The organism is Brevibacterium sp. CBA3109 (genome assembly GCF_040256645.1).
GTDB classification, from domain to species: Bacteria; Actinomycetota; Actinomycetes; order Actinomycetales; family Brevibacteriaceae; genus Brevibacterium; species Brevibacterium koreense.
The window spans coordinates 2,521,331-2,579,001 of record NZ_CP158281.1 but is presented as its reverse complement, the minus strand read 5'-3'; the positions used below and the strand labels follow the sequence as shown (position 1 = coordinate 2,579,001).

At 63.0% G+C, this 57,671-nt stretch carries 45 protein-coding genes and 1 tRNA gene (2 of these 46 running past the window's edge); 14 read left to right on the top strand and 32 right to left on the bottom strand.

Annotated features, from left to right (window positions below; translation table 11 throughout):
* From AAFP32_RS11775 to AAFP32_RS11755, 5 genes are all read right to left on the bottom strand, one after another.
* Positions 1–1,357: the 5' portion of a prolyl oligopeptidase family serine peptidase gene (locus AAFP32_RS11775; protein ID WP_350269282.1), read on the bottom strand. It extends 500 nt beyond the left edge of the window; 1,357 of the gene's 1,857 nt are visible here — the first part of the coding sequence; it begins with the start codon at positions 1,355–1,357; the stop codon falls past the left edge of the window.
* 9 nt (positions 1,358–1,366) lie between these two features.
* Positions 1,367–2,752 (bottom strand): FtsX-like permease family protein, encoded by a 1,386-nt coding sequence (locus AAFP32_RS11770; RefSeq protein WP_009885247.1) that lies wholly within the window; start codon positions 2,750–2,752, stop codon positions 1,367–1,369.
* A gap of 1 nt (position 2,753) precedes the next feature.
* On the bottom strand, positions 2,754–3,488 hold the full coding sequence (locus tag AAFP32_RS11765) for an ABC transporter ATP-binding protein (protein WP_009885246.1): 735 nt from the start codon (positions 3,486–3,488) through the stop codon (positions 2,754–2,756).
* 259 nt (positions 3,489–3,747) lie between these two features.
* Entirely contained in the window at positions 3,748–6,279 is a 2,532-nt protein-coding gene (gene lanKC, locus AAFP32_RS11760) for a class III lanthionine synthetase LanKC (RefSeq protein ID WP_025388061.1), read from the bottom strand.
* Between the two features lie 97 nt (positions 6,280–6,376).
* Positions 6,377–8,164 (bottom strand): ABC transporter ATP-binding protein, encoded by a 1,788-nt coding sequence (locus AAFP32_RS11755; RefSeq protein ID WP_025388060.1) that lies wholly within the window; start codon positions 8,162–8,164, stop codon positions 6,377–6,379.
* A gap of 1,175 nt (positions 8,165–9,339) precedes the next feature.
* Here AAFP32_RS11755 and AAFP32_RS11750 point away from each other — a divergent pair.
* The 3 genes from AAFP32_RS11750 to AAFP32_RS11740 all read left to right on the top strand — a co-directional run bounded on the left by AAFP32_RS11750 (position 9,340) and on the right by AAFP32_RS11740 (position 15,499).
* Positions 9,340–9,969, top strand: a complete 630-nt coding sequence (locus AAFP32_RS11750; protein WP_009885244.1) for a hypothetical protein — start codon at positions 9,340–9,342, stop codon at positions 9,967–9,969.
* A 1,025-nt stretch (positions 9,970–10,994) separates the two neighbouring features.
* Positions 10,995–12,935: an AAA family ATPase gene (locus tag AAFP32_RS11745; RefSeq protein ID WP_350269281.1), complete on the top strand. Its 1,941-nt coding sequence runs from the start codon at positions 10,995–10,997 to the stop codon at positions 12,933–12,935.
* Entirely contained in the window at positions 12,932–15,499 is a 2,568-nt protein-coding gene (locus AAFP32_RS11740; protein ID WP_350269280.1) for an AAA family ATPase, read from the top strand. The genes AAFP32_RS11745 and AAFP32_RS11740 overlap by 4 nt, the downstream gene beginning before the upstream one ends.
* 289 nt (positions 15,500–15,788) lie before the next feature.
* Here the strand turns inward: AAFP32_RS11740 and AAFP32_RS11735 are convergent, their stop codons facing one another.
* The 9 genes from AAFP32_RS11735 to sdhC all read right to left on the bottom strand — a co-directional run bounded on the left by AAFP32_RS11735 (position 15,789) and on the right by sdhC (position 27,722).
* Positions 15,789–19,289: a DEAD/DEAH box helicase gene (locus AAFP32_RS11735; protein ID WP_350269279.1), complete on the bottom strand. Its 3,501-nt coding sequence runs from the start codon at positions 19,287–19,289 to the stop codon at positions 15,789–15,791.
* Positions 19,282–20,043, bottom strand: a complete 762-nt coding sequence (locus tag AAFP32_RS11730) for a Hachiman antiphage defense system protein HamA (protein ID WP_025388055.1) — start codon at positions 20,041–20,043, stop codon at positions 19,282–19,284. The genes AAFP32_RS11735 and AAFP32_RS11730 overlap by 8 nt, the downstream gene beginning before the upstream one ends.
* A 597-nt stretch (positions 20,044–20,640) precedes the next feature.
* A complete protein-coding gene (locus AAFP32_RS11725) occupies positions 20,641–21,702 on the bottom strand; it encodes an FUSC family protein (protein WP_350269278.1) in 1,062 nt (353 codons plus the stop codon).
* 583 nt (positions 21,703–22,285) lie between these two features.
* Positions 22,286–22,453, bottom strand: a complete 168-nt coding sequence (locus AAFP32_RS11720; RefSeq protein ID WP_167389410.1) for a hypothetical protein — start codon at positions 22,451–22,453, stop codon at positions 22,286–22,288.
* A gap of 471 nt (positions 22,454–22,924) precedes the next feature.
* A complete protein-coding gene (locus AAFP32_RS11715; protein WP_350269277.1) occupies positions 22,925–24,187 on the bottom strand; it encodes a D-alanyl-D-alanine carboxypeptidase family protein in 1,263 nt (420 codons plus the stop codon).
* Between the two features lie 135 nt (positions 24,188–24,322).
* Complete coding sequence (locus tag AAFP32_RS11710; RefSeq protein WP_101619570.1) at positions 24,323–25,120, bottom strand: succinate dehydrogenase iron-sulfur subunit; 798 nt, start codon at positions 25,118–25,120, stop codon at positions 24,323–24,325.
* On the bottom strand, positions 25,120–26,880 hold the full coding sequence (gene sdhA / locus AAFP32_RS11705) for a succinate dehydrogenase flavoprotein subunit (protein WP_101619571.1): 1,761 nt from the start codon (positions 26,878–26,880) through the stop codon (positions 25,120–25,122). The genes AAFP32_RS11710 and sdhA overlap by 1 nt, the downstream gene beginning before the upstream one ends.
* A gap of 10 nt (positions 26,881–26,890) precedes the next feature.
* Positions 26,891–27,343 (bottom strand): succinate dehydrogenase hydrophobic membrane anchor subunit, encoded by a 453-nt coding sequence (locus AAFP32_RS11700; protein ID WP_101619572.1) that lies wholly within the window; start codon positions 27,341–27,343, stop codon positions 26,891–26,893.
* 1 nt (position 27,344) lies between these two features.
* Positions 27,345–27,722 carry a succinate dehydrogenase, cytochrome b556 subunit gene (gene sdhC, locus AAFP32_RS11695; RefSeq protein ID WP_035279682.1) on the bottom strand — a complete coding sequence of 126 codons (378 nt, stop codon included), beginning with the start codon at positions 27,720–27,722 and terminating at the stop codon, positions 27,345–27,347.
* A gap of 315 nt (positions 27,723–28,037) precedes the next feature.
* Between sdhC and AAFP32_RS11690 the strand changes: the two genes are divergently transcribed.
* From AAFP32_RS11690 to AAFP32_RS11670, 5 genes are all read left to right on the top strand, one after another.
* Complete coding sequence (locus AAFP32_RS11690; protein WP_350269276.1) at positions 28,038–29,153, top strand: mannose-1-phosphate guanylyltransferase; 1,116 nt, start codon at positions 28,038–28,040, stop codon at positions 29,151–29,153.
* Between the two features lie 185 nt (positions 29,154–29,338).
* Positions 29,339–30,508: an amidohydrolase gene (locus AAFP32_RS11685; protein WP_101641766.1), complete on the top strand. Its 1,170-nt coding sequence runs from the start codon at positions 29,339–29,341 to the stop codon at positions 30,506–30,508.
* Between the two features lie 76 nt (positions 30,509–30,584).
* Positions 30,585–31,730 (top strand): BMP family lipoprotein, encoded by a 1,146-nt coding sequence (locus tag AAFP32_RS11680; RefSeq protein WP_233430389.1) that lies wholly within the window; start codon positions 30,585–30,587, stop codon positions 31,728–31,730.
* A gap of 76 nt (positions 31,731–31,806) precedes the next feature.
* Positions 31,807–32,913 carry an adenosine deaminase gene (locus AAFP32_RS11675; protein WP_101619783.1) on the top strand — a complete coding sequence of 369 codons (1,107 nt, stop codon included), beginning with the start codon at positions 31,807–31,809 and terminating at the stop codon, positions 32,911–32,913.
* Positions 32,910–33,404: a hypothetical protein gene (locus AAFP32_RS11670; RefSeq protein ID WP_350269275.1), complete on the top strand. Its 495-nt coding sequence runs from the start codon at positions 32,910–32,912 to the stop codon at positions 33,402–33,404. Before AAFP32_RS11675 ends, AAFP32_RS11670 begins: the two co-directional genes overlap by 4 nt.
* Here the strand turns inward: AAFP32_RS11670 and AAFP32_RS11665 are convergent.
* The 4 genes from AAFP32_RS11665 to AAFP32_RS11650 all read right to left on the bottom strand — a co-directional run bounded on the left by AAFP32_RS11665 (position 33,328) and on the right by AAFP32_RS11650 (position 36,710).
* Positions 33,328–34,602, bottom strand: coding sequence for an FAD-dependent monooxygenase (locus tag AAFP32_RS11665; protein WP_350269274.1), 1,275 nt, complete (start codon positions 34,600–34,602; stop codon positions 33,328–33,330). The genes AAFP32_RS11670 and AAFP32_RS11665 overlap by 77 nt on opposite strands.
* A gap of 39 nt (positions 34,603–34,641) precedes the next feature.
* Positions 34,642–35,355 carry a hypothetical protein gene (locus tag AAFP32_RS11660; RefSeq protein ID WP_350269273.1) on the bottom strand — a complete coding sequence of 238 codons (714 nt, stop codon included), beginning with the start codon at positions 35,353–35,355 and terminating at the stop codon, positions 34,642–34,644.
* A 160-nt stretch (positions 35,356–35,515) separates the two neighbouring features.
* Positions 35,516–36,202 carry a GNAT family N-acetyltransferase gene (locus AAFP32_RS11655; protein WP_101641773.1) on the bottom strand — a complete coding sequence of 229 codons (687 nt, stop codon included), beginning with the start codon at positions 36,200–36,202 and terminating at the stop codon, positions 35,516–35,518.
* Between the two features lie 13 nt (positions 36,203–36,215).
* The gene (locus AAFP32_RS11650) at positions 36,216–36,710 is read right to left on the bottom strand and encodes a MarR family transcriptional regulator (protein ID WP_350269272.1); all 495 of its coding nucleotides are present in this window, start codon (positions 36,708–36,710) and stop codon (positions 36,216–36,218) included.
* Between the two features lie 195 nt (positions 36,711–36,905).
* Between AAFP32_RS11650 and sucC the strand changes: the two genes are divergently transcribed.
* From sucC to AAFP32_RS11635, 3 genes are all read left to right on the top strand, one after another.
* Positions 36,906–38,075 (top strand): ADP-forming succinate--CoA ligase subunit beta, encoded by a 1,170-nt coding sequence (gene sucC / locus AAFP32_RS11645; protein WP_101619581.1) that lies wholly within the window; start codon positions 36,906–36,908, stop codon positions 38,073–38,075.
* An 18-nt stretch (positions 38,076–38,093) separates the two neighbouring features.
* The gene (gene sucD / locus AAFP32_RS11640; RefSeq protein WP_350269271.1) at positions 38,094–38,990 is read left to right on the top strand and encodes a succinate--CoA ligase subunit alpha; all 897 of its coding nucleotides are present in this window, start codon (positions 38,094–38,096) and stop codon (positions 38,988–38,990) included.
* A gap of 298 nt (positions 38,991–39,288) precedes the next feature.
* Positions 39,289–40,416, top strand: a complete 1,128-nt coding sequence (locus AAFP32_RS11635; protein WP_350269270.1) for a threonine aldolase family protein — start codon at positions 39,289–39,291, stop codon at positions 40,414–40,416.
* 106 nt (positions 40,417–40,522) lie between these two features.
* On the opposite strand, the gene AAFP32_RS11630 is transcribed toward AAFP32_RS11635, so the two are convergent.
* The gene (locus tag AAFP32_RS11630; RefSeq protein ID WP_101619584.1) at positions 40,523–40,927 is read right to left on the bottom strand and encodes a universal stress protein; all 405 of its coding nucleotides are present in this window, start codon (positions 40,925–40,927) and stop codon (positions 40,523–40,525) included.
* Between the two features lie 219 nt (positions 40,928–41,146).
* Here AAFP32_RS11630 and AAFP32_RS11625 point away from each other — a divergent pair, with 219 nt between their 5' ends.
* Entirely contained in the window at positions 41,147–42,391 is a 1,245-nt protein-coding gene (locus AAFP32_RS11625) for a class I SAM-dependent methyltransferase (protein ID WP_350269269.1), read from the top strand.
* A gap of 49 nt (positions 42,392–42,440) precedes the next feature.
* Here AAFP32_RS11625 and AAFP32_RS11620 read toward each other — a convergent pair whose 3' ends face one another.
* The 3 genes from AAFP32_RS11620 to AAFP32_RS11610 all read right to left on the bottom strand — a co-directional run bounded on the left by AAFP32_RS11620 (position 42,441) and on the right by AAFP32_RS11610 (position 46,313).
* The gene (locus AAFP32_RS11620) at positions 42,441–44,939 is read right to left on the bottom strand and encodes an ABC transporter (RefSeq protein ID WP_350269268.1); all 2,499 of its coding nucleotides are present in this window, start codon (positions 44,937–44,939) and stop codon (positions 42,441–42,443) included.
* Positions 44,940–45,003: 64 nt separating this feature from the next.
* Positions 45,004–45,969: a hypothetical protein gene (locus AAFP32_RS11615; protein WP_350269267.1), complete on the bottom strand. Its 966-nt coding sequence runs from the start codon at positions 45,967–45,969 to the stop codon at positions 45,004–45,006.
* Positions 45,966–46,313, bottom strand: coding sequence for a PadR family transcriptional regulator (locus AAFP32_RS11610; protein WP_350269266.1), 348 nt, complete (start codon positions 46,311–46,313; stop codon positions 45,966–45,968). The genes AAFP32_RS11615 and AAFP32_RS11610 overlap by 4 nt, the downstream gene beginning before the upstream one ends.
* 93 nt (positions 46,314–46,406) lie before the next feature.
* Here AAFP32_RS11610 and AAFP32_RS11605 point away from each other — a divergent pair, with 93 nt between their 5' ends.
* On the top strand, positions 46,407–46,865 hold the full coding sequence (locus AAFP32_RS11605) for an ASCH domain-containing protein (protein ID WP_233429233.1): 459 nt from the start codon (positions 46,407–46,409) through the stop codon (positions 46,863–46,865).
* A 431-nt stretch (positions 46,866–47,296) separates the two neighbouring features.
* On the opposite strand, the gene AAFP32_RS11600 is transcribed toward AAFP32_RS11605, so the two are convergent.
* Together AAFP32_RS11600 and AAFP32_RS11595 are read right to left on the bottom strand one after the other, a co-directional pair.
* The gene (locus AAFP32_RS11600; RefSeq protein ID WP_101619590.1) at positions 47,297–47,761 is read right to left on the bottom strand and encodes a GNAT family N-acetyltransferase; all 465 of its coding nucleotides are present in this window, start codon (positions 47,759–47,761) and stop codon (positions 47,297–47,299) included.
* A 360-nt stretch (positions 47,762–48,121) separates the two neighbouring features.
* Complete coding sequence (locus AAFP32_RS11595; RefSeq protein ID WP_324761559.1) at positions 48,122–48,262, bottom strand: hypothetical protein; 141 nt, start codon at positions 48,260–48,262, stop codon at positions 48,122–48,124.
* Positions 48,263–48,295: 33 nt separating this feature from the next.
* On the opposite strand from AAFP32_RS11595, the gene AAFP32_RS11590 reads away from it, so the two are divergent.
* Positions 48,296–48,472, top strand: coding sequence for a hypothetical protein (locus AAFP32_RS11590; protein ID WP_350269265.1), 177 nt, complete (start codon positions 48,296–48,298; stop codon positions 48,470–48,472).
* Between the two features lie 139 nt (positions 48,473–48,611).
* On the opposite strand, the gene AAFP32_RS11585 is transcribed toward AAFP32_RS11590, so the two are convergent.
* The 8 genes from AAFP32_RS11585 to AAFP32_RS11550 all read right to left on the bottom strand — a co-directional run.
* Entirely contained in the window at positions 48,612–50,555 is a 1,944-nt protein-coding gene (locus AAFP32_RS11585; protein ID WP_101619591.1) for a heavy metal translocating P-type ATPase, read from the bottom strand.
* 516 nt (positions 50,556–51,071) lie between these two features.
* Positions 51,072–51,153, bottom strand: a tRNA-Leu gene (locus AAFP32_RS11580).
* Between the two features lie 98 nt (positions 51,154–51,251).
* On the bottom strand, positions 51,252–51,725 hold the full coding sequence (gene bcp, locus AAFP32_RS11575; RefSeq protein ID WP_101619593.1) for a thioredoxin-dependent thiol peroxidase: 474 nt from the start codon (positions 51,723–51,725) through the stop codon (positions 51,252–51,254).
* 120 nt (positions 51,726–51,845) lie between these two features.
* Positions 51,846–53,591 (bottom strand): acetyl/propionyl/methylcrotonyl-CoA carboxylase subunit alpha, encoded by a 1,746-nt coding sequence (locus AAFP32_RS11570; RefSeq protein ID WP_350269264.1) that lies wholly within the window; start codon positions 53,589–53,591, stop codon positions 51,846–51,848.
* A gap of 3 nt (positions 53,592–53,594) precedes the next feature.
* Complete coding sequence (locus tag AAFP32_RS11565; RefSeq protein ID WP_350269263.1) at positions 53,595–55,253, bottom strand: urea amidolyase family protein; 1,659 nt, start codon at positions 55,251–55,253, stop codon at positions 53,595–53,597.
* Positions 55,250–56,044: a putative hydro-lyase gene (locus tag AAFP32_RS11560; protein WP_350269262.1), complete on the bottom strand. Its 795-nt coding sequence runs from the start codon at positions 56,042–56,044 to the stop codon at positions 55,250–55,252. Before AAFP32_RS11560 ends, AAFP32_RS11565 begins: the two co-directional genes overlap by 4 nt.
* Positions 56,041–56,832 carry a 5-oxoprolinase subunit PxpA gene (locus AAFP32_RS11555; protein ID WP_350269261.1) on the bottom strand — a complete coding sequence of 264 codons (792 nt, stop codon included), beginning with the start codon at positions 56,830–56,832 and terminating at the stop codon, positions 56,041–56,043. Before AAFP32_RS11555 ends, AAFP32_RS11560 begins: the two co-directional genes overlap by 4 nt.
* 2 nt (positions 56,833–56,834) lie before the next feature.
* Positions 56,835–57,671 carry the 3' portion of an NRAMP family divalent metal transporter gene (locus tag AAFP32_RS11550; RefSeq protein WP_350269260.1) on the bottom strand. It continues 414 nt past the right edge of the window, so 837 of the gene's 1,251 nt are visible here — the last part of the coding sequence; its start codon lies beyond the right edge, outside the window; it ends in the stop codon at positions 56,835–56,837.

Here is a 57,671-nt window from a genome sequence, read left to right as displayed (position 1 = left end):
CCAGGGCGCCGATACGCCCCGCATCGGCCATGTCGAGTTGCGTAATCGTCGACAAGCACGCCTCGTAGTCCGTGATCGACTTCAGTTTCGTAGATCCCCGTGCTGCATCGTGCCAACGTGGTCCGAAGTCGCCCCCGCCCCTGACATGGCATATGGCGATGACGATCCCGGCTCGCATGAGATGCTCCAGATATGGATCGTGCATCGCGTCGAGGGAAAGACCGTAACATCCGTAGACCATGGTGAGAACAGGGGATGGGCCGGTCGTGTCGACCCGTCCGCAGAGGGTGATAGGAATCCGCACCCCATCTTCCGCCACGGCCCACTCGGTCCAGCTGATCAGCCCAGGAAGGGCGGCGGCGTTCGTCGAGGGGACTGTCTTGCGCTCGACCGACACTGTTTGCGGGGAGTGGATCATGGAAGCGACCGCGAGGTCGATCGTCCGATCGGAGATCTGAGAAATCTCAATTACCCCTGCCTCGGGTGCGCTCCAGACGGCATCGGGCCCGTCAGCCGGGAGCCAGACTGCTGCTGTGTGGTTGCGCCGCCCGCGCACGTAGAGCTCGCCGTGTTGCTCGCCCAGATCAGTCGCTACAAAGTCGGGCGGGAGCTTGATCCCATGCGCCGATTCAGCCAGGTGCATCGTTACAGTCTGCGCCCGACGGTCGAGCACGGCGAGGCCGCCGGCTACGAGAAGCGCCATGGCGTCGTCCTCTGCGGATCGAGGCACAATCTCGACCGTCTTAGTGAGTGCGTCGTCTGTCAAGAAGATCGCTGACGAACCCGATCCCCGGCTGACGATGACCGCCCGGCCTTCTCGGACTCCCGCGATGAAAACCCGACGACGCGCTTCGGGCTCGTCGAACAATGTCCTGACAGCACCAGGATTCCAGCAGACGACGCATCTCGGGCGCTGCGAGGCATCCCTGCGTACCCAGATGAAGCCCTTTCCGAACGCCCAGACACCGGAAGAGACTCGTCGTTCGGTGTGCGTCACAGACGATGCTCCGACTTTCGTCCCGGCCGTGTAAATCGATAGCGAATAGTTGTCGTCGAGAGTTCGCGAGATCAGGGCCACGGACCGGTGGTCCGCAGCAGGCGCCCACGCCGCCAGATCGGTTGCCACGACAGCTGGCAGCGGCATCTCCTGCCAGCTCCGGTCGGGCATTGGGAAGCGCGCCACCAGGCCGCCGGTATCACCAACCCGAAGGTGAGCTCTGAGGTCTTCGTCGCTGGCGCCTAGTACCTCCGCGGTCGTCGTCTCCTTGACCTCGCGTAGCTCGTCGAGCCAGGGTTGCAGCCGTCTGCGCTCGACCTCATAGGCGAGTTCAGCGATTTCCGAGCCGGATAGCGCCATGCCGGTCCCTCACGCCGACCTTAGGCCGACGGCGACGTCAGCGCGTAGCGAGGCCCGGGCGGGCCACCACTGGACGAGGAAAAGGACGAGCCAGCTGACGACGAGTCCGAGGAGAAGTGTCGTCCACGGCACCGCGACGATCGGGTAGCCGACGTAGGCGGCCGAGCTGATGGCGGTCGTCGCCACCGTGACGATAATCGGCACGGCCGCGAGCAGGATGGCGGTCAGGGAGAGGAGGAGTGCCTGCCAGGCATACCAACCAGTGATGCGCCGGCTCGGCATCCCTGCGATCCGCAGCAGGGAATGCTCTCGCTCAAGGTCGCGCGAGACCAGCGAGACGACGGCGGCGGAAGTGACGAGGAGGACGAAGGAAATCAGGGCGGCCATCACCACGGTGTCGGCGAGGTTGGTCTCCGCCGAGCTGTCGACAACCCTGACCACGGCCGCCGCAGATTCGACGGAGGTGAGGATGACGCCGACCCCGCCGATGCCCGCGGCCAGCGGGGCGACGGTGTTCGCGCTGGTGCCTGCCCTCTCGACGGCAGCCCGAGCCGCGAGTCGGCCGGTGACGTTGCCAAACGTGCCCGCAAGGTGGCCGAGCCCTGCGAGGAGCCCAGGGACGCAGAGTGGGCCGACGATGTAGGCGAAGAACACGGCCGAAATTCCGGCGTTTAGGGCGAGATTGAACATCACCGCTACGCCGGCGGAATGTGCGCCGAGCGCAGCCGCTGTCACGACCATGCCGAGGGAAAACAGCAGCAGGAGCCCCGCCAGCGGGACTCGCCACCACCACCCTTTCCTGTGACGTCCGGGGATGTCGCGGAAGACCTCGATCGCCTGCGTCCGCGAGGCTCGGTGCGCCGGTCCGAACGCCCCGAGCAGGCAGGTGGCCACGCCGAGGACAAGAGAGGCCAGCCACGCGAGGATGGACGGCGGCAAGACCGGGGCGTTGAAGCCAGGGGCGGCCATCTGGTTAAAGGCGGGCACGACGACGTAGCTCAGGCCGATCCCCGCGAGGGAGCCGGGCACTGCCCCGATGAGCGAGGCGGTGGCGACGAGCGCCCAGGTGCTGCGGCGCACGTCGCCAGGACTGGCCCCGACGAGACGCCACTGGGAGAAAGTGCGCCGGGTCGACTCCACGGTCGCGGTGCCGACGACGGTGAGCGAGAACAACGCAAGGACGGCGACGAGCATGTAGATCGTCTCGGAGACGATGGTGAATTCGGTGATCGCGTGGCCCTGCGCCTGGGTGGCGGCGACGAAGCGGTCGTCATGGGTCCAGGCGAACTGCGCGGCGCATAGGCCGACGAGCGCAGTCACGGCGGCGACAGTGGCGATGGCCGGCCACCAGCTGCCGAGGTCGGCTAGGAGAATACGGCGAGCGTACCTGTACATACTACCGGCCTCCCAAGCGCGCCATGGTGTGGAGGATATCGTCGACGCCGAGCTGTCCGGTGACGTGGGCGATCGTTCCATCGCGCATGAAGACGATCCGATCGGCCAGAGCCGCGGACTCGACGTCGTGGGTGACCATGATGACGGAGCACTCCTGGGTGGCCAGTTCGCGCAAGACCCGCAGCACGACGGCGGTGTTGGCGGTGTCAAGGGCGCCGGTAGGTTCATCAGCGAAGATCACTGACGGCCGCATGAGGATCGCCCGGCACAGGGCGGCTCGCTGCTGCTCGCCCCCGGAGAGGGTGTTTACCCTCGCCGCCCTCTTCTCGAGCAGACCGAAGCGGGAGAGGATCTCCTCGACTGCGGCTACCTCGACTCGGTGTTTGGCCAGGGCGTGAGGGAGCCGGACGTTCTCCTCGACGGTGAGGTAGCCGATGAGGTTGTACTGCTGGAAGACGAAGCTCGCGGTCTGGCGCAGGAACCGGGTGCGCCTCTCGTCGCTCATCGCGTAGAGGTCGGTACCGTTGATGGAGACCTGGCCCCGATCGGGGCGATCGAGGCCGCTGAGGCAGTAGAGCAGAGACGTCTTTCCCGCGCCGGACGGGCCGACGACGGCGGTCAGGCCGCCGCCGAGGTCGACTGAGCAGTCGCGCAGGATCGGTAGCTGCTGCGCCGAGGCGTTGCCGCTGGGGAGCTTCACAATCTGCTCGGCATGGATAGTGGGTGCGGTGTTCATGTCATGTCCGTCGCTTTCGCTCTCGGGTTGCTCAATCGCCGATGCTGCGGCGACCTGTCAGGAAGCACGAAGAGGCGGCCGAAGCACACTTCGGCCGCCATCTCCGACGCGAAACTGCGTCAGCAGTTTCCGAACGTCACGGCGCTCGGCCAACCCGGGCACGGCGGAATCACGCTGACAGTGCTCACGCGCGCTCCGTCGTGGGTTTCGGTCTCACCGGCCATGCTCTGGAATGCAAGAATCTTGTCCACGATTAAAGTCACCTCCTCTCCATTCTCGATCCGTCCGTCCCAGGTAGGAACGGAACACCTGACCAGCGGCCCTGGACTGCGGACAGCCCACCGAGCACACCTGCAGAACCGGTCAGGAAATCACAGGACAACCGGAGATTCTGGTTCCCCCGGATGAGTAGGCCCTCCCCGAAGGGGACTGCGTGCAGCTGGAGCGATCGCATGTGAGATTCGAGAACCTCTCTCGCGCCAGAGTGCATCTCCGGGTAGCGGGCAAGCATTGTGATGAAGCCCGTGAGGCCGTGGGCGAAGCCGCCCTGGCCGCACTGAAAATACGTCGAGGCAAGGCGAAGCTTGTCGAGCTCCTGCGTGAATCTCGGCGACTCGCTGATGGCGTTGAGCTCTTCAATGGCCAGGGCTACGCCTGCCGAGCCAGTGCCCAGATAAGGCAGGGTGCGCCAACCCTCGTCGAGTTCAATGGTGCCGTTGAGAGTCTCGCCGCACGCACTGAGGTCGCGCTCGATCGCTCGTCTCGCAAGATCCTTGTACTCGGGTCGCTGAGCATGGCGTCGGAAAGCAGTTGTCCAGAAGAGCGCCGGGCCGCTCCAGCCGTGGAGAAGGCCTGCCACCGGGGTCTCAACGTCGGTCTCGAGCAGTCGGCTCAGTGCGTCGGACGCGGCCTCTATCTCCTTGGCATGGACACTGTCTCGGGACAGCGCGCCTAGCCCGACTCCTGCCCAGCCCGACCAATAGGTGTGGTCCGAGGGCGGCGCAAGGTCAAGCCGCTCCACCTCGGCGGCCAGAGCGTGGAAGCCGATCTGCTCGAGGCCGTACTGGATGCCTTCTCTTCCCTTGAAGCCGCTAGAGCGGATTTGAGAAAGCCGTTCACGAATCCATCCGGTGGAGCGGCGGATCAGTCGATCCTCCAGTGGTACTCCTGAGACGGTTAAGGCCGCCAGCACTCCGACGATCCCGTATGGATAGCCGATCCTGGCTTCGTCTCCTCCCTCCTCGAACACTTCAATGTCCGAGGGAACCGGGGCAAGCGGATTCTCGAGGTCGATCGTCGAGAGGATAGCCGTCGCAAACCGTCTCTGCAACTGGTCGATCTCCAGCGGCGGCATCGTCGGCCTAGCCGATTCAGAATGAGGGAGCGCCTCGACGGTGTTCCGGAGAATTCGGGCAGCGGCTGCCTCCGGAACTCCGAGCTCCTCCTGCCCGAACGCTACTAAATCTACGATCTTCTGGTGGTTCCCTTGGTCGGCGATCGTCGCCTGCGGGAGCACGAGGTCCAGCTCGACGATGCCCAGCGACCATCTATCAGCTGCAGCTCCCGTCAGGCCTTTGGATGGCTCGTATCCGGGTGCACCGTTTGTGCTCCGCCACCGCTCGTCCATCGCATGGGCGAACTCGAGGTCGATGAAGACGGGGTGCGCACCGTTTCTCATGATGATGTTCTTTGGATGGATGTCGCCGATGAGCCAGCCCTTACGATGGAAGGCACCGATGGCGGCCTCGAGGCGCCCGATCGTTCTCTCAAGCCATTTGAGGTAATCGGGCTCCTGCAGAGTCCAGGGTCGCGGTTTGAGCACCGGCGTCCGCTTCATCCACTCGCGCTTGAGGTCGAGCCCATCGACATGCTCTTGGACCAAGAACATGTGCTCCCAGTGCCGGAAGATTCCATGCACCTGCGGGACGAATCCGGTTGATGCGAGGTCCTGCAACACTCGGTTCTCGTGTGCTAGGCGGTCAACGGCGTCGAGGCCGTCGTCGTCGACGGCAGTGTGGGGTCGTGCCTCTTTGAGGACGACATCGGTCCCGGCTCCGACAAACTCGTTGGTCAGAGCCCGAGCCAGGTAGACTCCTCCTCCGTTGGAGAAATGCAGAGCCTTGACCATTTCGAACGGGAATTCAGGCCCACCCGCCTGGTCCCTCTGCTCGCTCAGGAACGTCGGGAAGTCGAGCCAGGCGGGGGGCGTGAAGGCAGGCTCCCTGGGATCCTCGACCTCTGTACCGTCGGGAGCAATGAGCGTCGTGACGAAGGTGGTCTCCGAGTTCGACTGTACGAACGCACCGTATCGATAGAAGATTGGGCCGGTTCCCCATCGTCGATCAGAGAGAATGTAGGGCCCCTCGAGGTGTCCGATGGTCGAGTCGAGGTCGCGCAGGGTCTTCTCGAACTGTTCGACGGATTCGGGATAGACGGTGACAAACTTCCCCGACGATGCCCGGTTCGCGTACTTGCTGTTCTGCGACTTGAAGTCCGCCTCGGTCGACAGGTGCTTGAAGGGAATGTCGTGGCGATAGCAATATTCAGAGGCTGCGCGGAGGACTGCTGCGCGATTACTTCTCGTCGCTGAGAGATGGATCTTCCAACCCTGGCGCGGCAATCGCCTATCGGACGGGACGTAGACGGTCCATGGCTGACTCCTGGTGACGGTCCACTCGGTGAGTTGGACGATGTCTGAGCCCAGCGCCGGGGACGAGCCCGCATTGTCAGCTGGCTGATAGAAGGGCTTCCCCGCCTGACAGTAGTGCAGGTAGCGAGTGTCGAGCGGCATCTGTCCGTCCTCCCCTCTAGGCGTAAGAGTAAGGTGACTACCCAACTTAGCAGCCGGATCGCATCTTGGCAACCCTCCCGTTCGTGGGAGCTCTGGTTCAGTCGGGATCGCTGGTGATGAACTGCGTGCGGGCGAGGCTGAGGTAGAGTTCCGACCGCCCGAGCAGCTCGCGGTGGGTTCCGGCATCCCGGATCCGACCCTCGTCGAAGAGAATGATGCGGTCCGCGTCGGCGATCGTTGACAGGCGGTGGGCGATGACGAGAACGGTCTGGTCGTCGCCAGACCGCATCACGTCTTGGATCGCCGATTCGTTCCTACCGTCCAGGTGAGAGGTGACTTCGTCAAGGAGAAGGATCTCCGCCTGGGAGAGTATGGCCCGCGCGAAGGCCAGGCGCTGGCGCTCGCCACCGCTGAGGCGCGACCCTAGCTCGCCGACGCTCCTGTCAAGCACTTCGCGTGCCTGTTCGTGCTCGGCTAGGAGGCCAACTTTCCAGAGAGCCTGCGCACAGGTCTCGTCGTCGGCCGATGGAGCGTTGAGGCGCAGGTTGTCGCGGATTGTGCCGGACAACGCTGCTGCGTCCTGGTCGACGTAGGCGACGCGCGAGCGCACCTCGTCGCGGGACATCGATCCCATGTCGCGCCCATGGATGCGAATCGTTCCCTCCGTGACGTCGTAGAATCGCTCGATGAGCGAGAAGACCGTGGTCTTCCCGGCCCCAGAAGGCCCCACGAGCGCCGTCACAGCGCCCGGAGCAGCGGCGAAACTTACGTTGTCGAGTGTCAATGCAACGGGCTGGTTCGACGCCCGCGTCAAGGAGTATGCGAACGAGACGGTGTCGAACTCTAACGCCGGCGAGTCCAGCCGAGGGCGGACGGCCGCCGCCGCTTCCTGGTCGGGACCTGGGTCTTCGATCGGCTCTCTCTGAAGCTCAAGAATTCGCGAGAGCGCCCCGAAGGCCTCACCCAGCGTGGAAACGATGGTCGCCATCATCGTGATGGGCGTGACGATCAGCATGAGATACATGATGAATGCGGCAAGATCGCCTGTTGACACGGCTCCCACGGAGACTCGGAGCGCACCGATGCCGACGACCACAACGATCAAGAGCTGAACTGCGACGCCGGTCGTGGCTTGGATGATCGCCCGCAGATTGGCGGCTTCAAGCCCGGCTCGCCGAACGGCCGCCGCCTGTTCCTGCGCTCCCAGTCCTTCTGCCTTGGTTGCTCTCGCCGCGCGGATCGTCTTGATGGAGCCGATCGCTCGAGAGAGGTGCCCGGCGAGCGTCCCGATCGAGTCCTGCATGCTCAGACCGATGGGGCGCGCCTTCTCGCCCAGTTTGTAGACGGCGATCGCCACGACGAGCACAGCGACGAGGGCGAGCGAGAGTAGGAGAGGGTCGATCGTCGCCATCATCACCACCGAGACGATAACAGTGGCGCCCCCCACCGCCAGGTCGATAATGCCGGACGTCAGAAGCATTCGCGCCGCAGTGACGTCGGAGGTGACTCTTGAGACGATGTCGGCTCTGTCGTGTTTCTCGAGTCTAGGAATTGGTAGGTTGTAGATGAGTTCGACGAGGGCTACTCGGGTGTCGTAGGCGAACCGCTCTCCGGCTCTCTCGATGAGCAGTTCCTTCATTCCTGTCAACCCCGCGCCGACAATAAGCAGGCAAACGATGAGCATGGGCAGACCGATGGTGATTCCGCCGCTGAACTCGTCGACGACCCTGGAAACGAAAATAGGTTGGATGGTGGAGATCCCCGCGGCGCATATTCCGATTAGCAGCGCCCACCATAGCACCGCCTGGTACGGTCTCATCACGCCGAATGCTTGCCGGAATCCTGCAACTCGTTTACGGTCGGCATTGGCTTTCCTCCTGCGCATATGGCTCCTTTTTCTACGAACCGGTCCTGGCAGTTTTTTGACCGCACTCCAAGCACAGGCCAAGACTCGCGTGTTGGCCCGGCATGTGAGCATCAGAAACACGGTGCCGCTGACCCCCGTGCGTTGGCAATCGATGAGCACGGGGAGTCTCGTAACGAGGGGGACCGGATCAGTCTTGCCAGACGATCATGTGGCCACGGTGGCCAAACGGCCGCGTCTAGAACCGGCACCGACACCTCTTCATTACGGCGGCACCGTGGTTGATGGCCATGGCGAGAGACGTCACCACCCAGTTGAGGTGCCTCTATATATTCGTGGGGCCCTAACGACTGGTCACTGGTCCTGGATAGTGGCAGCTTGTATCAATAGACTCGCGCGGAGGCCGTTCAAGAAGTGGGCACCTACAATGGCTAGACGAGCGAGGTAATGCCTCGTGCGGGCGTAGGCAAATAGCTGGATCGCACCTCCCATCAGGAAGTACGATCCAGCCACGCACGCGGTTTCTAGTGATAGAACTACCTGCGAACGAGGTGCCAAAGTCCATTGTCGCCCTTGATGCATTTCAGCTTGGGAAGATCTGGCCGAACTGATTCGTAAACGACCCTGACGGCGTTGCAGCTTCCCTGATCGTGAAATGTTCTAATTACCTCCCCCCAATCAATCTCAGGTTCGACCTCTGCCGGGGCGGCCACCGATGCAGGCGCAACGTGCGCTGTAACAGACTGAGCCGCGGGCTCTGATGCAAGGGCCGTCGAGCCGCCGAAGGTCACCAATCCAAGACTCGTAAAAGCTGAGATCAGGATCGTAGCGAGCCGTCTCATGTCTCCTCCTTGAGTGTGTGCTGAGTGCGATAAGTGAGGTGCCTCACTTAATCGAAGCCTACGATCGTGTAGAGTCCACGTCAAGGCCACCGTTCAGAGCAGACTTGCACGAGCCTCGCTCGCGCCAGGCGGGCGGTGGATCGTTTGGGACTGCGAGCAACAGTTCTTAATGCGACTAATTAGAATGCGTGAAGGTCTGCTCCCTGATGGACATGCAACGTCGATGTCAACCACGAAGGTCGCAAACTACCTGCGATCAAATACTCTAGGCAGAAGCTACTTTTGGCCATCCCGTACTTACGAAGACGGAGCGCCAGGCGAGGCTGGTGCGAGTGAGATGAAGGAGCGCGAAAGATGAAATCCAGCACAATGATCCTATCGGCACCAGCTACCTACGCCGACGCAAAGCTAGTTGCCGAGCAATTTCGTGAGGATGCATCGGTGTTTGCCACGGCGGTTCTAGGGCGAAACTCTGATGGGAAACTCGAGAAGGTATCTTGCACGGCGCCTCCAATCGTCGAACAGGCAATGAGGGGCGATCAAGATCCGGGCAGCATTAGCGAAATAGTCAAATCTGGTCTTGTAGGACCTTTTGTCGAACTCATGTCGGGTCCGCTAGGGCCGATATTCGGCTGGAGTGCGGCGCCCCTTATTGCGCCAGAGAAGCTCGATTCGCAGGATTTAAGGCAAGATTTTACTCAATTGGCTGGAACTATACAGCCTAATCAGGCTCTGGTTCTTGCCGAGTCGGAGGATCCCAATTTTGACATTCGTGGCTATGACTCAAGGATCAGGATTGCAAAAATTCCAAGCAATAGTGTCCTAATAGAGTTGAGCGCCATTCTGCTCCACGCAGATAAGGCAATTGCTGTAGCTCGAGAGAGCCTCAGGGAAGATAGGAGGATCCAGAGGTCGACCGAAGATCAGGGGTTTTTACCTACCTTCCGGATGCAAATTGATTCGTTGATAGAGTTGGGTTTCTAAAGCTCGTTGTGACCGGGGCTTGAGGCGGGGGCAAGCCTGCTCCAGGGTGGTGCTCGCGATGCTAGGATTGTCCGCCGCTTCGCTCTCGCTCATTAGTGACCACAGAACGTGCCGGATTGGTGAGCGTTGGCGATCGGACGTAAGCAGGTGGCTGAGGGTGGGTCGCCAGCGTCTTGAGAGCCAATTGGGTGGCTTCAACTGGAGCCTGTTTCTTGGCACAATGACCCTCGAGCGCGTCGGCCGACAGATGTTGGTCGACGTCCCTCGTTGCCGGATTCCCAGGCGCCGTCGAGTACGTCCCGTGACACGACTTGCGCAGCATTGAGACCACCACGTTGATAGACTTCCAGCGGCTTGGCTTAGCCGCGTACGTAGCGAGAGCAGCTCGGCTGATCGTCCTCCAACGTGCCTGTGTTTAATACTGAACGCGTTGAGTGTGCCGAGCGCCGGAGGTAAACTTGGGCTGTGCGACAACAGCGTTGGAGCCGGTGACCGTTAGCTTCGATCGCGAGTGGCACATAGATGGCACGAGCGGCCATTGGAGCTGGAGGAGCCGCAGGATTCTCCGCCTCTCATCAGGGAGGACGAGGACTGGGCGTTCTGAAAGATCAGAGCTTGCCCGAGGCCCGAAAAGGCTGATGGAAGGCCCGGACCTGCGGGTTTCTGCAGGTCCGGCCTCCTTTTCGTGTCTCCGTCCGAAGGACTGAGGACAGCACCGATGAACATCATTACCCGTTCGGTATGGCACGGGGTGTCACGAGCGCACCTTCCGGTCAAGCGCGGGGTCGGCCGGTCGAGAGCCTTGCCGTGCGGATGACTTGTCAGCGATGCCCATGCGGAACGACAGCACCGAGTGCGCAGAGATGCATCGCTGAGTCGGACCTAGCCGGTAGAGTTCGTCAATGAGCCACGAGGTTCCAGAGCCGACGCTCTGGGGGCACCCATCGAGGCTAGGACCAGCTGAGCGTCGACGCCGCCGATCGAGAGGATGCGACTGACCAGCGCAACGGATCGGGGGATGCTGCATGAGGCTTGTTTCTGCACGAGTGCGTGGTGCCGGCCGGCTCCTTGATACCACGATCAAGCTAGACCAGAAGCTTGTCGCAATCGTTGGGCCAAACGAGGCAGGTAAGACGACGCTCCTCAGGTCACTTGCCTATGTGGACGCCTCCGACGCTCTCGGACCCGCACAGCGGTCGCGCGCATCGACGGGCATCGCCGACTCCACCCCGGTCGTCAGCTTGCGTTACCGCGTCAGCGACGAGGACCGTAAGGAGTTGGAGGACCTTGAACTCGAGGACACTCCAATCGAATTCTTCGTTAGTCGTCGTGCCGACGGTGATGGACCCAACTTCACTGTCAAGCCCGCACCTCGCAAGTCCGAGGCGCAGCTGAAGCAACTGGCAGCCGACCTGGGTGAATCCCTGTCAGCAATCAGCGTCTTAGAACCGCTTCCCATCGAAATGGCCGAGGAAGACGAAATACCAGAGCCCCCGGATGGTTCGCCGTTGCTCGATGAACTTCGCCTGCTGCGACAAGATCTCGATACCCACCTCGCTAACCCGCTCGGGGAGCGAGAACCGATTGACGCCTTGCGCGAACGCGCTGACAAAGACGTCGAGGTATTGAGTGCATTCGCCGAAACCGACGTTCTGCAGCGACTGCTTCTCTCACTCGGAGCGTGGGTTGATCGTGAGGACCCCACGGAGAGGACCGAGAAGGCACTCTGGAATCTCACCCCCGACGTAGTCATGTTCACTGAGGCCGACCGCACGCTGGCTTCTGCCTACACCCTTGATGACGCACTGCTTGGCGACGTGCCAACAGCGCTTGCGAACCTGGCGCGATTGGCCGGACTTGACCTGAATGCTCTAACCCAGGCCGTGCAGACCGGACAGGTATCCCGACGAGACACAATCAAGAACAAGGCGAACATCACACTCGGCAACTACTTCAAGAACGCATGGCAGCAGTCCGACCTAAAGGTCGAACTCAACGTCGAGAACAAGCTTCTCCGAATTGGCATCGTCGAAGACGGTGTACACGCATCCGTGTTCGACGAACGAAGCGCTGGGTTGCGAATGTTCGTCGCTTTGAACTCTTTCCTTGCTGCGCGAAACAGTGGACGCGCGACGATCCTCCTGATCGATGAGGCGGAAACCCGCCTTCACATCGACGCGCAGGCCGATCTCGTGCAGATGTTCGCCAAACAGGACAAAGCCGACAAGATCATCTACACCACCCACTCGCCGGGCTGTCTACCCGCCGATCTTGGGGTCGGTATCCGAGCCGTCGTGCCCGACAGCGACGAGACGAGCCACGTAGAAAACAGCTTCTGGCGACAAGAGGGCGGCGGGTTCACCTCCCTGATGTTCGCGATGGGTGCCTCGGCCGCAGCATTTACACCAGCACGCTGCGCGGTCATCGCGGAAGGCGCCACCGACATGATCCTCCTCCCGACCCTAATGCGCGCCGCCATAGGACAAGACAGCCTGCCGTATCAGGTGGCACCTGGCCTCTCAGAGATGCCGAAGGACTCGTACCCGGTGCTCGACTTCCAGGCGGCTAGGGTCGCGTTCCTCGTCGACGGCGACGGCGGGGGACAAAGGCTCGCCGAGACGATCGGTCGCGCCATACCTGGTGACCGGATTGTCGCCCTCGACGTGCACGGCATTGAGAACACCCTGGACTCGGATCTCTACCTGCACACTTTTACCGCGCTGCTCCGCGACGTCAACGCCGGAGTCACCATAGGTGAACCACCAAGCCTGCCCGATGCGACGGCAGCACCGTGGTCCACGACTCTGGAAGCCTGGGCTGCCAGTCAGGGATGGCGGGCACCGACGAAGCAGGAGATCGCGAACCACCTCATTGAACTCGACGAGGTGGCCCTCAGACCGCAGGGTATCCTCGCCCTGAAACAGGCGCATGCTGCGCTACTCACCGCTTTGGGGATCACACCGTGACACTCGCGAACGATTTGGCGACCTGGGTGGCTGAACGCACCGACTGGCAGAAGGATGCCGTCGGGCGCTTTTGCCGGAACGAGAATCTGTCTGAAGACGCCGTCAACGAGATCGCCGATCACCTGATCGCAGGGACGTATCCATCCGTCGCCGCCATCACCGCTGCCGATGTCCCTGGTACCTCCGAGAGCGGAGAGTCGATACGGCTGTCAGCCGTAGCCGACGTGGAGGGCGTGAACGCGCTCATCACGGGCCAGCGGTTGACCTTCGCCAGCAAGGGCCTGACGATCATCTACGGCGACAATGCCAGCGGGAAGTCCGGCTACGCCCGTCTCATTCGGCAGGCCGTTACTGCCCGAATCAAGGGTGATCTTCTCGGTGATGTCTTCGCAAAGAGCGTGCACGATCAGAAGGCAGTCTTCGAGTACGTGGTTGGCTCTACGGCTACGACCTGGGCGCTCACACAGGGGACCAGCCGCGATCTGTCATCGGTACGGTTCTACGACGAAGAGTGCGGCGACGCCTATGTCACCACAGCCTCAGAGATCAGCTATCGCCCATCCGCGCTTACTCTGCTCGATCGGCTCTCGGCCGCGTGCGATCAGGTGCGGCAAGCTCTCTCACAGCGCCTGAGTGACAATGCGGCGCTCCGTATGGAACTTCCGCTCCTTGGGGAAGGCACGAAGGCAAAGCAGTTTCTTGATCAGCTCAGTGCTACCACCACGCGTGAGCAGATCGACGAGGCCACGACGCTGTCCCCGGATCACGACGTATCGCTCTCCGCCAAACTGCGGGAACTCACGCGCTTGCAAGCCAGCGATCTTAATGCAGAGAAGACACGCCTCGCTCAGCTCGCAGCCCATTGGGCGACAGTCAAGAGTCATAGCGATCAACTGGCTGAGGCCGTAACGAACCAGTCGTTCGACAATGTGGCCGCGCTCGCGAAAAGTGCAATCGATCTCCGAGGGGCGGCAAAGATCGCGTCAGCGAAGAACTTCGACGCCGAGCCATTGCCTGGTGTCGGGTCGGCGACGTGGCGGGCCCTCTGGGATGCGGCACGTCGGTATTCGACGACCGAGGCGTATCACGAACACGACTTCCCAGTCACTACCGATGACGCCGTGTGTGTTCTATGCCAGCAACCGCTGAGCCCGGATGGATCAAACCGATTGGGGCGATTCGATGCCTTCATAAAGGACACCACCTCGCGTGATGCCGATGCTGCCGAGCGTCGCGTCATTCAGCGTCGCGATGAGATTGCTCGTCTCCAGTCCGCGCCGGCGGCTGTGACTACCGCCTTGAGCCAGCTGCAGGCTGGTGGCGAGGATGTCACAGCAAGCCAGACATGGATGACCGAAGCGGCAACGGTCGCCACTGAGATAGTAGCGTGGGTTGACGGCACCAGAGAGGAGCGTCCGACGACCTCTGGAGTGGCTCCGGGCACAACCATCGGCGAGAGGCGACAAACGCTGATCACCGCCAGCGCGAATATTGATTCAACAAGCTTCAACGATTCTGTCCGAGCGCTGAAATCCGAGGTTGCCGATCTCCAAGCGGCAGAGCAACTTGCGAAGGCCAAAGATAATCTTGTCAAAGAAGTGGTGCGGCTCCAGGCGAGAACCAAGATTGAAGAAGCTCGCCGACTCACTGACACTACTGGGATTACCCGCAAGGCAACGGCCTTAACCACGGCTTACGTGACGAGCATCGTTCGAGACCAGTTCACTCACGAGACTGAGCAGCTTTACTTGCGCCGGGTCACACTCGCTCCCACTAAAGGTAGACGCGACGTCACGCTCCAGCATCGGCCCCGTCTACTCGGAGCCATCTTGGACGCCGATATCGACGATGTACTGAGCGAGGGTGAACAGACCGCTCTCGGGTTGGCCGGATTCCTCACCGAAGTCGAGTTTGATGAGTCGAAGTCAGCCGTTGTGCTCGACGACCCTGTGTCGTCGCTCGACGCCAGCCGCCGTTCCCGCGTGGCCCGCCGCCTCGCGGAACTGGCACGGTCGAGACAAGTCGTTGTTTTCACGCACGAGGCAACTTTCGTGAACGCCCTTAACAAGGCGGCACGGGACCTTGGGGTCGACGTCGCTGAGCGCGCAATTCTACGACAGGGCGAGCGTCCAGGGCTAACTGCTGACAAGCATCCTTGGAGCGTCAAAGACATCCCGTCGCGGATCAACCACCTGGAAGCCGAGATCGCACGACTCAAGAAGGAGCGGGGCCAGCTCGACTCCGATGAGTACACGCGGCGTGCTCAGGAGTGGGGTGGGCGGTTGTCTCAAGCATGGGAACGCGCGGTCAACCTCGATGTTGTGAACGAGCTGGTGGATCGCGGTACTAACGAGGTGCGGCCACGCATGTTCAAGATGCTCGTAGGAATCACGGAACAAGACGACAACGACTACCAATCTGGCTACGCTAAGGCATCGGAGTGGGCGCCTCGCCACGATCAGGCCCCCGAGACCAACTTCACCGCACCGGAGCCCGACGAACTCGAAGCGGAGTTGGTCCGCTTCAAAGAATGGGTCAGAAGGATTAAGGGTTATAAGAAGTGAGACTTGGAGCATCCTCGTGCGCAGGTCGACTACCTGGCTCTTCGTGATCCGCTCGTGTACTCCTACACCGTCATTCGATGCGCACCGAACGGACGGGTGAATAGACACCATGCTCACGCTGCACGCTCAGGCAGCCCCATTCCTACTCCAGAGGCACCGCCCTGCGGCCCCGGACCAGGATCCCTGTCCAGATCCGCTGGGTAGTGGTGTCAGGCAAAGCATGTGGTATCCGTTGCAATCCCATTGTCCCGTAGAAATCCGAACATGATCTGAGAATCATGCAACACAGTTACGCATGAAGGTCGGATGGGCCTCGATAGCGGAGTTCGACGCTGTTGGCGGCGTTCGTCCCGGTGACTATGAGCAACCCGCGCCTTTTCGGATTGAGTGGTTCCTCAAGCGAACCGGCTCGTCGACCGTCCGCGGCTTGGAGGATGGTCTCACCGTTCGCAAGGGACACGGCTCGATAGGGAGTCCCGCTACTCGGCTGGTGATCGGGAAGCCACGTCACCGCGGCATCCTCGACTGTGTTGATCCAGGTTCTCTCCGGTGCAGCAGCGCCACGGCTGATGAAATCGACCCAGAGATCGTGCGATGACACGGTCGGCCAGTGCGGGTCGTTCGCATGTTGCCGCACCTCCTCCGAGTTCAGCCACTGGTGAAGCTCCGACACGGTTGTGAAGGTGCCGCGTCCGGCAGCGATGGCGGCGAGGGCACCGGCTCGGGAGGAGAATCCGGCCTGCATGAGCAGCGCGGCGGATCGGTTCAGCGTCCCTGTCTCTAGCGATGCAACTGCGAGCCCGTGCTCATCGGCGAGGAACGCCCAAAGACCGTTGACAGGCTCTTCGTGGGCGGTCGCTCGGACCCGGACCGCTTCCAGCGCCCATGGAAGCCGGTAGGCCAGCGAATCCTCGATGAATTCCAGCGTGTCCGTGACCTCCTCTCCCGCAATCTGCGTGGCATCCTCGCCGCGAAGCCATGCGGCGAGGATGCCTTCCCACTGCGGAGGAAGAGTGCGGGGCGCGAAGGGGTAGATGTCGAATGCGATCCCAGCGAAGCTGGTCAGGGCGTCGATTGCGGCACCGGGGTCGCTGATTCGGATGCCCTCGTCGGCGTCGCGCAGGTGCTGCTCCAAGATGCTGGCGTGCTCATCGAGTTGGCGTCCGGTCTCGAGACCGACCCCGGCAAGGAAGTACCCTCGGCGCTGCGCCGGGGTCGACTGGCTCCAGAGGAAGCGTGCACGCGCGGTCAGGCCGGCTCGAAGCGCTGTCTGAACGGGCTCCTGCCGTCGAGCCAAGCTTCTGGTCCAAAGAGACGAGGCGAGCACGTCATCGAGAGCCCTCTCGATTCCGTCCTCCGCTATCGCGGAGTCGTTGAGCAGACTGAGGAGGGCGTTGTCGAGGCTAGCGAGCTGCGAGCGCCACGCAAATCGGGAGCGCTCGGCTTCCTCCTCGCTCTCGGCGGCGACTTCTGGGTAATCCCACGCCGCTGCGCCGGCGACGTATTCCAGCAGCGAGTCCAGGTCCCGGAGACCGTGCTTGGCCTGCATCCGGGCAAACAGGTTCGCCACCAGTTGCAGTAGGCCGCTTTCCATGTCGCGCAGAGCGGTGTCCTTGACCAACTGCCCCCAGTTCCGCCTCCCTCGGGACACGTCCTTGAAGATTGGGTGGACGACGAGGCCGACGGAGTCTACGAACGCTCTGCCGGCTCTGCCGACGATGTTGCGGAACTCAGACGCCTTGATCAGTTCTCGGTTGCGCCAGAGGCTGTGCATTACGAGCGCGCTGGCTGAGAGATTTAGTCCCTGGGCGAGGGTCGGCGAAGAGACCGTGACCTTCAGCGCCCCTCGCTGCAGCAGCCTTTCGACCTCTCGTCGGTAGGGTGCGGGCAGCGATCCGTGATGAATCGCTACGCCGAGTCTCAGACAGGCGAGGATCGGGTGATCTCGGCCGAACCATTCCTCTCCGATCGTGATGGCCGAGGCGAGGTCGCCCGGATCTCCTTCGAAGACACTTCGCAGTGCTTCCCGTGTATGAAGGTCGACGATGACTCTGGCAAATGCGTTCACCGATAATTTGAGTGGGCAAAAGATCAGGACAGTCTGCCCGTCGTCGACGAGCCGCCAGGCGGTAGCCAGCGTCAGCTCCTGCTGATTCTTGGGGAAGGGCGTCTTCCTGCGACCGATCGGTGGAACTAAGGGTTCGAGGAACCGGGGCACGAAGGGCTCCTCGTCTCCCACGATGATGCTCAGGCGGGCTCGATCGCCTTGCCAGATCACTTCGCCATAGCGAAGCTTCGTCGGCCGCCACGAGCTCGCGATGAGACCGTCGGGCTGGTCATCGGTGAGCCAGTTGACGAAGTCCTCGACTTCATCTCCGTCTGGCAGTATCGCCGAGAGGCAGATGATACGTCTGGTAGCCGCATCCCCACGGCGCAGCAGTCGTTGGATCTGAACTTCGTATCGGACCTCACGTTCATCCGCCCCGATCATGTGCCCCTCGTCGAGGACGACAAGCCCTACGCTGTCGAGGAGTGTTGGGTCGTTGCGCAGGGCGAAGTCGAGCTTCTCGGGAGTAGCGACGACGATGTCCCTCTCTCGCAGCAAATCCTCGTCGGCGCTGCTGGCCCCGATCGCGCCGTATAAGGATGAGACGGTCTTCCCCAGAGGGGTGAAAGTGCGTTGCAGGGCGGTTTCGGTCTGAGCTGACAGCGCCCGCAATGGGGTTACGAACACAACCCGCCGGCCCTCGGCTAGGCATGCGAGGATGCAAAGCTCGGCAATCCGGGTCTTGCCGGCGCTCGTCGGAAGAGACAGCACCAAGTTCTCGCTGGTATTCAGCACCCGCTCTGCTGCGGCGAGCTGCGACGGCCATAGGTCGATCTCCGAGCGTCGCCTCCGGAAGAGGGATGCGATGAACGTCGCACGCAGTTGTGCCCAGTCGCCACCACCACCGTCGGTTGGGGCGTCCGGGAGCAGGCGATGGAAACTGGCCTCCCACAGACCGCGAAGCAGGTGAATCGCAAGTCGATGGCACCACCACTGCGGAACCATGTTCAGTTCGCCGGCGGCTCCTAGACCGACCTGCAGCGTGCTGAGGGCCTCATCCAGCAGCGCTTGCTCGCCCCGTTCGAACGCAAGCAGCGCCATGCTGATCGCACCGACGAACGCGTCCGTCAGTGCGAGGTCGACGACGTCAACGACATCGGTGTCGCCGCTGTCATCAGCCTGGTCCTCATCGCTCGTCGGCTCGAGGAGCCCGCGCAACGTCTCAACCAGGTTGGCGTCTGCTGCCGCGTCCTCGTAGCGGTGGCTCAAGATGAGCGCAGCCAGGGTGTCGAGTTCTCTGCGGATGATGTGGATGAGGGATCGCTCGCCAATCGTGACTTCACCGGAATCGAGCGCTGTCTGAAGCAGCGAGTATGCACGCGCGGAGTAGCCGCCGAGGTGGTAGGCGGCTGCCGCGACGACGCGGTGGAAGCCTCGTTCGCGCGAGTTGGGTCCCCTCGCGATCACTGATTCGATGGCTGTGGCTGCGCCCTCAAAGGCGCGTTGGGCGAGGCTGCGCGATCCATTCGCCTCCACGAGGCGCAGCCCCAGGCTTAGGAGCGAGTAGCCGTAGGAGAGAAGGTCGTAGCTGAGCAGCTGGTCGAATTCGGGCGCGTCCTCTGGCAGGACACCGTCCCGCCAGATCATCGACCGGGCTTCTCCTCGCGCGAGAAGCTGTTCACGAAATCCGGGTGCAGTCGCCTGCCCGATCGCTGCCTCAATCTCATCAACTGTTTCAGGCATCAGCGATCGCCTTGGAGTACACCTTCGCGATGAACGCCTGATGCTTTGAGACCTGCAGACCGACGGCGAGACGCTTTACACGTCCCCGGTACGCTGTCGTATTTGCGCGGAGGAGGGCCCTCGGATCATTACCAGTGAAGGTAAAAAGCAGTTGGACCACCTGCCGTTGACTGATTCCAGAAATTAACTGGGCGTCGTCGATGAGCTCCGCCAACGTGTGCTCACCGAGTTCGTGGAGTCGGTCAGCGACGAAGCTGAGAGCATGAGGTGATGGTCGTCCCCGATCGCGCTTAAGTGCATCATCTGCGTCCGTGACCGTTGCAGTTCCGAGCCTTGCACGGCTCTTTGCCTCACCCTTCAATAGTTCCAGCGTTCCGTTCGTACTCGCGCGCACACCAATCAAATCATCGCCACGCATCGACATCTCGCGGTGGTCCTTCCACCGCAGCCGCTCCACCACTCGAAAGCCCAGTTCAAGCGTTGCGTACTGCGCTCCGATGATCTCTCCGAGGTCGCCCGAGCGGGTGCGCTTGCTTGTAGGAAGCTTTCCCTTCAGGTACTTGGCTGCTTTAGGTTTCCCCAGCTTGGCGAGGATCGTGGCGACGCGATCCGGATCCGTGTATTGGTTTGGGATCTGTGACGCAGCCCAGTCGACTCCCGATCCGATGGTCGCCGATGGGGCAACCATGTGCACCATCGAGTGCCGATTAAGCGGCTCGTGTGTGGAAGTCGTCCACGATGAAAGTGGTGCCATGTCATCAATGGTGCCAGAGGTCTCAGTCTCTGAACTCAATGGTTGACCTTTGGGGCGAGGGGGACGCGAGCTTGCTGCTCAGCTGGCGAAGGGGTGGCAGACGCGGCATGTGGTACTCCAAACGATGGGACGAGCAACCGACCCACCTGGGAGGGGCACTTAACTGGAGGGAGAACGTGCGACGTGCTGCCTGTGGGCCGCGCAAGTTCCCGTGCGGATGGAGCCGCCCGGCGGTAAGCTGGGCATGTGCGACGGCAGCGATCTTGTCGGCGAGAGGGGCTTCGATCGCGAGTGGCACGTAGATGGCACGAGCGGCCATTGGAGTTGGAGGATCCGCAGGATTTCCGCCTCTCATCAGGGAGGACGAGGACTGGGCATCCCGAGAGAACAAGAACTGGGACTTCTGATTTGAAGACCGCGACTTCTCTTCTGGTTCGCATCTGATCCAGACTGAGATGCGAAAGAGCGCCCCGTCTGAACTTATAGGTTCTGACGGGGCGCTCTTTCGTGCTCTGAATTCTGCGGGTGCCTCTCGCGCGCGTTCCGGCTAGGCAGGGCGGTTCAGCGACCGGCGACTGGTCAAGAGGCTCTCTGCGCTCAGCTGGACTCGCGCGCTGCGCGTGCGGAGGCGACGTCGTCGACGATTGCGGCGATATGCTGCATGCTCGCGATCAGCGAGCCGTAGAGGGCCCAGGAGCGTTCAGGGAGGCCGTCATCGTCGGCCATGTTCACCGACAGCGCTTCGAGGCGCTTGAAGATCGGCTCGACTTTCGCATCGGGGTCGGCAATCGATCGACCTGCGTCCCGGACGATGGACGTCCATTGTTCGCGAAAGCGGGTGTCCCATTCGCCGTCTTCATAAGATCCCTCGCGCAGAGTCCGAGTCAGATGGCGCAGATGGGAGATGCCTTCATCCACCCGCTGCAGGATGTTCTCGTAGCTGGCATCCTTTGGCGATATCTGAGTATCCCGAGTTTCGCCCGATGGAGTTCGCTTCCGGCGCAGACGATCACGTGGATTTGCCCGTTGGCTCTCACGGGCGAACTTGACCGACTGCCACGCCGAGTTCAACTCTTGGCTCATCGATTCGGTCTCTTGGAACCAGTCATCGGCATTGGCAGTGTCCCACTCCTCGTCCAGTTCATCTGCCATGTCGACCAACATGTCGCCCATGCGCCTGTTGATACTGTCGACGTACCGTGCTGCCTGCTGATCCCGCAGGGGTGGAATCACAAGGAGGTGGACCACGATGCCGACGGCAATGCCCAAGCAGAGTTCCAAGATGCGTTCCCCAAGCAGAGGCTGTTGACTGTCGAAGCCACTGCCGAGGACGAAGATTCCTGTAGTCGCAATCGCCACGCCTTCATCGCGTATCCAGGGCAGACGCGCAGCGGCGAGCCCGACTAGCAGCGCGAGAGCAAACGTCGGGATGCTCACTCCCAGGTAGTTGCCGATGACGAAGGACAAGGCAACACCGAGAGTTGAGGCGATCGTCGACTGCGCTCCGCGAGACAGTGAGCGGTGGACGGTGGCATGTACTGTCAGCAGCGCCGCCCACGGCGCCAGGAATGGCATCGGCGAGTTCAGGACAGTATCCGACAGCCACCAAGCGGCGGTTGCCGCGATGACGGTCTTGACGATCTGAAGCAGATCGGTCACAAAATCAGGACGCTTGGCCAACAGCGGAACCTTCTGCTGAGTATCTTCCGGCGTGGGTCCTCCCCTTCGAACCGAGTGCATGAAGCCCCAACCCTACAAGAAACGAAGAAGCAACCAACCTGTCGTTGTTCGTACGGGAAGTGTTGTTCGTACAGGAGCGGTAGACCTGAACGAGATGCGGAAACGGGAGAGGTCGACACGGGTGATCGCGGAATCTCAGCGCCCAGCAGATCGGGGACTGCGTGAGTATGACCAACTGTGGGATCTGCTCGACCGAGTGGAGGACCAGCGGCGAACCGCCGTCGACGTCGACGAGCTGACTTCGGAGGTGGAAGGGGTTCTTCGAAACACTGGAGGCCCACTACGACAAGGAGGAGGTCCCCTCTCCGGCGGGCGGCACGATTCTCGAGGACCGCCTCGGCGAGGAGATCTTCGGGAACATGAAATCGCCCGACATTCCGACAGGATGGACCTGTGAAATGTCGGGCAGGAGTCTGACCTCAGCAGTTCTCGCTCTGCTTAAAACCCAGCAGAGAAGAGAATCAGCCGAACGGTCTGAAGCGTCTCCAGACGGCTGTTGCGCTCAGGCAGCAGCCAGCGGCGTGATCTCACGCAGCGATGAACCGGTGAACAGCACGACGCGGCCGGTGATATCACTGATCGTGATCTTTCCGTTGCGGGTGCTGATCTTTGGATCGATCAGTCCTGCATGCTCAATGGCACGCTGGACCCATTGTGGGAACTGAGTCATCGTTCCCTCCCTTCTTGCTTACTTCGTCGAACGGCATGCATCAACGCACGTCATTCTCATTGTTTTCCTGGTGGCGACGGGGTAGTCGCCGAGGTGCAGGCGGCCACCCGAGAAAGTCGGATACGGACCTGCTGAGTGTCACCGTGGTGTGGGTTGATCCTTCACGGTGGGGGATCTGCGATTCGAAGTGAGACAGTGTCCGTGGCGAATCATTTGCAATGTCGAACCTGGATCTGAGCTGTCATCATGAGCGAAGTGTCATCGTGCTCAGTGGATCAGATGGTTCAATGAAGCCGGACGACTTCGAACGCAAGATATAAGCTTAACCGCATCCGGAATGAGAAGTCAAAACGGTGGTGTGGAAAGCCGAAACCGTGTGCAGCAGCACGACGCCAACCGTGTGCAGGAGCACGACGCCAGGAGAAGCCGGGCTGGGGAGCGACGCAGTCTGAGTCTGTCGGGTGAGGGCGTTCAGCGGGAGGACTTGCCCCGGCGCCACCTGATCATGATGATGAGCGCGGTGAGCAGCAGCGCTGCCGCAACCGTCAGCATGCCGGCGGGGAGCAGCTTCTCATTCGAGACGCCGAAGGTCTCTGCCGAAGCCTTGGAACCGGATGCCTCTGCACCTTCGCGCGAGTCCATATCGGTGCCGACGGAGGCAGTGTCTCCGGATGCGGCACCGCCGGCATCGCTGTTGCTTTCCGAGGCCGTCGGAGCAGGACTCGGCGTGATGGTCTGACCAATCGGGATCGTCTGGAGCGACTTGGGATCCTTCTGGGCGAAGTCCCATTCGAGCAGGTCGACCGCGGCTTGGCGGGAGTTGTTGTCGATGCCCAGCAGCGTCGAGACCACACGGTGGCCGTCGCGTTCGGCAACGGCGATATAGGCACCTTTGGCATGGCGGGTGAATCCGTTCTTCAGGCCGAGCCCACCGTTGACCTCGCCGACGATCTTGGTGTGGTTCTGAATCTCATAGCCCTTGAACTTCTTCTTAGTGACCGGGTTCTTGCCACCTGGGAATTTGAAGGTTTCGGTGTCGATGATGCCCATCAGGTAGTCGTCCTCGCACACCGCCCACGCCAGCTTCATCATGTCTGAGACCGTCATGTACTGATTCTTGTCATCGAGGCCCGAGGTGTTCGCTGCGTGAGTGTTCGTCATCCCCAACTCCGCGGCCTTCTCATTCATCAGCGCCACGGCCTTCTCCTGGCCACCGGCGGCCCGGCCGAGCGCGTTCGCGGCATCATTGGCGCTCGACATCAGCATCGCATGGAAGAGCAGATCGACGCTGTACTTGTTCTTCTGCATGAGACCGACCTTGGTGCCGTCGATCTCCATGTCCTCGAATTCTGCCTCGACCTTCTGCTTGGGATCGTCGAGCACGTCGACTAGTGCAAGAGCGGTCAGGAGCTTGATCGTCGAGGCAGGTGCATGCTTCTTATCGATCTCGTGCGCGGCTTGGATTTCGCCCGTGTCCAGGTTTCCCACCAGCCACGCTGTGCCCACTGGTGTCGGTGGCTTCGCTCCATCGCCGAGGTCGGCCGGAGTTTGGTAGACCTTCTCCTGCTTCTCATCCGGTTTGCGATCAGCATGTGAGGTTCCGGGGGAGAGGACCAGCTGAGCGCCGATGAGCAGAAGCGCGAGGCCGGCGCTGACGATGAGACGCATTCCCGTGCCGAACGAACGCGGGGCAGCTGTCGGCGGCGACGCAAAGGCAGGGCGGGTAGAACGCATGCGCACCAGTCTACGACTGCCGGGAAACCGATGTCTTCAGGATTGACCGTGCGAAGACGCACTGTCCAAACGGGAACGCGAAAGGCGGCCGTGCACGAAAGGTGCACGACCGCCTCGGCGATTCAGATGATCAGATCAGAATGCGCGCTGCAGGACTGCCTGCTTCACCTCGGCGATGGCCTTGGTGATTTCGATGCCACGAGGGCAGGCCTCGGTGCAGTTGAAGGTGGTGCGGCAACGCCACACGCCCTCCTTGTCGTTGAGGATCTCCAGGCGCATGTCTCCGCCTTCGTCACGCGAATCGAAGATGAAACGGTGCGCGTTGACGATGGCTGCTGGGCCGAAGTACTGGCCATCGGTCCAGAACACAGGGCACGACGAAGTGCACGCGGCACAGAGGATGCACTTGGTGGTGTCGTCGAAGGCCTCACGTTCCTCGGCCGACTGCAGACGCTCACGCGTCGGCTCGTGGCCGGAGGTGATGAGGAAGGGCATGACCTCACGGTAGGACTGGAAGAAGGGCTCCATGTCGACGATGAGGTCCTTCTCCAGAGGCAGACCCTTGATCGCTTCGATGGTGATCGTCTTGGACGTGTCAAGATCCTTGAGCAGAGTCTTGCAGGCCAGACGGTTGCGGCCGTTGATGCGCATGGCATCGGAGCCGCACACGCCGTGGGCACAGGAGCGGCGGAAGGACAGCGAACCGTCGGTCTCCCACTTGATCTTGTGTAAGGCGTCCAGGACACGGTCGGTGCCGTACATGGTGACCTTGTACTCCTCCCAATGCGCCTCTTCGTCCTGTTCGGGATCGAAGCGTGCGATCTGGAAGGTGCAGTCGAACGACGGGATCGAACCGCTGTCACCGGCCACGTGGTCGGGCAGGTCGATCTTCGAGGCCGGCTCCGGGGTTTCGGTTGAGGTATCGGTGCTCATCAGTACTTACGCTCCATCGGCTGGTAACGGGTGACGATGACGGGCTTCGTCTCCAGACGCATGCCCTTGATGCCGTCGGTCTCGGAATCAGGATCGAGGTACGTCATCGTGTGATGCATGAATCCTTCGTCGTCACGATCCGGGAAGTCCTCCCGGAAGTGCCCACCGCGTGATTCCTTACGGTGGATGGCGGCGACGGAGATGACCTCGGCGAGTTCGAGCAGGAAGTTCAGCTCGACAGCCTCAAGGAGGTCCAGGTTGAAGCGCTTGCCGCGGTCTTGGATGCCGACGTTGCTGTAACGTTCACGCAGTTTCGCGATCTCGTCGAGCGCTTCGCGCAGGGTCTCATCGGTGCGGAAGACCTGGACGTTGGCGTCCATGAGCTCCTGCAGATCCTTGCGAATGGCACCAATGCGTTCGGTGCCGTCCGAGGTCCGCATCTTCTCGAGCAGTGCGACGGTGTCGTTCTCGGCAGCCTCTGGCAGCTCGACGAAGTCAGCGGTCTTCGAATACTCCGCGGCGGCGATGCCGGCGCGCTTGCCGAAGACGTTGATGTCAAGCAGAGAGTTCGTGCCCAGGCGGTTCGAGCCGTGCACGGACACGCAGGCGACCTCACCGGCGGCGAAGAGGCCGGGGATGACGTTGTCGTTGTCAGCCAGCACCTCGGCGCCGATGTTGGTCGGAATGCCGCCCATGGCGTAGTGCGCGGTCGGGAAGACCGGCACGGGCTCCGTGTAGGGCTCCACACCGAGGTAGGTGCGGGCGAACTCGGTGATGTCAGGCAGCTTCGCATCGATGTGCGCGGGCTCGAGGTGAGTGAGGTCGAGCAGGACATAGTCCTTGTTCGGGCCACAGCCGCGACCTTCGCGCACCTCGTTGGCCATGGAACGAGCCACAATGTCACGAGGAGCAAGGTCCTTGATCGTCGGGGCGTAGCGCTCCATGAAGCGCTCACCCTCGGAGTTGCGCAGGATCGCACCTTCACCGCGGGCGGCCTCGGAGAGCAGGATGCCCAGACCGGCCAGACCGGTCGGGTGGAACTGGAAGAACTCCATGTCCTCGAGCGGGATGCCCCGGTTGTAGGCCACGGCCATGCCGTCACCGGTCAGGGTGTGCGCGTTCGAGGTGGTCTTGAAGACCTTGCCCACGCCGCCGGTGGCAAAGACGACCGACTTGGCCTGGAACAGGTGGATCTCGCCAGTTGCCAGTTCGTAGGCGACGACACCCGCCGGACGCCGGACCCCGTCGACCTCGGTCATGGCCAGGTCGAGGACGTAGAACTCGTTGTAGAACTCGACGCCGTGCTTGACGCAGTTCTGGTAGAGAGTCTGGAGGATCATGTGTCCGGTGCGGTCAGCCGCGTAGCAGGAGCGACGGACCGGGGACTTGCCGTGGTCACGGGTGTGACCACCGAAGCGACGCTGATCGATCTTGCCTTCGGGGGTCCTGTTGAAGGGCAGCCCCATCTTCTCAAGATCGAGGACGGCGTCGATGGCTTCCTTGGCCATCACCTCGGCGGCGTCCTGGTCAACCAGGTAGTCACCGCCCTTGACGGTGTCGAAGGTGTGCCATTCCCAGTTGTCCTCTTCCACGTTCGCCAGTGCGGCGCACATGCCGCCCTGGGCCGCACCGGTGTGCGAGCGGGTGGGGTAGAGCTTGGTCAGGACTGCGGTTCGGGCGCGCTGGCCCGATTCGATCGCTGCACGCATCCCGGCGCCACCGGCACCGACGATGATGACGTCGTATTGATGTACCTGCATGTTTCTCCTTCTATGCGGCCGAGCAGAACGACGCCAGCAATGCGGGGTCGGCTCCGGCCGGGCAGGGATCGAATGTGAAGATGACGAGCGTGCCGAGCACGATGACGATGACCGAGGCGAGGTAGAGGATCACCTGGAGAGCCATCCTGGTGCCGGGCTTCTCGGCATAGTCCATGATGATGGTGCGCAGGCCGTTGGTGCCGTGCAGCATTGCCAGCCACAGCATCAGCAGATCCCAGATCTGCCAGAACGGGCTGGCCCATTTGCCGGCCACGAACCCGAAGTCAATGGCCTGGACGCCTTCTCCGACCCACAGGTTCACGAAGAGGTGACCGAAGATGAGGATGACGAGGACGACGCCGGAGATGCGCATGAACAGCCACGCGAACATCTCGAACTTCGAACGTGTTGATTTGTGGCGCGAGTAGCCGGTGCGCGGAGCCGGGATCGATGTTGTGCTCATGTCATCCTCCGAACGTGTGCATCAGCTGGCGGGGGATGAAGGCGATCATGATGATGAGCCATACGACGATGACTCCCCAGAACAGCTTCTTCTGATTTTTCGGTCCACTCTTGGAGAAGTCGACGAGAATGACGCGAAGGCCGTTGAACGCATGGAATGCGATTGCGGCAACGAGTGCGATCTCGCCGATGGCCATGAACGGGGTCTTGTAAGTTCCGATCACGGCATTGTAGGCCTCGGGTGAGACGCGAACGAGTGCAGTATCGAGCACGTGGACCAACAGAAAGAAGAAGATTCCGACGCCTGTGACGCGATGCGCGACCCAGGACCACATTCCTTCATTTCCTCGGTACAGAGTACCCGTAGACGCTTTGGCCACGGAGCATCCTCCATCTTGGATTAATCGACTGTGTACATCAAGAAACTACGCCGAACGCCGCCTGGTTGCCAGTCGAGCCACATCTGAGCGCGGTGGATCACATTAAGTTTCTGGCAGTTCCCTCACCGCCGTCATTCTCGGATGCGGCGGAGTTCAATTACATCATAAGCGTATGTGGTAATTTTTCGCTCTGCCGGGCCGAACTGGTGAGTCGGGATCGTGGCCGAAGGTGGCCGGCTTTCCTCCGGTTCTCCTCACCCCGACACGGCGGACAGCATCGGTCAGTCAGTGCCCGAACTTTGAGACACTGATGATGTGAACACTCACTTCCACGCAATCATCCCCGCCGGCGGATCCGGGACGCGGCTCTGGCCGCTCTCCCGTAAGGCATCGCCGAAGTTCCTCCACGACGTCTTGGGCACGGGCCGGAGTCTGATCCAGTCCACCTGGGATCGGGTCGCACCGCTCGTGGGACCCGAGAGCGTGTGGGTCGTGACGGGGGAGAGCCACCGCGACCAGGTCGCCGAACAGCTTCCCGAGATGTCGGTGCACAAGATCCTTGCCGAACCGTCTCCGAAGGACTCGGCCGCCGCGATCGGTCTCGCGACAATGCTCATCGCACAGGAGGACCCGGACGCGATCGTCGGCTCGTTCTCCGCAGACCATTCGATCACCAACGTCGACGAATTCCGGCTGGTCATCGACCAGGCCTGCGCTGCCGCCGAGACCGGCGACATCGTCACAGTCGGCATCATGCCCCGCAATCCCGCCACCGCCTATGGCTACATCGAGACCGGTGAGCTGCTGGGCCTCGACGGCGCACCGACCGCGCGACGTGCCATGGCCTTTGCCGAAAAGCCGGCTGCGAGCACGGCACGTGCCTACGTCAACTCAGGTCGTTACCGCTGGAACGCCGGCATGTTCATCGCCAGGGCCTCGGCTCTCCTCGAGGTCCTCGAAACCGAGGATCCGACCTTGTATGCGGGTCTGTCGCGCATCGCCGAGGCCTGGGGGACCGATGCTCAGTCAGAGGTGCTCGCCGAGGTGTGGCCCGGCTTGGAGAAGCGCGCCATCGATTACGTCGTCGCAGAGCCCGCTGCCGCGGCCGGTCGTGTCATCGTCATCCCCGGCGACTTCGGTTGGGATGACGTCGGCGACTTCGACTCGGTGGCCCGCCTGCGCCAGCCTGTGCCCGGAGAGCCCGCTGGGGTCATCTCGATCGGTCGAAACTGCGACCTCCTCGAAATCGACGCCTCAGGGGTCGTCTTCTCCGAATCCGAGCACCCGCGCACGGTGGCGATCGTCGGTCTCGATGACCTCGTCGTCGTCGACACCGACGATGTCCTGCTCATCACCTCCCGCTCCCATGCTCAGGATGTGAAGAAGGCAGTCTCTGCTGCCGGTGAACGCGGACTCGACGACCTGCTGTAGGCAGGCGGTGAATTCGGTCTCCGCGCCGGGAGCTCATGCGATCTCCGAAACTTCAGTCCTCGGCGGAGTGTGTCGAATTTGGTCGCAGCGTGCCCACACGTGACGCTGAGTGTTTAACATTGCAGTCAATGTCTCAGATATCCGAACCGCGCCCCGACGGTGTCGCGCTCCCAAAAGGACCAGACGTGATCAGCTCGAGAATTGCAGAGATCGGTGCAGAACTCATCGATTTCCGCCGCGATATCCACGCGCACCCGGAACTGTCCTTCCAGGAGTTCGACACCACGGACAAGATCGTCCGACGCCTTGAGGCAGCCGGCCTGACACCTCGGCGTCTCGACGGCACCGGTGTTGTCTGCGAGGTCGGTGACGGTCCCATCGCGCTGGGCCTGCGTGCCGACATCGACGCTCTGCCCATCGATGACCTCATCGACGCGGACTTCGCCTCGAGCGTGCCCGGCGTGGCCCATGCCTGCGGCCACGATGTGCACCTGACCGGACTCATCGGCGCCGGCATCGCTCTGCAGAGACTCCACGAATCCACTCCCGGCGGGCTCGGAGGGCGGGTGCGACTGATCTTCCAGCCCGGCGAGGAAGTCACCCCAGGCGGGGCGCTGCGCGTCATCTCCCAGGGCGTGCTCGACGACGTGCCTGAGGTCTACGCCGTCCACTGCGACCCCAACGTCGACGTCGGGCGGATCGGATCCCGCATCGGCGCCATCACCGCGGCCGGCGACACCGTCATCATCCGTCTGTCCGGTCACGGCGGACATACCTCTCGACCCCACCTGACCGAGGACCTCGTCTACGCGCTGGGCAAACTGGCCACCGATCTGCCCTCGACGCTGGGCCGACTCATCGACCCGCGCCACGCGATCTCCCTCGTGTGGGGCGAGATCAGCGCCGGTCACGCGGCAAACGTGGTGCCCAGCGAGGGGATCCTGCGCGGAACCCTGCGCTGCCTCGACGTCGACGGTTGGAACCAGGTCGCCGAGGTGCTCCCCGCGTTGGTCGAGAGGATCGCCGGCCCGTACGGGGTCGAGGTCGACCTCGACCATCGCCGAGGTGTTCCGCCGGTGGTCAACACCGAAGACCAGGTCGCGCTCATCGAATCCGCAGTCCGTGGCGAACTCGGTGAGAACTCCGTCCAGCTGACCCCGCAGTCGATGGGCGGGGAGGACTTCGCCTGGTACCTCACACACTGTCCCGGAGCACTGGTGCGCATGGGCACCCGCACCCCCGGGGGAAAGACGTACGACATCCACCAGGGCGACCTGCTCATCGATGAAGACAGCGTCGGGATCGCTGCCCGCATCTTCACCGCAACCGCGCTGAAGGTTCTGCAGCGAAACTAGCCTCGAATCACAACCTGCAGGGCGGGAGCGCAGCCGCCGCATCGGGGACTCAGACAGAACCGATAATCTTGGAGACATGAGAGTGAAGGTCATGAGCACGGTGCTGGGCGCCGGCTTCAGCGCATTGAGCCTGGTAGCACTGAGCGCCTGCTCGGTGACGGCTCCCGAGCCCGTCGAAGACGCCACACTCGGGTGCATGATCTCGGCGCCCGCAGGATTCGACGACCACTCGGCCGGGGCGCTCACCCTGGCGGAGACGGAATTGGCGCGTTCGGCGGGACTGTTCTCCGCGACCTCGAGTCAACGAGTCTCGAACTCATCGGCCACCTCGGCGGCACTGACGAGGATGAGCGATCAGGACTGCGCACTGACCACGGTGCTCGGCCCCGGCGGGGCCGACGAACTCGCAGACCACGCCAAGAGCAATCCTGACGAGATCTACCTGGGGGTCGCAAGCGGGCACACAGACTTCCCGGACAATGTCCTCACCATCGACTTCGACCTCGTGCCTCCGGCCTTCATCGCCGGCTACATCGCAGCGACCGCGAGCGAAACCGGCGAAGTCGGGGCGCTCGTGTCGCAGGGGTTCCCGCAGGCGGAGAAGATCCTCGCCGCGTTCGACGCCGGAGTCGACCTCTACAACGACGAAGCCGACGAGGACGTCGACGAGGTGAAGTCCTTCCGCGAGTCCGCGGTCGATGGCCGAACCGTGGCAGACACCAGTGAGGACGGACAGGCATTCTTCGCATCGGCCCATGACTCCGACGTCGATGTCGTCGTGCCCTTCGGATCGGCGGCGGCGATGGGCGTGGTCACTGCCGCGACGGACGAACTGGCGTCGCTGCGCACGCACGAGTCCAAAGATGAGGGCGACGAGGAGAAGGTCCTGCCGAAGATCATCTGGTACGGAGCGTCCGGGGCATTTCGCAACACGATCATTGCCACGATCGAGCCGAACATCCGCCGAGGCCTGCGCAGCATGTTTGCCGAATGGCCGCAGAGCAAGAACCCCGATGAGGTCGCCAAGGCGTCGAAGGATGATCCCGTCGACAGGGGCGGGTTCCTCGTCACCGACCGTCACTACAAGGGCACGATCGACAACGGCGGGGTGGGAATCGCTGCCGAAGACGGGTTCCTCAGCCGCGTCTCCGATGCGGGCCGCAGCATCACCGATCTGCGTGAGCGGATCAAGAGCGGTGAGGTCGATCCGAAGAACTCCTGAATCGTCGGAATGCGACATCGCTGGTGCGAACCGATTCATTCATCGTTCTTCCACGCTGATCCGATAAGCTGTGCAGGTGTTGAATAATCCCGCCGGAGTCGCAGCAGACGACCCGATCCTGCAGTTGCCCAAAGTCTCCCTCCACGATCACCTCGACGGTGGCCTGCGCCCCGCCACGCTGATCGAACTGGCCGCCTCGATCGGCCACGAACTGCCTGCCACCGAACCGGATGCGCTGGCCCAGTGGTACCACGATTCCGCGAGCTCCGGTGATCTGGTCCGCTACCTCGAGACGTTCTCGCACACGGTTGCCGTGATGCAGAGCCGTGAGGGCCTGATGCGGGTGGCCAAGGAATGGGTCCTCGACCAGGTGGCCGACGGCGTGTTCTACGCCGAGGCCCGCTGGGCTCCGGAGCAGCACCTGGAAGGCGGACTCGAACTCGACGAGGTCGTCGAAGCCGTCCAAGAGGGACTCGAAGCCGGAGTGATCGAAGCATCCTCAGACGGCAAGTTCATCCGCGTCGGCCAGATCATCACCGCCATGCGCCAAGCAGACAACTCGCTGGCCATCGCGGAACTGGCGATCAGGCACCGCGAGAAGGGGTCCGAATCCGGAGTCGTCGGCTTCGACATTGCCGGTCCGGAGAACGGATTTCCGCCGTCTGCGCACCTCTCCGCGTTCAATGCACTCCACCAGGCCTACGTGCCCGTCACGATTCACGCTGGCGAGGCGGCCGGTAAGAACTCGATCCACGAGGCCCTCACCATCTGCCATGCCCAGCGCATCGGTCACGGTGCTCGCATCGTCGAAGACATGGACATCGTCGACGGTGAGGGCCAGCTGGGCAGTCTGGCCGCCTGGGTACTCGATCAGCAGATCCCTCTCGAACTCTGTCCCAGCTCGAATCTGCAGACCGACATCGGCGGCACCATCGCCTCCCACCCCATCACCGGGCTCAAGGACTTGGGTTTCGCCGTGACCATCAACCCGGACAATCGGCTGATGTCAGCGACCTCGGTCACGCGTGAGATGCGTCTGCTCGTCGATGAGGCCGGCTGGACTCAGACCGACCTCGAATGGGCGACCGTCAACGCCGTCACCGCAGCGTTCCTGCCCCTGGACGTGCGTGAGCGCATGCTTGATGAGATTCTCATTCCAGGGTTCACTCGGGTCGACATTTGAGTTCACGGGACAAACACTCGAGGCCACCCGGCGGCTCTGCGCCCTCGGGTGGTTCGGCGATTCCAGGTGGGTCGTCGACGTCAGGTGGGTCTGCGAAACCTGCCGGTCACAGTGTTCCCACCCCACGGGCGATGCTGCTGGTCGTCGTGGTTCTCGGGGTTCAGGTGCTGGCCCTCCTCGGGACCGCTCTGTCGTTCGTCCTCACTGCGTTCAGCGCCGGGCCTCTCGCAGGTTCCCTGCTGGGCCTGGCCGTCATGTTCCTCATCTTCGCCGCCGGCGTAGCCGCTGCTGCACGGGGATCGTGGAAGCTGCATCGCTGGGCCCGGCCCGCAGCGATCGCCTTCGAACTGCTCGTCATCGTCTTCGCCTTCAGCGTCATCGGCGGATCCCTGTGGCTCGGCCTGGCCTGCCTGGTCACGGCGATTGCTGTGCTCCTGGGATATTTCCTGCCTCCGGTCGTCGACGCGTACAACCGGGCACTCGAGGGCTGAGGCCCTTAGCACTCGAGCCGGAGGCCTGCGGGTCAGACCTCCGGTGTGGATCCCATCTCTGCACACTGGCTGCCTGCGCGGCCGTGAGCCGCGGTGGCACTGCGGCGAAGATCGCATCACGAAGTCCCGCCAGCAGTGGAGACCGCATCTGAAAGACTGCACCGAGCAGACGTGACTTCGCGGCGATCGACTGACTGCGTTTCCTCCGCAGCCGGTCGTAGCGGCGCAGCGCTGCGTCGAGAGCTGCCGCGGAGTCGGTCGAGCTCGCGATCACCGGCGCCAGCAGCGCGGTCAGAGTGGCGGCGTCCTCGAGGGCCTGGCCGCCGCCCTGGCCCAGGTTCGGGGTCATCGCATGAGCGGCATCGCCGAGGAGGACGATGCGTCCCCGATGATAGGTCGACAGGGGAGTGGCGAGGTCCGAAATCGCGGTGCGCCGGATACGCTCGGTCGGTGTCGCCGCGATGAGTTCAGCGATCGGTGCGTGCCAACCGGAGAACAGATCCCGCACGGTCGCGTACTCATCGGCAAAGCTCGCGTGCTGGGGCATGTTGGCAACCGCGAACCAGTACACGCGTTTGTCCATGAGCGGGGCGATGCCGAAGCGCAGGCCCCTGCCCACGCTCTCACCAGCGGCTGAGTGCAGGTCGACCGGTCGTTCGGTGATCCCGCGCCAACATGAATAGCCCGAATAGCGAGGTCCGATTCCCGGCTCGACGGTTTCCCTCACCTGGCTGTTGAGACCATCGGCTCCGATGACGAGATCGAAACCTTCCAGTAGGTCCGCTTCTGCCCCAGACTCGATCGTCACCGTTCCATCGATGCTCACCGAGGTGACCAAGGCGTTGGTGCGCACCGTTCCCTCATCGAGGGCATCGAGCAGAACTCGGTGAAGGTCGGCTCGGTCGACGATCCGCAGCTGCCCGACACTGTCGCTGGGAATCTGCGCGATCCAGCGTCCGTCGGGTCGTCGTTGGCCCGCGGCGAAGGACTCGATCTGCTTGTCCGTGATCACTGCGAACTGAGGACCGAGCCCCAGCGATTCGAGGGCTCTGAGCCCATTGGCGAAGACGGACAGACCCGAACCGCCGGCGCGCACCTCGGCGGACCGTTCGAACACGGTGACCCGTGCCCCGGCTCGCTGCAGGCCTGCAGCGGCTGACAGTCCGCCGATGCCGGCTCCAACGATCGCAATCCTCATCGGGTGTCGGCCTCTCGTGCGAGATTCGAGGTGCGTGGCTTACTGCTGCAGGTACTCACCGCAGGCCTCGGTGAGGAAGTCTCCAGCGACGCCACCCTCCTGGTTGAGACTGATCGCTGTCTTCTGGATGCCCCACCAGACCTGGGGAGAGGCGCCCCACTGCTGACGGAAGTCCTCACGTTTATCGGGATCATCGGCCAGGTCCTGAGCGGCCAGCGAGATCCGGTCCTGAGCGTCATCGGCCGTGCATCGAGCCTCATCATCGGGGCCCTTCGGGTTGAGCTCCGGAATCTCATCAGAGTTCTCCGTCGTCAGGGTGTACGCGGACCCGCCGATCTCCTCAACGGTGAAGGTTCCCTGGATGAGCAGGAAGGGTGACTTCTCGGTGTCGACGTTCTTCGCATCGACGGTGACGCTGACACTGTCCGGGGTGTCGGCGGTGACGGTGGCTTCGCCCGTATCGGGAACGTCGGGGTTGCCGGTGTGGACGTAGACCTTGAGGTAGGCCTCGGACTTGTTCGCGGCCGCCTCGGCGAGGCCCTGCCACAGGGGATCGGCGTCCTTCGCGCCTCCGGGGGAGGAATCGACGATGGAGACCTCCGGAGCGTCGTCAGGGGTCTCAATCGGAGTGACCTCCTCCTCGCTGACGGAGGGGCGCGGTTCGGGGCGGGTCTCCTCCGAGGTGGCAACGCAGGCTGTCATCGTGGCCAGCACTGCGGCGGTGGTCAGGAGGGCAAGAGAGCGAATTCGCATGGTTCCTCGAGATGTGGTCGTCGTGGCGGTGCCGGGCCCGGGGCCCAGTCTCGCCTTCCAGCCTAATCCGAGAGGCCGCGGTCGACCCGGTGGACGCGCTGAGCCGGGCACGATTGCCCGGTTCGCATCGGGCTCTTGTGCGCTGTCTGCTGCGACCTGGCTACTGTGCGCGGGCCGGCATGAGATCGCTCAGGCTGACCTTCTGCGCCCCGGAGCCGTCGAAGTTGTCCTCATCGAGCCACTGCACGAAGGCGGCGCGGAGGCTGGGCCATTCGGTGTCGATGATGGAAAACCAGGCGGTGTCGCGGTTGAGGCCCTTGATGACGAGGTGCTGTCGGAACAGACCTTCGAAGGTGAAGCCGAAGCGTGTCGCTGCCTGCTTCGACGGGACGTTGTCGTCATCGCACTTCCATTCGAATCGCCTGTAGCCGCTGGCAAAGGCAAGGTCGGCGAAGAGGAAGAGCGCCTCGGTGGCTCCACGAGTGCGTGACAGGGCCGGTCCCCACAGAATGTTGCCGATCTCGATGACGCCGTTGTTCGCATCGATGCGCATCAGCGCCTGTCTTCCCTCGGCCCGCCCGGTGCTGCGGTCGACCACGGCGAAGAACAGCGGGTCCGCTGTTTCAGACGCTGTGGCCATCCATTCGTCGAAGTCTGCACGCGCGGTCTGAGGTGTCTGCGGCAGGTACCGGAAACGGTCGTCAGAGCCGCTCGCTGAGGTGGCTGCGAAGAGCGAGTCCGAATGCCGCCTCGGCTCGAGGGGCTCGAGGTCGACATAGCGACCGTGGATCGTCTCCCGCCGCGGTGGTTGGACCCCGGCCCAATCGGTCAGGTTCGCATCGGTCACAGCGTCTCCTTCGTCATCCTTCGTCGGCGTCGAATCCGGTCGAGAGCTGCCGCAGCAGTGCGGCGAGTTTGCGGCGTCCAGCCGGAGTCAGGTCGCCGAGGATCTCGCGCTCCTTGACCAGCAGATCGGCCAGAGCAGAATCGACCGTGGCACGGCCGCCAGCAGTCAGACGCACGAGCACACCTCGGCGATCGCCGGGGTCGGGACGTCGTTCGACCCAGCCGGCAGTGACCAGCCGGTCGATGCGGTTGGTCATCGTGCCGCTGGTGACCAGCGTCTCCTGCAGCAGAGTCGAGGGAGAGAGCTGGTAGGGCTCACCCGAGCGGCGCAGAGCCGAGAGCACGTCGAAGGCCCAGCCTTCGATGCCGTAGTCGCTGAAGCTTGATTTCCGTGCCAAATCCAGTTGGCGGGCCAGGCGGGAGACGCGAGAGAGTATCTCCATCGGAGATACGTCGAGGTCCGGGCGCTCATGGCGCCACGCCGCGACTATCCGATCTACCTCGTCCATAATCTGATTTTACGTCCAGATCAAGATTCTTTGGGCCAAAGATACTTTTTCACGAGATATTTCTTACTCATTGGCGGATTTGGCCTGCACGTTTGGATGGACGGGGTCACTTGGGAATAAAGTGGTCATGGTTGTTGCATCCGTCAACGCACCTGCGGGGCCAAAAGACCCGGCAGTAGAAACGAAGGAATACACGTGGATCTTTTCGAGTATCAAGCACGTGACCTGTTCGAGAAGCACGGAGTGCCCGTGCTCAAGGCCCAGGTCGCGACGACACCAGAAGAAGCGAAGAAGGCAGCCGAGGAACTTGGCGGCGGAGTAGTCGTCGTCAAGTCTCAGGTCAAGATCGGCGGCCGCGGCAAGGCCGGCGGCGTCAAGGTTGCGAAGAACCCTGATGAGGCCGAGGCTCGCGCCAAGGACATCCTGGGCCTCGATATCAAGGGCCACATCACCGACAAGGTGATGATCGCCGAAGGCGCAGACATCGCTGAAGAATACTACTTCTCGGTTCTCCTCGACCGGTCCAACCGCACCTACTTGGCCATGTGCTCCAAGGAAGGCGGAGTGGAGATCGAGCAGCTCGCCGTGGAACGTCCGGAGGCGCTCGCCAAGATTCCAGTCTCTGCCATCGACGGAATCGATGCGGCCAAGGCCGAAGAGATCGCCAAGGAAGCAGGATTCGACGCGGAGACCGCTGCGAAGATCGCTCCTGTGCTGTCCTCGCTGTGGACCGTCTTCGAGAAGGAAGATGCCACCCTGGTGGAGGTCAACCCGCTGGTCAAGACCGGTGCCGGCGACATCATTGCCCTTGACGGCAAGGTGTCCCTGGATGAGAACGCTGACTTCCGTCAGCCTGACCACGAAGAACTGGTTGACGTCAGCGCGGAGAACCCCCTCGAGCTCAAGGCCAAGAAGCTGGGCCTTAACTACGTCAAGCTCGACGGCGAAGTCGGAATCATCGGAAACGGTGCCGGCTTGGTCATGTCGACCCTCGACGTCGTCGCCTACGCCGGTGAGAAGCACAGCAACGTGAAGCCTGCCAACTTCCTCGACATCGGAGGCGGCGCTTCCGCAGAGGTGATGGCCAACGGACTCGACGTCATCCTCGGCGATGACCAGGTCAAGTCCGTCTTCGTCAACGTCTTCGGCGGAATCACCGCCTGTGACGCAGTGGCCGACGGCATCGTCAAGGCTCTCGAGATCCTCGGCGATCAGGCAACCAAGCCGCTCGTCGTCCGCCTCGACGGAAACAACGTCGAAGAGGGACGTGCGATCCTCAAGGAAGCCGCGAACCCACTTGTCACTCTGACCGACACCATGGACGGTGGAGCCGACAAGGCCGCCGAACTGGCTGCTGCCAAGTAAGGAAAGGTCTTTACACACATGTCTATCTTCCTGAATTCCGATTCGAAGATCATCGTCCAGGGCATCACTGGCGGCGAAGGAACCAAGCACACTGCGCGCATGCTCGCCGCAGGATCCAACGTCGTCGGCGGTGTCAACGCCCGCAAGGCCGGAACCACTGTCAAGCACAACGGCCAGGACGGCAACGAAGTTGAGCTGCCCGTCTTCGGATCAGTCGCCGAGGCGATGGAATCCACCGGTGCCGACGTCTCCGTGGCCTTCGTGCCGCCAGCATTCTCCAAGGATGCGGCCATCGAAGCCATCGACGCCAAGATCGGCCTGCTCGTCATCATCACCGAGGGCATCCCGGTCCAGGACGCAGCCGAGGTCTGGGCCCGTGCGCAGGCTGCAGGCAATGCGACCCGCATCATCGGACCCAACTGCCCAGGCATTATCTCGCCTGAGGCATCGCTGGCAGGCATCATCCCTGCCAACATCACCAAGAAGGGCAAGCTCGGACTGGTCTCCAAGTCCGGCACGCTGACCTACCAGATGATGTACGAACTGCGTGACCTCGGCTTCTCCACCGCCATCGGAATCGGTGGTGACCCGGTCATCGGCACCACTCACATCGATGCGCTCGAAGCCTTCGAGAACGATCCCGAGACCGAAGCCATCGTCATGATCGGCGAGATCGGCGGAGACGCGGAAGAGCGTGCCGCCGCCTACATCAAGGACAACGTGACGAAGCCGGTCGTCGGCTACGTGGCAGGCTTCACCGCTCCCGAGGGCAAGACCATGGGCCATGCCGGCGCCATTGTCTCCGGCTCCTCAGGGACCGCAGCGGCGAAGAAGGAAGCCCTTGAGGCTGCGGGCGTGAAGGTTGGCAAGACCCCGACCGAAACCGCCGACCTCATGCGCGAACTCCTCGCCTGAGTCGTTCCACTCAACAACAGCGCGGTCACTGTGCGACCGCTCAGCGCACATGCTGGGCAACTGCACCTTGGCCGCGCTGTTGTGTGTCCGCAGGACGTGCGGTGGACTGAAAGGGTGTCGCGTGTAGCTGAAGCGTCATGCGTCACGCATCACGCACCGGGAGCATCGATTCACACCCGTAATCGCTAGTCCCCCAGTCCGTTCGACAAGGACTCCCGTCGGCATCAAATCACCCCGGTGCAACGGGTGGTTTTGGAACCAACTGTGCGTGATGATCGCGGGACGCTAATCTGAACATGTGAATGACCAGACACCGCTGTCCCAGAACCCACCGGCCGAACAGGCAACGACCCTCGACCTGCCGCCCGTTGACACCTCCCCGGCCGTCCATCCGCGTAACTTCGGCTCCGATAACTGGGCCGGCGCCCATGCCGAAGTCATTGCAGCCATCGCCGAGGCCAACGTCGGCCACACTCCCGGCTACGGCGGTGATCCTTGGACCGCGCGCTTCAGTGAGGTCATGAAAGGACATTTCGGTCCGAACGCTCAAGCGTTCCCTGTCTTCAACGGCACCGGGGCCAACGTCCTCGCATTGCAGTCCGCACTGCCCCGGTGGGCTGCCGTGATCACCGCAGCCTCCGCCCACATCAACTACGACGAGACCGGCGCTCCGGAGAAGGTCGGCGGACTCAAGGTCATCGGCGCCCCGACTCCGGACGGAAAACTGACCCCCGAGATCATCGAAGGCGCGGTCCTCGGCCGCGGCAATGAACACAATGCTCAGCCCCTGGCAGTGAGCATCTCGCAATCGACCGAATGGGGCACGACGTACACAGCCGAAGAGGTCCGGGCGGTCGCGGAGACCTCGCACGGGCTCGACATGATCCTCCACGTCGACGGTTCCCGATTGGGCAATGCTGCGGCCTACCTCGGTACTGACCTTCGCGCCATCACCGCTGACGTCGGCGTTGACATCATCAGCCTGGGCGGGACGAAGAACGGGCTCCTCGGCGCCGAAGCGATCGTCGTCCTCAACCCCGAGATCGGGCAGGGGATGAAGTTCCTGCGAAAGATGAACCTGCAGCTGTCATCGAAGATGCGATTCCTCTCCGCTCAGCTCAACGCCCTCTACGATGGCGAGCTGTGGCGCACCTCCGCGAATCATGCCAACACCATGGCCAAACGATTGGCAGATGGCCTCGCCGAGGCGGTCTCGACAGGCCGTGCACCCGATATCTCGATCGTGGCTGAGACCGAATCCAACGTCGTCTTCGTGCACATGCCCGATGAGGTCGCAGCACGAGCACGGCAGAAGTTCGCCTTCGCCAACTGGCCCATGGCGAAAAATGTCGTGCGCCTCATGTGCGCCTTCGACACCACCGCCGAGGACGTCGACGCCCTCATCGCAGCCATCGTCGGGGACTGACCCTCAACTTGTTCAACGGTTGGTATGTTCTTTTCGAAGAGAACATACCAACCGTTTTGTTGCGCGCCACGAGCTGCACGCTATGCGCGGCGTGGGAGTGTGGTCCCTATTTGTTCCTGTCGGCCTTGACGGAGACGACGGGGACGTCGGAATCGAGGATGATGCGCTGGGCAGTGGAGCCCATGATGAGTTTGCCGACAGGGGAGCGGCGACGCGATCCGATCACGATCAGGCGGGTGTCTTCGGTCGCCTCGGCGAGGGCGAGGAGTTCCTCAACGGGATCATTTCCGCGCAGGAACTGCAGAATCTCATGGGAGACCTCGGCTGAGCGCAGCTCCTCTTTGAGTTCCTCCATGTCCTGGTTCGTCGCCACACCGCGTTCGTCGGGAGTCTCTCCGATGCCGGCATTGAGCACGATCACGGTGTCATCGAAGGCCTTCGCCTGATCGATGCCGAACGTGACGGCAGCCTTGCCTTCGGGTGAGGGGGAATAACCGACGAGAATTGTCATGATCTCTCCTGATACGACACTGGACGAAGCACACTCAATTAGTAGCACATCTGCGTGCTGCGATGCGCCTCATTCCGCCCCAAACTGCACGGGAAATCTGTGCGAACCGGTGGTGCAGGTCTATGGCAGAGTCGGCGGGAAGCCTCGTCGAATCCTTCGGTCCCTGCCGCGTCGTCGTCGGCAGCTGAGGCCAGGGCCGAGTCCGACTAGACTGTTCGAATGCCTTCATCCCTGCTGTCTCCGGATTCTCCTGCCCGCCAACGCAGTCAGGATCTGCTGGAACAGTTTCCCGAGCTTGCTGAAGTTCCGGGATTCCCTCAGGCCAGGATCCTCACCGAGTACGTGCTGGGTCGACGCAGCGGAGAGCTCGATGTCTCCGGTCGAGCCACGGACGGAACGTTCGTTGCCGCTGAGGTGGTCGCGGGACTTCCGCACGAGATCCTCATCGTCGATGACGGCCAGGGACTGCAGTCGCGTCTGCTGAGCGAGATCGCGCCCGTGGGCACGTACAACGACCGAGTGGACGAGGCACACACCGTCGCCGAGGTAGCAGATCGGACCAGCCCCATCGACGATCTCCCTGCCTTCACTCCGGAACGGGATCAGGTCTGGGCGGTTGTCAACGCGCCGAAGGCCACCCATGCCTTGGCCGAAACCATCGCGGCAGTCCAAGCGCACGTGTCCACGGTCATCGTCATCGGCCGCAGCGACTCGATGAGCCGGGCCGTCAACAAAGAACTTGCCCGTGGCTACGCTCGAGTCGATGTTTCCCCGGGCGTCGGCAAACATCGAATGATCATCGGCAGCCGCCCACTGTCCTCACCCAGTCTGCCGAGCTTCCCCAGGCGTGGCACTATCGATCATCCGGCCACCGGTGTGCTCCAGGTCAGAGCCCATGGAGCCTGTTTCTCTGGGATCAAGAGTGATGAGGGTTCGACCGCGTTGCTCACAGCTCTGGCCGCCGCAACTCAGCCCGCCCAATCTCAGACCGTCGAGGCGGTTCCTGGTTCCCCGAAATCCGTCCTTGACCTTGGGTGTGGGAACGGATGGCTGCTCACGGCAGCGATGCGGGTGACAGCTGCGAAGAAGGGCACCGGCGTGGATGTGTCGAAGGCGGCGGTCACCTCGGCGAGGGAGACCGCGGAGGCGAACGGACTCGAGGTCGAGACCATCCTCGCCGATGCCACGGATGTGCAGGCTCTGACCGGTGGAGACTCGGCGGTGAGCGCCGGCGGATATGATCTGATCCTGCTCAACCCGCCCTTCCACCAGGGCACGACCATCGAAACCGACACTGCTGCCGGCCTCATGGCCGCGGCGGCCCAGCTGCTTGCTCCCGGTGGGCAGGTCCTCACTGTCTACAACTCACACCTGGACTACCGGGAGACCTTGGAACGCGTCATCGGAGCCAGCGAACAGGTCGCTCGCACCAGCAAGTTCACGGTCATCCGCAGCCGCCGCTGAACATCGCAGCCGGCGCTGACATGAGTAGACGGGCGCTGACAAGTCGCAGCTAACAACCAGCGGTGCCGAATCTTGCGGACAGCACTTCGGCCGTGGCACCGACGCCAGCCGCAGCCACGTCATGGGGAAGCCCCTCGGCGACGATCTGGCCACCGTCTGGACCGGGACCGGGACCCATGTCGATGAGCCAATCGGAGCCGGCGGCCAGCTCCATATTGTGATCTGCGATGAGGATCGTATCGCCTTCGTCGACGATCTGGCGGAAGAGCTGCCCCAGCACCCGAGCATCACTGGGATGCAGGCCGTTGGCCGGTTCATCGAGGATGAACAGTGAGGCCTCACGTCGTTTCCTGGCTCGCATCACGGCGGCCAGACGCAGCCGCTGTGCCTCACCGCCGGACAGGGTCGCCGAGGACTGTCCGAGGAGCAGGCCACCCAGGCCGACTCTCTGCAGGACTTCGAAATGGGCGATGAGTCCCAGGCGTTCGGCGAAGACGGTCGCGGCTGCATCGATCGACAGATTGAGCACATCCGAGATGGTCAGTTCCTCGACTGTGACTTCGAGAGTCTCCTCGGTGAACCGGCGACCTTCGCATTCGGGGCAGGTGCCGCTGGAGGCGGGCAGATGAACGAGGTCGATGGTGATGATGCCCAGGCCCTCGCAGCGTGGGCACCGTCCCCGAGCCGTGTTGAAGGAGAACTGTGAAGCGGTGAAGCCACGACTGCGGGCCAGGTCGGTCTTCGCGAAGAGGCTGCGGATCTTGTCGAAGATGCCCAGGTAGGTGCCGATGACCGATCGCGGCGACCGGCCGATGGTGGACTGATCGAAGCTGACCACCCGGTCGAAGACCTCAAGTCCGGTGGCGTGTGCCTCGGCAAGGTCGTTTCGCTCACCACTGCTGCTGCGAGGTATCGTCTGCGGCTCCTCGTCACCGTCGAACGGGGAGGCTCCAGCGCTTCTGGCCAGCGTCGCCACCGATCGCAGCACGGAGCTCTTACCGGCCCCGGAGACTCCCGTCAGGGTCGTCAGCCCTCCGATGGGAAAGGACAGAGTCAGACCGTCGAGGTTGTTCGCCGACAGTCCCGTGCATCGGGCCCAGCCCCCGAATTCCTGGGGGTCTCGCCAGGGTTCGCTGGGTGCCTCGTTGCGCAGGCGCACAGCTGTCGAGCTCTGCCCGTCCAGTGCCTCGGCGACGGGGCCGGAGAACATCAGCTGACCTCCCCGGGCACCGCCACCGGGGCCGAGTTCGACGACCCAATCGCAGCGGCGGACCAGCTCCATGTCGTGTTCGACGAGGATGACCGTGTTGCCGGCATCGCGCAGAGCCTCAATATGGGTGAAGAGGTGATCGGTGTCTTTCGGGTGCAGTCCGGTGGAGAGTTCGTCGAAGACATAGACCATGCCGTGCAGGCCGCTGTGCAGGTGGGCTGCCAAGCGCAGTCGCTGCAGCTCACCGGGGGAGAGGGTGGCCGCCGAGCGCTCGGGCGGTAGATAGCCGACGCCGAGGCGCTCGATGACTGCCGTACGTTTGTCGAGTTCGTCGAGGAGGACCTGGGCGGCGTCATCGGTGGCCCCGGAGAATCGCTTCGCCTCATTGTGGTCACGGTCGAGGTCGGCGGTGATGGCAGAGTGGATCGAGGTGGCCAGTTCCGTGAGACTGCGGGTGGCCACCTCGGCGATATTGGCGCCGCCGATCGTCACCGACAGAGCTGCCGGATTGATGCGGCTGCCGTGGCAGTCGGGGCAGAGTTCGTTGCTGAGGAACGACTCGGTGCGCTCGCGGACGGAGGCGCTGCCTGTCGTGACCATCGTGTCGAGCAGGTACCTGCGGGCACTGCGGAACTTACCCGTGTACTCGCGGGCGACATGATCGCGGATGTCGGCGGGGTTGACCGTCAGCGAGGGGGTGTCCTCCGTGGTCAGCAGCCAGGTGCGAGTGTCGGCGGGCAACTTGCTCCAGGAGATGTCGACGTCGATGTCCATGGCCTCGACGAGGTGTCTGAAGTTCCGGCCCAGCCACCCTCCCGGCCATGCGGCGATCGCCCCTTCCCGGATGGTCAGTGACTCGTCGGGGACTGCGGCGTCGAGGTCGAGATCATGGATGCTGCCCTTCGCCGCACACGTCGGGCAAGCGCCCTCGACGGTGTTCGGGGAGAATGCCGAAGCGAGCAGACGCCCCTGTCCGGTGGGGTAGTCGCCGAAGCGGGAGAACAGCACCCGCAGCAGGTCAGAAACCTGGGAGAGGGTGCCCACGCTCGAATTCTCCGGAGGTGTCGACACAAGCTGCTTGACCGCGATCGCGGCAGGAAGACCAGTGATCCGATCGACCTGGGGTGCGGAGACCGCGCCGAGGAGATGCCGGGTGAAGGGAGAGACCGATTCGAGGTAGCGGCGCTGCGCCTCTGCGTAGATGGTGTCGAAGGCCAGGGACGACTTGCCGGAGCCTGAGACACCGCAGATTCCGATGAGCTGCCGGTGCGGCAGGGAAACGGAGAATCCGGAGAGATTGTGCTCGCGGGCACCGACGACGCCGATCTGCTCGGTCATGGGCTGGCCTCTTTCTCTTGTCCGGGTGCAACTGTGAGGAAGCACCCGGATAAGAGTATCGCGGTCAGCGGCTCGTGCGATGGGTGCGCCACGTGCTGATCTGATCCCAGATCACGATGACCCAGATCGCGACCACGGTGATGGTCTGCTGGACGTCGGCGCCAGAAGCACTCGTCAGCTCCGGATGCAGGACCTGTTGGGTCAGCAGCGCGATCGTGAGGAAGACGGCCATCGCGGCGTCGATGACCGCCCCGCCGAGGAGCACAGCTGGACTTGTCGATGAGCGGACCAGCTTCACGACCTCGACGATGGCCATGAGCACCAGGAATCCCCAGTATCCGAGGAACCATCCGGATCCCAGTTCCGGGTTGATGAAGGGCTGGCCATTGTTGAGATGGCCGACGTAGAACAGAGAGGTCGGGATGAACGGGACCAGGGCCAGGAGGACGATGAAGATCAGACCCAGGATCGCCTCGGCGCGGATCTGCTTTGCCTTCACATCCGTTGCGCGCAGCTGATCGACCGACCATGACTTCCTGGTGCCGTTGACCGTCTCGCCGGCACCACCGCTGAGACCGCGGTCGCGAAGAGCGAGGATGATCGTGATTGTCGCGAAGGTGACGAGCAGTGCGGTGACAGTGTTGCCGACGAGCTGACCGATCAGTGCTCCGATCTGGACGGTGTCCTGGGTGGCGATGAAGGTGATGGCATTCGCGGTCACCGAGATCACAGCGACGAGGGGGATCACCCACCGCATAGCCCACAGGAAGAGCGGATAGGACTTCGGCCCGATGAGGTGCTGCGGTGAGTTCGTGTATTCCAGTGAGAGCTGGACCGGATCGCCGAGCTCTTCGAGTACCTCGCGCTCGGCAGCCGCGGTCTGCGCTTGCGCAGGATGATCCAGGCTGCCGAGGCGGTGCTCGACCATATCGCCGATCGTGGCCCTGATCTCTGCCGCGATGTCACCCCGGGAGTTCTCCGGCAGGCGGCCGATTACGTTGTCGACGTAGACGTCGGTGAGCGCACTCATGGTGTGCCTTCTTTCCAGAGTTTCGTGATGCTGGTGTTGAGTTCCAGCCATTGGGAGTGGAGCGCTGCGGCAACCTCGGCTCCACTGGTGGTGACGGTGTAGTACTTGCGCGGACGAACCTGCTCCGTATTCCATTCGGCGCTGAGCAGCCCCTGTTTCTCGAGTCGACGCAACAGAGGGTAGAGGGTGTTGGCCTCTGTTGCGACGCCGGCTTCGGTGAGTGTCGTCAGCAGCGAGTATCCGTACTGTGGCTGACGACAGGCGACGAGGCTGGCGAAGACTACGGTTCCTCGTCTCAGTTCCTGTTCGTGTGTCGCCAGTGCCTGCTCTGCATCCTCGTTCATGTTTCACACAATAGTGTGCGACACACACTATTGCAATAGGCGGGGTATAAGATTATCTGCGAGGGTGAAGACCGAAGAATTCCTGGGGAGACTATGACCGACATGATTCTCGATAGGTTCTGGGCGGAAGCGCGAAGTGCGGTGCCGACTCTTCCCGTTGCTGTGCCCGAGGCGTGGGCGTTCGGCGCGACTGCGGCACACGCGGACGAGCTGCTGACGCTTGTCCTTGACTGTGCGAAGACGGGAACTGCCTCGGCAATGCAGGACGTGAAGGCCGACGGTGAGCCGGTTCCGGAGGTCGGACAGGCGAGCGTGATCCTCGACAGCAGAGGCCAGCCACGGGCCGTCATCGTCACCACGGCCGTTGACATCGTGCCGTTTTCTCAGGTCAGCGCTGAGCACGCGTATTCCGAAGGAGAAGGTGACCGAAGTCTTGCGGCGTGGCGAGAGATCCATGAGAGGTTCTGGGCCGAGCATTGTCAGGGCGCCGACGGGTTCAGTGAAGATATGCTCGTCGTGTGCGAGCGGTTTGAGTCGGTGTTCGCGCCCTGATGGAATGAGGAAGCCCTATGACTGAGCTCGAAAGCTGGGCACTCATCCACGCCGAACGTGCTCGCTTGGCGAGTTTTCTTGAGGGCCTCTCTGCAGAGCAATGGTAGGGGCAATCGCTGTGGTCAGACTGGACCGTCGAGCAGGCGGTTGCGCATCTTCGCGCCGCGGCCAACACCGGCAGGTGGGCATGGGATCGCAGCATTGTGACTGCTGGCTTCGGGCCAGCCAAGCACAGTGCCCGACTGCTGTCGCGATACCAGGGGTGCATTAATGCAGAGACTCCCAACATTTTCTGGCAGCCGCTCGCTACTTCGCGACAGAGGATTTCGCAGTCAACAGCAAGGCTGTCGTCAAGGGCTTGTCACTCGAAGCCCAGGATGCCGACTTCAGAAGTGGAAGCGGGCCATCGGTCGACGGGAAGCTTCTCGGCCCTACGAGCCCTGCGGCTGTGCATCGTAGGTGAGCCAGTTGGTTTTGGTTCCGACTCGGTCATAGAGCACCTGCGCCGCGGCGTTGTCGTCCGCGGTGATCCACCGGACAACCGAGCGCCCCTCGGCCGCGGCGATCTCCTGCAATCGGGTGATCAGCGCTCGGCCCGAACCCGCTCCGCGAGCCTGAGAGTCAGTGAAGAGGTCGTCGAGCCAGATGCCGACCGTGCCGGTCGACGGGCGCGAGAATCTCCGGAAGTCGGCGATGGCGACGATTCGGCCGTCCGCCTCGGCAACCAGGCCCTGGCATTCGTGTGCGGAGTCCATAAGCCAGCCCCACACCCGGGAGACGATGTCCTCGGACTCCGGCAGGTGGTAGAACTCGCGGTAACCGCGGAAGAGCTCACGCCAGCGGGTCTCATCGGTCGATTCAACAGGGCGAACGGAAGTGGTTGACGAATCTGTCATGACTTGTTCGGGTCCTTCTTCACGTCTCTCGGGGTGCTTCGTATGATGGTATCGTACGAAATCGCCAAACGGGTTCCCAGTCGGTGGCCTCTGCCGATCTGTCAGCGGGGGCAGAGGTTTCGACTGTGCAGAACCCCTCGCGCCTGAAAGCGCAACGGCCAAACCGCCCGGCTGCTGCCCTGAAGAGCATCCCGATCAGGTAGGTGGCGATCATTGTCCGCCAACCCATGACCAGATTCCGCATGATCGCTCGACCACGCGACGGACCGCCGAGTGTGAGGCTGAATCAACCGATAAGGACCGAACTGATCGCGACGGCGGCGGCCCAGTTTCGATGCTCCCCAACAGGCAAGGGAATCGTCACAAATGGGATGAGTGCACCATCGCAAACGCGGTAATACAGGAGATGGCGGCAATCCAGGGGCTGATGGACTCTTCCTGGTCGACACCGAGTTCGACTTCCGCATGTGCGGCGACCGCATCGTTCGCAGCGAACTCCACGTCAATTGGATGCGCAAGGTCTTCTGAAAGACCATGTTGCTCATCCAGACGTACTCCCCACCGCCCATCGAGAATTCACCGACACCGACACCGACACCGACACCGACACCGACACCGACACCGACACCGACACCGACACCGACACCGACACCGACAGTATCCGCCGAGGCGATCGCGAGGGCGGTGTTCGGGGTTGTCGATGGACACTGATGACTACACCCCCCCCCCGGTTGAAATGATCCATTCACCCGCACCGAGAACACCGGCTCGAAATCACTTCAGACGTTGGCCAACATTATGGCAACGGGCTAGACCAGGGTGGCCGGCTGCTGAGCCGACCGTCGTCGGTTCACTCACCTTCTCGAGTGGTGTGACAGTTGAGAGCGGCAGCCTCTTTTGACGAGGATCTACGAGGGGCTCTTTCAGACCGAGGCCCGACTGCTCTGAGCGCCCCCAGAATCGCGACGAGGTCGACGACTTCCTGCAGCCAGGCCCCTAGAAGCGCTGGTAGAAAGCCGAAAGCGGCGATGAGCATGAGTGCGGCGCTGATGATGATGCCGAGCCAGATACTCTGCAACGCGATCCGCACCGTGTCTTTACCGATCTTCACCGCGTGCGGCAGTGAGGCAAGGGTGTCGTAGCGGTTCACGATGTCAGCCGACTCGCTCGCGGCGGTCGCACCCCGTGCTCCCATCGCAAAACCGATGTCCGCGGCAGCGAGCACAGGCGCATCGTTGAGGCCGTCGCCGATCATGATGAGCGGGCGGGGCTGCACTCCGCCGATGATGCGCACCTTGTCTCCGGGGCGACATTCTGCGTGTACCTCGCTGATCCCGAGATCCCGTGCAATCGGCACCGCCGTGGCTGCAACGTCTCCGGTCACCATGAGCGTGCGCGAAACGCCGAGTTCATCCAGATCACGAAGCGCCTGCTTGGCTTCGATGCGTACCTGATCGCGCATGACGATTGCTCCAGCGAAATGGGGGCCTGCTGCGACGTAGATCGCGAGTTCGCCCGGCATGAGTTCTGCGAGCACAACGTCGGAGGCGTGCTCGCGTACCCAGGAGGCCTTGCCCACTCGCACCACCGTCGCGTCCGGCGCGCGGGAGGTACGGAGGGCTGCGGCTACACCGTTGGTGGCGACTTCCTCGGCCCGTTCACTTTCAAGGAGTCCCAAGCCATATTTCTTCGCCGCCCCGACAACGGAATCGGCGAGCACATGCGAAGAGTACACCTCAGCCGAGGCCGCGAGCTGCAGCAACTCGTGTTGCTCGAAGCCCGGGGCAGGGAGGAGGCGTGCGAGTAAAGGTTTGCCAGTGGTGATCGTGCCGGTCTTGTCGAACGCCGCCGAGCGCACCCTCGACAGCTGTTCAAGGGTGCCGCCACCCTTCACAATCAGCCCGAACCGCGCGGAACGGCTCATACCCCCTAGGAACGCGACCGGCGCTGCAATCAGCAAGGGGCAAGGCGTAGCCACGACCAGTACCTCTGCGAACCTGGTGGCATCCCCGCTGAGGGCCCAGGCGATCCCGGCAACGGCGAGCGAAAGCACCGTGAACGGTACCGCATACCGATCCGCAAGCCGCACCACTTTCGCCTTGCTGCCCGCCGCCTGCTCTACAAGACGTACGATCTGCTGGTATTCGCTGTCCGAGGCGAGCGCCGCAGCACGCATGGTCACTGCTGTCGCCCCGTTCACCGCGCCACTCGATACTCTCTCCCCGGCGTCGCGTTCGACTGGCAGGCTCTCTCCCGTGAGCGAAGACTCGTCGAACACAGCGTGCTCAGATTCGAGGATGGCGTTCACGGGCACAAGAGTGCCCGGGCGGACGAGCAGCAGGTCGCCCACCTCGACCGCTTCGGCGGGCACGTCCTCGGTGACCGCGTCGGAGGAATGATTGACGCCACGGCCGTGGAGGATGCGGATGGCCTGTTGCGGAGCTTGACGCAGCAGTGCGGTGAGTTCCCGCTTGGAACGATTCTCGGCGTAGTCCTCAAGAGCTGTGCCCCCGGTGAGCATCAGCACCACCACGAGCGCTGCCCAGGGCTCGCCGACGAGCACCGCGGCGGTGATCGCGGTGACAGCGAGAATATCGAGCCCGGCATGCCCTTTGATGAGTTGTCGGATCATCCCGATTGCTTCCCAAGTCGCGATCAGGAGTGCAAACCCGCCCACGACCGGTCGCGCGGCGTCATCGGCAGGAGTCGCCAGGAGTATGAGACCGACTGCGGCGACCACAAGCGTAGCGATCACCAGCGGATACTCCCTGATCAGAAACGGAAAGCGGCTCATATCTCAATCGTCCCAGACCGACGTCCTGGCCGCACCGCAGGCCAGCCTCCCCTAGACACGAAGCAGACGTGACTCGGCGGGTTCAGAGCAGCAACAACACCAGCTCTGCCGCCACCCAGAAAGTGCTCACCTCCCGTGAGGTCGGCTGCGCGGAGTTTTCGTTCAACCTCGCTGAGGCCGATGCGTGAGCGTTCGATGATGAGGAGGGCGAAGTGAGACTACCCGCCGCGGCGTCTTGCCGATGGGATCGCCGCTTTGAAGGGACGACTCTGAAATACGCGCACGCCGCGCCACCTGCTGGAGTCAGGCGAGTACCTCAATGTGGTAAGAGAGCACCTCGGGCATTCCTTCACCACGATGAACATCTGCAACGATGTCAGCCCGACGATGCAGAAAGCCGCAGCCACCACTGCGCTCAGCATGTCGGAGAGGCGGATCATATCCTTCTGCGCACGGCACGAAGATGGCCCCCGACCTGAAGAATTGAAACCCAGGTCAGAGGCCGATTTCGATCTGTACGCGAGGGGGGACTTGAACCCCCACGTCCGCAGACACTGGAACCTAAATCCAGCGCGTCTACCAATTCCGCCACTCGCGCGCGACGTCCCTAAGATTAGCAGGGCGAAGCCACGTTGCTGAAAACGGTAGGGCGAGCCCGGCAGCCAGAGGGCAGCCGCGATCAGGTCGGGACGACGATCAGGCGGCGTCTATGCCCAGTGCCTTGCGCACACGTGCAACGTGGCCGGTGGCCTTGACGTTGTACTGGGCCAGTTCCACGGCGCCTTCGGCATCGATGACCAGCGTCGAGCGGATGACGCCCTGGACGACCTTGCCGTAGTTCTTCTTCTCCCCGAATGCGCCCCACTCCTCCATCATGGACTTGTCTGGGTCGGAGAGGAGATCGAAGTTCAGACCCTCTTTGTCCGCAAACTTTTTGAGCTTCTCCGGCTTGTCCGGAGAGATGCCCAGCACGACGAGGCCGGCAGCCGACAGCGCCGAGAGCGAGTCCCGGAAGTCGCAGGCCTCGGTCGTGCAGCCGGGAGTCATGGCGGCAGGGTAGAAATAGACGACAACCCGCTGCCCCTTGAACTCGCTGAGGGTCACGGACTTCCCGTCCTGGTTGACCAGGGTGAAATCCGGGGCAGTGTCGCCGACTGACAGTCGTGGCATAGTGTCTCCTCTTCTCGTGCGGAACTTTTCAGAAGTTCTCAGTTCAGGGACCACTCTAGTCCGAGACTCCGACACGGGCCGGACTCCCCACTGCAGGACGAGTTCACCGAAACTTCAGCCTCACTCGATGTGTGCGATGACTTCGCCGACAGCCACCATGTCGCCGACCTTCGCCACTTGCCTCAGGGCACCGGCCACCGGAGCCTGTACTCGGGTCTCCATCTTCATCGCTGACAGGACGGCGACATCGTCACCGGCGGCCACCTCGGCCCCGTCTTCGAGGAGATAGTCGACGAGGTTGCCAGGTACCGGAGCGTTCACAGCACCCGTGTCCGCAGCTCCACCTTCAGCTCCGGCCGAACCGGTTCCACTGGCAGCATCAGCGCCAGCACCACCGGCAGCGCCCAATGCAGCCAGCAGCGCAGCCGGCAGGCCCAGCCTGGTGAGCTTGCCGTCGACCTCGATGTCCATGCGCTGCAGTGAGGACTCGGGCGTCGGTGCTGGCCGGTCCTGCATCGTCATGCGAGGGAGGAGCTCGGATTCGATCCACTGGGTGTGGATGCCCAGTTCCTCGGCGGTGAACGCAGGGTCGGTGAGGATCTCCAATGAACAGGGAAGCACCGTGGCCGGTCCCTCGACGTGCAGCTCTCCAGCCGCAGTCACGGTCCGGGCGATTGCGGTCGGGCGGTCTGGCCCGTGGACGATGAGCTTGGCAAACAGGGAGTCGAAGGCCGGCTGTACGGTGTCTCCGGCACGGACACCGGCGTCCCAGCGCACTCCGGGACCACCCGGTGCGGTCAGGGCATCGATGCGGCCCGGTGTGGGCAGGAAGCCACGTCCCGGGTCCTCCGCGTTGATGCGCAGCTCGATGGCGTGCCCACGCGGCTCGGGTGTTGAGTCCAGGGACAGCCCGTTCCCGAAGGCGATGCGGAACTGCTCGGCGACGAGATCGACACCGGAGACCGCCTCTGTGACGGGATGCTCGACCTGCAGCCGGGTATTGACCTCGAGGAACGTCATCGTGGAATCGGCGGCGAGGAGGAACTCGACGGTGCCCGCGCCCCGATAGTCCACCTCGGCGCAGATAGCCTCGGCCGAACGACGCAGCCGTTCCCGCTGATCCGCGCTGAGTCCGGGAGCCGGAGCCTCCTCGATGAGCTTCTGGTTGCGGCGCTGGGCCGAACAGTCGCGATCGCCGATGGCCACGACGCGCCCCTGGCCGTCGCCGACGACCTGGACCTCGACATGGCGTGGGCGTTCGAGGAACTTCTCGACGAAGCACTCGGAGCGTCCGAAAGCCTCGACAGCCTCACGGGTCGCCGATTCGAAGGCGCCGGCGACCTCGGCGAGGTCGTGAACGATCTTCATTCCGCGCCCACCCCCACCATGGGCAGCCTTGATGATGATGGGCAGGCCATGTTCGGCTGCGAAATCCTCGACCTCGGCGGCGTTCTCAAGCGGTCGGTCGATGCCCGGAGCCAGCGGGGCGCCGACCTTCTGCGCCAATTTGCGGGCAGTGACCTTGTCACCGAGTGCCGTGATTGTCTCTGCTGTGGGACCGATCCAGATGAGGCCGGCGTCTTCGACCGCGGCAGCGAAATCGGCGTTCTCCGACAGGAAGCCGTACCCGGGATGCACGGCCTCCGCCCCTGACTTCTTGGCGACTGCGATGATCGCGTCGATGTTGAGGTAGGTCTCTGCCGCGTTGGTCCCCGGCAGGGAATAGGCCTCATCGGCCAGCTGGGTGTGCATGGCCTCGAGGTCCTGGTCCGCGTAGACCGCGACCGATGTGTGCCCGTAGTGGGAGCAGGCGCGGATGATCCGGACGGCGATTTCGCCGCGGTTGGCGATGAGGATCTTCGGCATGATTCAGTGTCCGTTCTCCGGTGAGTGGTTTGTGTGGTCGGCGGAGTTCTGCCTCGGGTTGCCGTCGTCGGTGACGAATCGGATCCTGACTCCGGGTGCCAGCTGTGCTGCCAGATCCGTGTCATCGACGCTGGCGATGACCGGATAGCCGCCGGTCAGCGGGTGGTCGGGGCCGAAGAGCACCGGTTGCCCGTTCGGTGGGACCTGCAGTGCCCCGGTGACAGCGCCCTCACTGGGCAGTTCGCCGGTGCGGGAGCGTTCGAGTGGGGCGTCGCCGGCCAGTCTGAGGCCGACGCGATCGGATTCGTGGGTGACCGTCCATTCCTGGCTCAGCAGAGTCTTAACGCCCGCCGAGGTGAACCAGTCCGCGCGCGGTCCCAGGGTCACCGACAGCTCGATCGTCTCCCCAGGTGCGGGCAGGTGCCGTTCGTGACCTGAGCCGCGGACCGGATCGACGAGGTGCGGTGCCGACTCCGGCGAACCGAGAATGACCGTGGTATCCGGCTCCAGACGTGCCGGACCAAGATGGGCCAGGGTATCGGTCGAGGCGCTGCCCAGGGCAGTCTCCGTCTCGATCCCGCCCCGGAAGGCGATATAGGCTCGGGTGCCGCGTTCGGTCATGCCGAGTTCGAGTTCGTCACCGTCTTCCAGTGCGAAAGCCTCGCCGAGGTGGTGCCAGAACTTGGCACCATCGGCAGACGTCACGGTGATCGTGGCGCAGCCCCCGGTCACAGCGGCCACACCATCACCGGTGATGGCCAGCTTCGTCCCACCACCGAAACTCTCCAGCCCGGCCGTGGTCTCGTCGTTGCCGACAAGGCGGTTCGCGTTCTGCAGCGCCGCACGATCGGCGGCACCGGCGCTTGAGACTCCCATGGCAGCGAAACCAGGGCGCCCGAGATCCTGGATGAGCAGCTGCAGACCGGGACGGATGATCGTCAGGGCATGCGCCGAGGCGGCGTCGTCCGGCTGGGCAGGCGAAATCTGCTGCGAGGACGAGGAAGTATCCGCGCTCGCCTCACCGACCGTCACCGATTCCCGGTCGGCCTGGCGGAAGGTCACGATGGTTCCAGGGATGAACAGGGCCGGTGGTTCCCGATTCAGGTCCCAGAGTGTGGCGTCGGTACGCCCGATGAGCTGCCAACCGCCGGGGGAGGCACGGGGGTAGACGCCGGTGAATTCCCCGGCCAGTGCCACTGCTCCGACGGGAACACGGGTGCGCGGTGAGGACCGGCGGGGCACGGTGAAGATCGGATCGTCACCGGCCAGGTATCCGAATCCGGGTGCGAACCCGGAGAACGCGACCTGCCAGGTTGCGCGCTGATGCCGGGTGACCACCTCGGCGGGCGACAGCGACAGAAGGTCAGCCACCTCGTGCAGGTCCTCGCCGTCGTAGACGACGTCGATCGTGACCTCGCGGGACTCGGTCGAGTCAGTCCCCGTGTGCTCGAGCCTGCGGATCCGGTCTGCCAGCACCGGCGCCGAGGTGCGGGCCGGGTTGAAGCGGATGAGCACGGTCCGTGCGGCCGGGACCAGCTCATCGACACCGTCGAGTGCGGCCGCTTCCAGCCCCTGGTGCAGGTCCATTGTGGCGGCCAGGTCGGGGCATTCGACGAGGAGATGGCGGCGGGAGGCGGTGTGGAAATCGAGGTTGTCGATCATTGTCGGTAGTTGCCTTCCGGTGCATCGGTGATGAACATCTTCCCCGGTGAGTGCGTGATCGCAAAGGGTGGGGCCGAGGCTTGGATGGCGACCTGGGGCGTGACTCCGCAGGCCCAGAACACGGGGATGTCGCCGTCTTGGATGGCGGGGGCGTCGCCGAAGTCGGGGGAGTGGAGGTCGGTGATGCCGATCTGCTCGGGCTCGCCGATGTGGACGGGGCCACCGTGGACGGCGGGGAAGCGGTCGGTGATGCGCACCGCCTCGGCGACCTGGTGGGCAGGGATGGGACGCATGGACACGACCATATTGCCGTGGACCCGACCGGCGGGTTGGCAGGCGATCGATGTGGAGTACATGGGTACGTTGCGACCAGCATCCTGGTGGCGGATCGGGATGCCCGCGTCCAACAGCCCGGACTCGAATGTGAAGCTGCACCCGATGAGGAAGGATACGAGATCGGGATGCTGGGACCAGGCAGCGCTGGCATCGTCGACCTCGTCGACGAGGGAGCCGTTCTCCCACAGCCTGTAGCCGGGGATGTCGGTGCGCAGGTCACTGCCCGGCGCGAGAGCGGATTCGACCTGCCCTGGCTCGAGGACGTCGATGACCGGGCACGGCTTCGGATTGCGCTGGGCGAAGAGCAGCATGTCGAAGGCCCAGTCAGCCGGGACCGCGATGAGGTTGGCCTGGAGCAGACCGGGAGCCAGGCCAGAGGTCGGGTCCGTGGACCCGGCCCGGATGCGCTCGCGGGCCTGTGCCCCAACCGAAGTCTGTGCCTGGGCATCAGTCATGTCCAGGCACCTGCACCTGCGAATGGTGCGATCGTGACACCCGAGGACTCGAGGAGCTCGCGGGCTGCGCGGGCCATGTCGATTGAGCCCTGGCTGTCGCCGTGGAAGCAGATCGACTGGGCATCGACGTCGACGAGGCTGCCGTCGATGGCTTCGACCTGACCGGTTTGGACCAGGCGCAGGACGCGGGCGGCCACGGCCTCGGGATCATGCAGGACGGCATTGGGCTCTGTCCGCGAGACCAGCGAACCGTCGGGGTTGTAGGAGCGATCGGCGAAGGCCTCGGCCGCGACCTGTAGGCCCGCCTCGGCGGCGACGCGGTTCGCCACGCTGCCGGCCAGGCCGAGGAAGACGAGGCTCGGATCGATGGCCTTGACGGCGTCGACGACGACCTTGGCTTGGGCCTCGTCAGCGACGATGGCGTTGTAGAGGCCGCCGTGGGGTTTGACGTAGGCGACGGAGCCGCCGACAGCAGTGGTCAGGCCCAGCAGGGCACCGATCTGGTACTCGACCTGCGCCTGCAGGGTCGCGGCGGGGACGTCGAGGGGACGACGGCCGAATCCCTCATAGTCGTCGTAGCCGGGGTGGGCGCCGATGATGACCCCGCTCTTCGTCGCCGCTGCCAGGGTCGCCCGGATTCCCTCGGGGCTGCCGGCATGGAACCCGCACGAGACGTTGGCGCTGGAGACGAGTTCCAGCATGGCCGAATCGTCGCTGACGACGCGGTCGGGGACGTTCTCCCCGAGGTCAGAGTTGAGGTCGATGGTCATCGTGTTCTTGGCGTTCATTGTCACCCTCCGATTCCGATCATTGAGAAGATGGGGCCGACCGACTCGACGGCCGTGTACCACATCACCAGTGTTGCCGCGGTGCCGATGATCAGCAACCACTTGGGATATTTGTCGACGAGCAGCAGGCGCGGTCTGAACCAGCCGATGTACATGAAGATCGTGAGACCGATCGGCAGGATGAGTCCGTTGAAGCCGCCGACGAAGACGAGCAGGGTTGCCGGTGCGGTGCCGATGCTGAGGTAGACGATGAGTGACACGGCGATGAAGGTGACCGTGGCCAGCTGCAGCGGCCAGCCCTTGTCGAGACGTCTGGAGAACGCGGAGAGGAAGGTCGCCGAGGTGTAGGCGGCCCCGATCACCGAGCTCAGTGCCGCGGCCCAGAAGATGGCACCGAAGATCCGGATGCCCGCATCGCCAAGTGCGGCAGCGAAGGCCTGACCGGCTGGGTTGGCGGCCTGGCTGTCGAGGTCGAGAGCAACGCCTGAGGCGACGACGCCGAGGATGGCCAGGAACAGCACATAGCGCATGACACCGGTGACGAGGATGCCCGAGAGTGCAGAGCGCATCACAGAGGGGGCGTGCTCCGGTCCGGTCTTGCCCGAGTCGAGGTAACGGTGAGCTCCCGAGTAGGTGATGTAGCCGCCCACGCTGCCGCCGACGATGGTGGTGATGGTGGCGAAGTTGATCGTGTCGGGCAGGAAGCTCTGTTTGATGGCTTCACCGACCGGTGGGTTGGAGACGATGGCGACGATGACGGTGAGGATGATCATTCCGACGCCGAGGACCATGACCACGGTGTCGACGACCTTGCCCGCGCGTTTGAAAAGGAAGATGCC

Excerpts from the sequence above, each read along its gene's own strand:
- AAFP32_RS11770 (WP_009885247.1), bottom strand. The coding sequence starts at position 2,752 with ATGTACAGGTACGCTCGCCGTATTCTCCTAGCCGACCTCGGCAGCTGG.
- AAFP32_RS11765 (WP_009885246.1), bottom strand. The coding sequence starts at position 3,488 with ATGAACACCGCACCCACTATCCATGCCGAGCAGATTGTGAAGCTCCCC.
- lanKC (WP_025388061.1), bottom strand. The coding sequence starts at position 6,279 with ATGCCGCTCGACACTCGCTACCTGCACTACTGTCAGGCGGGGAAGCCC.
- AAFP32_RS11755 (WP_025388060.1), bottom strand. The coding sequence starts at position 8,164 with ATGCGCAGGAGGAAAGCCAATGCCGACCGTAAACGAGTTGCAGGATTC.
- AAFP32_RS11750 (WP_009885244.1), top strand. The coding sequence starts at position 9,340 with ATGAAATCCAGCACAATGATCCTATCGGCACCAGCTACCTACGCCGAC.
- AAFP32_RS11745 (WP_350269281.1), top strand. The coding sequence starts at position 10,995 with ATGAGGCTTGTTTCTGCACGAGTGCGTGGTGCCGGCCGGCTCCTTGAT.
- AAFP32_RS11735 (WP_350269279.1), bottom strand. The coding sequence starts at position 19,289 with ATGCCTGAAACAGTTGATGAGATTGAGGCAGCGATCGGGCAGGCGACT.
- AAFP32_RS11730 (WP_025388055.1), bottom strand. The coding sequence starts at position 20,043 with ATGGCACCACTTTCATCGTGGACGACTTCCACACACGAGCCGCTTAAT.
- AAFP32_RS11720 (WP_167389410.1), bottom strand. The coding sequence starts at position 22,453 with ATGACTCAGTTCCCACAATGGGTCCAGCGTGCCATTGAGCATGCAGGA.
- AAFP32_RS11715 (WP_350269277.1), bottom strand. The coding sequence starts at position 24,187 with ATGCGTTCTACCCGCCCTGCCTTTGCGTCGCCGCCGACAGCTGCCCCG.
- AAFP32_RS11710 (WP_101619570.1), bottom strand. The coding sequence starts at position 25,120 with ATGAGCACCGATACCTCAACCGAAACCCCGGAGCCGGCCTCGAAGATC.
- sdhA (WP_101619571.1), bottom strand. The coding sequence starts at position 26,880 with ATGCAGGTACATCAATACGACGTCATCATCGTCGGTGCCGGTGGCGCC.
- AAFP32_RS11700 (WP_101619572.1), bottom strand. The coding sequence starts at position 27,343 with ATGAGCACAACATCGATCCCGGCTCCGCGCACCGGCTACTCGCGCCAC.
- AAFP32_RS11680 (WP_233430389.1), top strand. The coding sequence starts at position 30,585 with ATGAGAGTGAAGGTCATGAGCACGGTGCTGGGCGCCGGCTTCAGCGCA.
- AAFP32_RS11665 (WP_350269274.1), bottom strand. The coding sequence starts at position 34,602 with ATGAGGATTGCGATCGTTGGAGCCGGCATCGGCGGACTGTCAGCCGCT.
- AAFP32_RS11660 (WP_350269273.1), bottom strand. The coding sequence starts at position 35,355 with ATGCGAATTCGCTCTCTTGCCCTCCTGACCACCGCCGCAGTGCTGGCC.
- AAFP32_RS11650 (WP_350269272.1), bottom strand. The coding sequence starts at position 36,710 with ATGGACGAGGTAGATCGGATAGTCGCGGCGTGGCGCCATGAGCGCCCG.
- sucD (WP_350269271.1), top strand. The coding sequence starts at position 38,094 with ATGTCTATCTTCCTGAATTCCGATTCGAAGATCATCGTCCAGGGCATC.
- AAFP32_RS11630 (WP_101619584.1), bottom strand. The coding sequence starts at position 40,927 with ATGACAATTCTCGTCGGTTATTCCCCCTCACCCGAAGGCAAGGCTGCC.
- AAFP32_RS11625 (WP_350269269.1), top strand. The coding sequence starts at position 41,147 with ATGCCTTCATCCCTGCTGTCTCCGGATTCTCCTGCCCGCCAACGCAGT.
- AAFP32_RS11620 (WP_350269268.1), bottom strand. The coding sequence starts at position 44,939 with ATGACCGAGCAGATCGGCGTCGTCGGTGCCCGCGAGCACAATCTCTCC.
- AAFP32_RS11615 (WP_350269267.1), bottom strand. The coding sequence starts at position 45,969 with ATGAGTGCGCTCACCGACGTCTACGTCGACAACGTAATCGGCCGCCTG.
- AAFP32_RS11610 (WP_350269266.1), bottom strand. The coding sequence starts at position 46,313 with ATGAACGAGGATGCAGAGCAGGCACTGGCGACACACGAACAGGAACTG.
- AAFP32_RS11605 (WP_233429233.1), top strand. The coding sequence starts at position 46,407 with ATGACCGACATGATTCTCGATAGGTTCTGGGCGGAAGCGCGAAGTGCG.
- AAFP32_RS11600 (WP_101619590.1), bottom strand. The coding sequence starts at position 47,761 with ATGACAGATTCGTCAACCACTTCCGTTCGCCCTGTTGAATCGACCGAT.
- AAFP32_RS11590 (WP_350269265.1), top strand. The coding sequence starts at position 48,296 with ATGTTGCTCATCCAGACGTACTCCCCACCGCCCATCGAGAATTCACCG.
- AAFP32_RS11585 (WP_101619591.1), bottom strand. The coding sequence starts at position 50,555 with ATGAGCCGCTTTCCGTTTCTGATCAGGGAGTATCCGCTGGTGATCGCT.
- bcp (WP_101619593.1), bottom strand. The coding sequence starts at position 51,725 with ATGCCACGACTGTCAGTCGGCGACACTGCCCCGGATTTCACCCTGGTC.
- AAFP32_RS11570 (WP_350269264.1), bottom strand. The coding sequence starts at position 53,591 with ATGCCGAAGATCCTCATCGCCAACCGCGGCGAAATCGCCGTCCGGATC.
- AAFP32_RS11565 (WP_350269263.1), bottom strand. The coding sequence starts at position 55,253 with ATGATCGACAACCTCGATTTCCACACCGCCTCCCGCCGCCATCTCCTC.
- AAFP32_RS11560 (WP_350269262.1), bottom strand. The coding sequence starts at position 56,044 with ATGACTGATGCCCAGGCACAGACTTCGGTTGGGGCACAGGCCCGCGAG.
- AAFP32_RS11555 (WP_350269261.1), bottom strand. The coding sequence starts at position 56,832 with ATGAACGCCAAGAACACGATGACCATCGACCTCAACTCTGACCTCGGG.